This is a genomic window from Falsihalocynthiibacter sp. CO-5D18 (assembly GCF_041205445.1).
In the GTDB taxonomy this organism is placed as follows: domain Bacteria; phylum Pseudomonadota; class Alphaproteobacteria; order Rhodobacterales; family Rhodobacteraceae; genus Falsihalocynthiibacter; species Falsihalocynthiibacter arcticus.
Genome location: NZ_JBGFCF010000021.1, coordinates 1 through 48567 on the forward strand (window position 1 = coordinate 1; position 48567 = coordinate 48567).

General features: G+C 50.8%; 34 protein-coding genes and 5 pseudogenes. 25 read left to right on the plus strand and 14 right to left on the minus strand.

Annotated elements, in window-relative coordinates; translation table 11 throughout:
• Positions 1 to 447 precede the first annotated feature (447 nt).
• The 7 genes from AB9F27_RS19940 to AB9F27_RS19970 all read right to left on the minus strand — a co-directional run bounded on the left by AB9F27_RS19940 (position 448) and on the right by AB9F27_RS19970 (position 8969).
• The gene (locus tag AB9F27_RS19940) at positions 448 to 1878 is read right to left on the minus strand and encodes an NAD-dependent succinate-semialdehyde dehydrogenase (RefSeq protein ID WP_369758038.1); all 1431 of its coding nucleotides are present in this window, start codon (positions 1876 to 1878) and stop codon (positions 448 to 450) included.
• Positions 1879 to 1894: 16 nt separating this feature from the next.
• Entirely contained in the window at positions 1895 to 2920 is a 1026-nt protein-coding gene (locus AB9F27_RS19945) for a biotin/lipoyl-containing protein (RefSeq protein ID WP_335584649.1), read from the minus strand.
• A complete protein-coding gene (locus tag AB9F27_RS19950) occupies positions 2910 to 3905 on the minus strand; it encodes an alpha-ketoacid dehydrogenase subunit beta (RefSeq protein WP_335584650.1) in 996 nt (331 codons plus the stop codon). The genes AB9F27_RS19945 and AB9F27_RS19950 overlap by 11 nt, the downstream gene beginning before the upstream one ends.
• Positions 3906 to 3914: 9 nt before the next feature.
• Positions 3915 to 4898, minus strand: a complete 984-nt coding sequence (locus tag AB9F27_RS19955) for a thiamine pyrophosphate-dependent dehydrogenase E1 component subunit alpha (protein ID WP_335584651.1) — start codon at positions 4896 to 4898, stop codon at positions 3915 to 3917.
• Between the two features lie 65 nt (positions 4899 to 4963).
• Positions 4964 to 6274, minus strand: a complete 1311-nt coding sequence (locus tag AB9F27_RS19960; RefSeq protein WP_335584652.1) for a Xaa-Pro peptidase family protein — start codon at positions 6272 to 6274, stop codon at positions 4964 to 4966.
• A gap of 76 nt (positions 6275 to 6350) precedes the next feature.
• A complete protein-coding gene (locus AB9F27_RS19965) occupies positions 6351 to 7160 on the minus strand; it encodes an SDR family oxidoreductase (protein WP_335584653.1) in 810 nt (269 codons plus the stop codon).
• Between the two features lie 15 nt (positions 7161 to 7175).
• Positions 7176 to 8969 (minus strand): extracellular solute-binding protein, encoded by a 1794-nt coding sequence (locus AB9F27_RS19970; protein WP_335584654.1) that lies wholly within the window; start codon positions 8967 to 8969, stop codon positions 7176 to 7178.
• Positions 8970 to 9198: 229 nt separating this feature from the next.
• Here AB9F27_RS19970 and AB9F27_RS19975 point away from each other — a divergent pair, with 229 nt between their 5' ends.
• The 8 genes and pseudogenes from AB9F27_RS19975 to AB9F27_RS20010 all read left to right on the plus strand — a co-directional run.
• On the plus strand, positions 9199 to 10149 hold the full coding sequence (locus AB9F27_RS19975) for a sugar ABC transporter substrate-binding protein (protein WP_335584655.1): 951 nt from the start codon (positions 9199 to 9201) through the stop codon (positions 10147 to 10149).
• A 79-nt stretch (positions 10150 to 10228) separates the two neighbouring features.
• Positions 10229 to 11026: an SDR family oxidoreductase gene (locus tag AB9F27_RS19980; RefSeq protein WP_335584656.1), complete on the plus strand. Its 798-nt coding sequence runs from the start codon at positions 10229 to 10231 to the stop codon at positions 11024 to 11026.
• A gap of 22 nt (positions 11027 to 11048) precedes the next feature.
• Positions 11049 to 12023 (plus strand): ABC transporter permease, encoded by a 975-nt coding sequence (locus tag AB9F27_RS19985; RefSeq protein WP_335584657.1) that lies wholly within the window; start codon positions 11049 to 11051, stop codon positions 12021 to 12023.
• Positions 12024 to 12033: 10 nt separating this feature from the next.
• Positions 12034 to 13035: an ABC transporter permease gene (locus tag AB9F27_RS19990; protein WP_335584658.1), complete on the plus strand. Its 1002-nt coding sequence runs from the start codon at positions 12034 to 12036 to the stop codon at positions 13033 to 13035.
• Positions 13032 to 14543 carry a sugar ABC transporter ATP-binding protein gene (locus AB9F27_RS19995; protein ID WP_335584659.1) on the plus strand — a complete coding sequence of 504 codons (1512 nt, stop codon included), beginning with the start codon at positions 13032 to 13034 and terminating at the stop codon, positions 14541 to 14543. Before AB9F27_RS19990 ends, AB9F27_RS19995 begins: the two co-directional genes overlap by 4 nt.
• Positions 14543 to 14734 carry an NAD(P)-binding domain-containing protein gene (locus AB9F27_RS20000; RefSeq protein ID WP_335584736.1) on the plus strand — a complete coding sequence of 64 codons (192 nt, stop codon included), beginning with the start codon at positions 14543 to 14545 and terminating at the stop codon, positions 14732 to 14734. The genes AB9F27_RS19995 and AB9F27_RS20000 overlap by 1 nt, the downstream gene beginning before the upstream one ends.
• 281 nt (positions 14735 to 15015) lie before the next feature.
• Positions 15016 to 15171: a hypothetical protein gene (locus AB9F27_RS20005; protein ID WP_335584660.1), complete on the plus strand. Its 156-nt coding sequence runs from the start codon at positions 15016 to 15018 to the stop codon at positions 15169 to 15171.
• 772 nt (positions 15172 to 15943) lie between these two features.
• A pseudogene (locus AB9F27_RS20010) lies at positions 15944 to 16553 on the plus strand (DDE-type integrase/transposase/recombinase); the annotation flags it as partial.
• A gap of 108 nt (positions 16554 to 16661) precedes the next feature.
• Here the strand turns inward: AB9F27_RS20010 and AB9F27_RS20015 are convergent.
• Together AB9F27_RS20015 and AB9F27_RS20020 are read right to left on the minus strand one after the other, a co-directional pair.
• Positions 16662 to 16880 (minus strand): hypothetical protein, encoded by a 219-nt coding sequence (locus tag AB9F27_RS20015; RefSeq protein WP_335584738.1) that lies wholly within the window; start codon positions 16878 to 16880, stop codon positions 16662 to 16664.
• A 355-nt stretch (positions 16881 to 17235) separates the two neighbouring features.
• Complete coding sequence (locus AB9F27_RS20020; protein WP_335584661.1) at positions 17236 to 18975, minus strand: arylsulfatase; 1740 nt, start codon at positions 18973 to 18975, stop codon at positions 17236 to 17238.
• Positions 18976 to 19131: 156 nt separating this feature from the next.
• Here AB9F27_RS20020 and AB9F27_RS20025 point away from each other — a divergent pair, with 156 nt between their 5' ends.
• The 6 genes from AB9F27_RS20025 to AB9F27_RS20050 all read left to right on the plus strand — a co-directional run bounded on the left by AB9F27_RS20025 (position 19132) and on the right by AB9F27_RS20050 (position 23206).
• Positions 19132 to 20040 (plus strand): LysR family transcriptional regulator, encoded by a 909-nt coding sequence (locus tag AB9F27_RS20025; protein WP_335584662.1) that lies wholly within the window; start codon positions 19132 to 19134, stop codon positions 20038 to 20040.
• A gap of 399 nt (positions 20041 to 20439) precedes the next feature.
• On the plus strand, positions 20440 to 20790 hold the full coding sequence (locus AB9F27_RS20030) for a hypothetical protein (protein ID WP_369758039.1): 351 nt from the start codon (positions 20440 to 20442) through the stop codon (positions 20788 to 20790).
• Positions 20791 to 20798: 8 nt separating this feature from the next.
• Positions 20799 to 21335, plus strand: a complete 537-nt coding sequence (locus AB9F27_RS20035; RefSeq protein WP_369758040.1) for a hypothetical protein — start codon at positions 20799 to 20801, stop codon at positions 21333 to 21335.
• A complete protein-coding gene (locus AB9F27_RS20040) occupies positions 21332 to 21562 on the plus strand; it encodes a hypothetical protein (RefSeq protein WP_369758041.1) in 231 nt (76 codons plus the stop codon). The genes AB9F27_RS20035 and AB9F27_RS20040 overlap by 4 nt, the downstream gene beginning before the upstream one ends.
• A gap of 674 nt (positions 21563 to 22236) precedes the next feature.
• Positions 22237 to 22683: a hypothetical protein gene (locus tag AB9F27_RS20045; protein ID WP_369758042.1), complete on the plus strand. Its 447-nt coding sequence runs from the start codon at positions 22237 to 22239 to the stop codon at positions 22681 to 22683.
• Positions 22684 to 23059: 376 nt separating this feature from the next.
• Positions 23060 to 23206: a hypothetical protein gene (locus tag AB9F27_RS20050; RefSeq protein ID WP_369758043.1), complete on the plus strand. Its 147-nt coding sequence runs from the start codon at positions 23060 to 23062 to the stop codon at positions 23204 to 23206.
• A gap of 519 nt (positions 23207 to 23725) precedes the next feature.
• On the opposite strand, the gene AB9F27_RS20055 is transcribed toward AB9F27_RS20050, so the two are convergent.
• From AB9F27_RS20055 to AB9F27_RS20065, 3 genes are all read right to left on the minus strand, one after another.
• Positions 23726 to 24757 (minus strand): IS110 family transposase, encoded by a 1032-nt coding sequence (locus AB9F27_RS20055; RefSeq protein WP_369758044.1) that lies wholly within the window; start codon positions 24755 to 24757, stop codon positions 23726 to 23728.
• 140 nt (positions 24758 to 24897) lie between these two features.
• Positions 24898 to 26403, minus strand: coding sequence for a DNA phosphorothioation-associated putative methyltransferase (locus AB9F27_RS20060; RefSeq protein WP_369758046.1), 1506 nt, complete (start codon positions 26401 to 26403; stop codon positions 24898 to 24900).
• A gap of 709 nt (positions 26404 to 27112) precedes the next feature.
• The gene (locus tag AB9F27_RS20065) at positions 27113 to 28255 is read right to left on the minus strand and encodes a cysteine desulfurase family protein (protein WP_369758047.1); all 1143 of its coding nucleotides are present in this window, start codon (positions 28253 to 28255) and stop codon (positions 27113 to 27115) included.
• Positions 28256 to 28384: 129 nt separating this feature from the next.
• On the opposite strand from AB9F27_RS20065, the gene AB9F27_RS20070 reads away from it, so the two are divergent.
• From AB9F27_RS20070 to AB9F27_RS20115, 10 genes and pseudogenes are all read left to right on the plus strand, one after another.
• On the plus strand, positions 28385 to 29326 hold the full coding sequence (locus AB9F27_RS20070) for a DUF4007 family protein (protein WP_369758048.1): 942 nt from the start codon (positions 28385 to 28387) through the stop codon (positions 29324 to 29326).
• Entirely contained in the window at positions 29316 to 32666 is a 3351-nt protein-coding gene (locus AB9F27_RS20075) for a hypothetical protein (protein ID WP_369758049.1), read from the plus strand. The genes AB9F27_RS20070 and AB9F27_RS20075 overlap by 11 nt, the downstream gene beginning before the upstream one ends.
• Positions 32659 to 33498, plus strand: coding sequence for a phosphoadenosine phosphosulfate reductase family protein (locus tag AB9F27_RS20080; protein WP_369758050.1), 840 nt, complete (start codon positions 32659 to 32661; stop codon positions 33496 to 33498). The genes AB9F27_RS20075 and AB9F27_RS20080 overlap by 8 nt, the downstream gene beginning before the upstream one ends.
• 324 nt (positions 33499 to 33822) lie before the next feature.
• Complete coding sequence (locus AB9F27_RS20085) at positions 33823 to 35475, plus strand: hypothetical protein (protein WP_369758051.1); 1653 nt, start codon at positions 33823 to 33825, stop codon at positions 35473 to 35475.
• The gene (locus tag AB9F27_RS20090; RefSeq protein WP_369758052.1) at positions 35472 to 37073 is read left to right on the plus strand and encodes a hypothetical protein; all 1602 of its coding nucleotides are present in this window, start codon (positions 35472 to 35474) and stop codon (positions 37071 to 37073) included. The genes AB9F27_RS20085 and AB9F27_RS20090 overlap by 4 nt, the downstream gene beginning before the upstream one ends.
• A 20-nt stretch (positions 37074 to 37093) precedes the next feature.
• Entirely contained in the window at positions 37094 to 42499 is a 5406-nt protein-coding gene (locus tag AB9F27_RS20095) for an FtsK/SpoIIIE domain-containing protein (RefSeq protein ID WP_369758053.1), read from the plus strand.
• A gap of 169 nt (positions 42500 to 42668) precedes the next feature.
• Positions 42669 to 42860, plus strand: a pseudogene (locus AB9F27_RS20100) (IS3 family transposase); the annotation flags it as partial.
• A 93-nt stretch (positions 42861 to 42953) separates the two neighbouring features.
• Positions 42954 to 45302, plus strand: coding sequence for an ATP-binding protein (locus AB9F27_RS20105; RefSeq protein WP_369758054.1), 2349 nt, complete (start codon positions 42954 to 42956; stop codon positions 45300 to 45302).
• A complete protein-coding gene (locus tag AB9F27_RS20110) occupies positions 45302 to 47197 on the plus strand; it encodes a hypothetical protein (RefSeq protein WP_369758055.1) in 1896 nt (631 codons plus the stop codon). Before AB9F27_RS20105 ends, AB9F27_RS20110 begins: the two co-directional genes overlap by 1 nt.
• Before the next feature lie 233 nt (positions 47198 to 47430).
• Positions 47431 to 47714, plus strand: a pseudogene (locus tag AB9F27_RS20115) (transposase); the annotation flags it as partial.
• Positions 47715 to 47731: 17 nt separating this feature from the next.
• Here the strand turns inward: AB9F27_RS20115 and AB9F27_RS20120 are convergent.
• Positions 47732 to 48106, minus strand: a pseudogene (locus AB9F27_RS20120) (transposase); the annotation flags it as partial.
• Between AB9F27_RS20120 and AB9F27_RS20125 the strand changes: the two are divergent.
• A pseudogene (locus tag AB9F27_RS20125) lies at positions 48105 to 48272 on the plus strand (transposase domain-containing protein); the annotation flags it as partial. The pseudogenes AB9F27_RS20120 and AB9F27_RS20125 sit on opposite strands and share 2 nt — an antisense overlap.
• Before the next feature lie 12 nt (positions 48273 to 48284).
• Here the strand turns inward: AB9F27_RS20125 and AB9F27_RS22245 are convergent.
• Positions 48285 to 48567, minus strand: a 283-nt coding sequence (locus tag AB9F27_RS22245; RefSeq protein ID WP_407067050.1) for a hypothetical protein, incomplete at its 5' end; no start/stop codon positions are given.

A 48567-nucleotide genomic window follows, 5' to 3' on the forward strand; every position in this document is an offset into this window, starting at 1 on the left:
CGTTGTCTGGCAGGCGATGCTGGCATCGCTGAGAGGAAAGGCCAGCGGTCACATGCACCGCGTCAACAGGCCGGACACATGACCGCAACCTGCAACGATCAAAATCAGCTCAAATAAATCCCTGCAAAACAGGGGCCGTCAACACATGACACCACCAATATAACTAAGACAAAACAATCTGGTAGTGAGCGTGCATTGGAACGCTTTATGCAAACGATTGAAAAAGAGCAAAAGAAGGCTGCGGAGACGTAAAGCAGGCCAATCTATGGTCACTTTGTTTAAACGTGTTCTCTAAACGGACACCTATTAGTTCTGACTGAAAGAGGACGCTTTTGGTGGCTAGGATGCGGCGGTAACCGTCCCAAATACATCTACTTACCAAATGCCGCGATCTAGAGCTAATTGCGGCGTCGTCGGACGACAATTTCATCCGACACACTGCTCCCCCTACCAGCTGGCCGAAATATATTGTGTTTCCATAAATTCAAGCATGCCTTCATGGCCCCCTTCGCGTCCTAAGCCTGACTGTTTGACTCCCCCAAAGGGCGCTGCGGGATCGGAGACCAAACCACGGTTTAAACCAACCATACCGTATTCCAGACGCTCACAGACCTGCAGAGCACGCTTCATATTTTCGGAAAAGACGTAAGCCACGAGGCCATATTCCGTGTCGTTGGCGCGTCGGATTACGTCTTCTTGGTCGGTGAAGGTTTGCAGGGCGGCAACGGGGCCGAAAATCTCGTCGTGCACGCAATCAGAGGTCTCTGCGACGTTGGACAAAACGGTTGGCGGGTAAAAGAAACCCTTGCCACTTGGCGCGGTGCCGCCCAGTTCAATTTTGGCCCCCTTGGCAACGGCATCTGCAACAAATGCGGCAACCTTATCGCGCGTATCGGCATTCACCAGTGGCCCAACGTCCACGCTTGGGTCGGTCCCGTCGCCCATCGTTAAGGCCGCCATTGCTGCGGTGAATTTCGTGGTAAAGGCTTCGGCCACATCGGCATGCACATAGAGGCGGTTGGCGGCGGTGCAGGCCTCGCCCAAATTGCGCATTTTTGCCAACATTGCCCCCTCGACGGCGACGTCAAGATCGGCGTCTTCAAAGACGATCAGCGGTGCGTTGCCCCCCAGTTCCATTGCTGGCTTCAACACTTGGTCGGCTGCGGAATGGAGCAGCTTCCGACCCACGCCCGTCGAGCCGGTAAAGCTGACAACTCGTACGCGAGGGTCATGCAGCATGTGATCCACCAATGCGCCGGATTTGCGCGAAGGGAGGACATTGACCAAGCCTTTGGGCACGCCAGCTTCCTCCAAAAGCGGCATCAGCGCCAGCATGGTCAGCGGCGTTTCGGAGGCTGGTTTAATGATCACGGCACAGCCTGCAGCCAAAGCGGGAGCGATCTTGCGGGTGCCCATTGCGGCGGGGTAATTCCACGGGGTGACAAGCACCGCGATGCCCGCAGGTTTGTGGTGCACGATGATCCGCGCGCCAGAGGCTGGGGCATGCGTTATCATCCCGTCGGCACGCACGGCTTCCTCGGAGAACCAGCGGAAAAACTCGGCGGCATAGGTTGCCTCGCCCATCGCATCGGCGCGAGCTTTACCGTTTTCCAACGTAATCAGGTGGGCGAATTCGGGTAAACGGGCCGTCATCAGATCCCATGCTTTGCGCAAGATTTCGGAGCGGTGGCGTGGGGTTTGGGCCGCCCAAAGCGCCATCGCGGCCTCGGCGGCATCAAGGGCGGCATCGGCGTCGGCGATTTCCGCAGAGGCCACAGAAGCAAGCACCTCTTCGGTTGCGGGGTTCATCACGTCAAAACGGGTGCCGGATGCACCAGTACGCCATTGGCCGTCAATGTAGAGGTCAGTATGTTTCATTAGGGACTCCAGAATATCAAAGTAAGTGGCGCAAAGGGTCGGTCAGGCGATCAGCGAATTCAGAAATAAGCTGGATGGCCTGCGCGTCGGAGAGCTGATAGGGCGTGAAATCAAGGCAGATCAGATAGGTATCTCCCTCGGTGGCGATGCTGAGGGAAGGCGCGCCCCAACCCGCGAGGCGCAGACTGGAAATCGGGCTGGCGCTTAAATCCCGCAGGATCAAATTGGCGGCAGCATCAGGATCACTCTCGGACAAAAATGACAAACGCGCCCGATCGGGGTTTGTCAGGCAACGCCCTTCTGCTTGGAGGTCCAATAGCGAAATGACCAGTTCATCATCGCCCGCTTGAAGTGCCGTTCGCAGCGCGGCGGCGGCAAAGGCGGCCCAGATGGCTGATGGCGCGAGCGTAACATTGCCCTCGGCCAGCATCCATTGGAGAAAGTCCTGCGTGCCTTTAGTGGCGACCCGCGCGGTGATTTGATTTGGCATCGCCGCGGCTTGCTGTGCTGTGGGCGCGCGGGTTACGGGTAAACTGCGCAGAGTTTCCAGATCCGCTGCGTGATAGGGTTGCGGGTGTCCAAGAGCGACCAAGCGCTCCAGATCCAAGCCTTGTTCCTTGGCCAAACGGCGGGCTTTAGGCGAGGCAAAAATCTTCGCGTCCGTACCATTTATTGGCAGGGGGGCAGGCGCAGGAGGGGGCGCTGTTTTAGCAAGTGAAGGCGCCGTCGGTTGCGATTCTACGGGCCCGGTAGTCTGCGGTATGGCGGGTGATGCAACGGGCAGCACATCGGATGTTGCGTCTGCGCTGTCTGAAATCAATGCGATGACCTGTCCGACGGGCACGTCGTCGCCCTCCGCGGCACTGACGGAGCCTAAATAGCCATCCGCGAGCGCTTCGACATCCATCACCGCTTTGTCGGTCTCGACCTCCATCAACACGTCGCCGATCTTGACGGAATCGCCCGCTTGCTTCTGCCAGCGTACGATTTTACCTGTTTCCTGCGCCATCCCTAGGGCGGGCATGATGACCTCATGCGCCATGGAACATCTCCCCACGCATGAGTTTTCGGGCGGTTTCGGCAACCGTTTCGGCGGTTGGAACGGTGATGTCTTCCAAGGCTGGCGAAAACGGCACAGGCACATCCATCGCCCCCATGCGGATCACCGGACCGTCTAGATGATAGAAGGCTTTTTCCATGATCCGCGATGCGATCTCTCCCGTGATGCCATAGTTTTGGTGTCCTTCGTCGATCACAATGGCGCGGCTGGTTTTGCGCACGGATTTTAGAATGGTGTCTTCATCGAGGGGGACAATCGTGCGCGGGTCAATGACTTCGGCACTGATCCCTTCAGCGGCCAAAATCTCGGCGGCGGCTTCGGCAATCTGGACCATCGATGAGGTGCCAATCAGCGTGATATCCGTGCCTTCACGTTTGATGTTAGCAACACCGAAAGGGATCAGATATTCTTTCTCGGGGACGGGGGCCTTGTCGTTATACATCAGCTTGTCTTCGAAGATGACGACAGGATTGTTGTCCCGAATGGCCGTTTTCATCAAACCCTTTGCCTCATAGGCGGACGAAGGCATCGCAACTTTGAGGCCCGGTATATGGGCGACGAGGGCATGGAGCGACTGGCTGTGTTGGGCTGCCGAGCGGCGTGTGGCCCCGAGATTTGTCCGCAAAACAAGCGGCGCACTCAAATTGCCCCCAGACATATAATGCGTCTTGGCCGCCTGATTGCACAACTGGTCCATGACCAGAAACAGGAAATCGCCAAACATCAGATCGACGATAGGACGACTGCCCGTCATGGCGGCGCCAACGGCGATGCCCATGAAACCGGGTTCCGCGATTGGCGTGTCGATGATCCGCTCGGGACCAAACTCCTCAACCAAACCCGACAGGACTTTGAACGGGGTTCCGGCCTCGGCCACATCTTCGCCCAGCAGGAAAACGGTATCGTCGCGCCGCATTTCTTCGGCGATGGCCTCGTTTACGGCCTTGGAAAGTGTAATTTCGCGCATGGTTTTTCCTTAGGCGTTGGCGGCGAAGACGTGCATGTCGACTTCAGCCTCGTCAGGGTATTTGGCGGAAAGGGCGTATTCCACGGCGGCTTGGGCATCGGTTTTTACGTCGGCCTTGATGGCTTCCAATTCCGCCTCCGTTGTGATGCCCTCAGCGGTGAGCCATTTTCCAAAATTGATGATGGGGTCGCGTTCCGTTTTCCAATGGGCTTCTTCTTCCTTGGAGCGGTAATAGGTGCGGTTAATGTCGCCGACATGGTGGCCGTGGTATCGGTAGGTTTCCAACTCAATAAAGAACGGCCCTTCGCCCTTGCGACAGCGCGCCACCAGCTTTTGCGCCAAATCATTGACGGCCAAAACGTCCTGACCATCGACTTTGAACGCTTCAATACCAAAGGCTTCTGCGCGGGCAGTGATCGATCCGGCCATTGTTTCTTCAACTCTGGTATATTCGCCGTAAAGGTTGTTTTCGCAGGCATAAATCACCGGCAAGTTCCAAAGCGCGGCCATGTTCATGACCTCATACATCAAGCCCTGTGCGGTGGCGCCATCGCCAAAGAAACAGACCGTTACATCCTCTGTTCCCAGACGTTTGGCGCTGAGAGCGGACCCTGTGGCAATGCCCATGGAACCGCCAACAATGGCATTTGCGCCCAAGTTTCCGTTGGACTGATCCGCGATATGCATCGAGCCACCTTTGCCCCTGCAGTAGCCCTCTTCTTTGCCCAAAAGCTCGCAAAACATCCGTTTTAAGTCGGCGCCTTTGGCGACGCAATGGCCGTGGCCGCGATGGGTCGAGGTGATTTTATCCGTTTTGGTCAAAGCTTCGCAGATGCCAACGGCAACGGCCTCTTGACCGGAATACATATGGGTCAGACCGGGCATTTTGGCGCTGAGATACAGCTGGTTTGCGTTGTCCTCAAACGCGCGAATGCGCGCCATTTGGGTGTACATGCGCAGATAGTCTTCGGTGTTTGTTTTCGCGGTACTCATGTCTGGCCTTTCGCTAAAAAGTCCCCGCCCGAGCAAGAAGGCGCAAGCGGGGACGTTCAGGGAGGTTAGTATCGGTTGGCGATCGGGAGGTTTTGCGCGGGGAAGAGCGAAATCACCTTACAACCCGTGTCTGTCACCACGACTTCTTCCTCGATCCGTGCCGCAGAATACCCGTCGGTTGCGGGGCAATAGGTTTCCAACGCAAAGACCATGCCCGTTTGGATTTCCATTGGGTTATCCAAGGATACGGCGCGGCTGATGATAGGGCGTTCGTGCAGCGCGAGGCCGAGACCGTGGCCAAACTGAAGGCCAAACGCGGACAACTCGTCTGGGAAGCCAAATTCTTCGGCTTTGGGCCAGAGTTTGGCGACCTCGTCGGTGGTCACACCGGGTTTGATCGCTTCTATTGAGGCGTCAATCCACTCGCGGGCTTTGACATAGGCGTCGTCCTGACTTGGGGTCGAGAATCCGACGTTGAAAGTGCGGTAATAACACGTTCTATAGCCTTGATAAGATTGTAAAATATCAAAGAACGCTTGATCTCCGGGGCGGATAAGCCGGTCGGTGAAATTGTGCGGATGTGGGTTACAGCGCTCGCCGGAAATCGCGTTGATCGCCTCAACATCGTCCGAGCCCATCTCGTAGAGCATTTTGTTGGACATCGCGACGATATCGTTTTCGCGTACACCGGGTTTTAGCTCCTCATAGATCATATGGTAAACGCCATCGACCATGGCGGCGGCTTGGTTCAGCAGTTGGATCTCATCAATATTCTTGATTTCACGCGCGCTGAGCATCACTTGCTGGCCGTCAACAACGTTCAAACCTGCCTCTTGCAGCGCAAAAAACATGGCGGTTTCCGCATAGTCGACGCCCACAGGCATTCCGGCCATGCCAGCCTTTTTGATCAGGCCCGCGATCTCTTCGGCATAGCGTTTCATAAGTCCGAAGGAAGGCGGAATGGTGCCGCGCATGCCGACAACACCCGCAAGCATCCGCTCTGGATCAAGCCAATCGCAATAGTCGCGGTGGTGGACCGCGGCGGATCCAAAATCCCAAACATAGGGTTCTTCGTCGCCCGCCAACAAACAGAAACGACACATTTTATCGCGTTCCCATTCGCCGATTTTGGTGCCGGACACATAGCGAATATTGTTGGTGTCAAACATCAGCATCGAGCCAAGGTCGGACTTTTTCAACGCGTCCTTGGCACGGGAAAGACGGTAGCGGCGCAAGCGGTCGTGATTGACGCGGTTCTCGAAATCGACGGACATATGGCCCGATGACGGGATGTGCTTGTCCCAGCGCCAGTTAGGGTCGATATCGCCCGGTTGCAGGATGCGCGGGTTGAGGGCGGATATATTTGGTTGAGCCATGATAGCCTCCTTGGCACGCCAATGGGCGCGCTAAAAAATTGAATGTTGTATCGTGGGTGGGCTTAGCGCCCGAAGGTTACTGGATGCACCAGCCGCCATCGATGTGGATCATTTGACCCGTCATGTAGTCGCTGTCGTCGCTGACAAGGAAAGAAGCCGTGCCAACAATATCTTTGGGGTAGGACACCCGTTTGATCACCAATTCGTTCTCGGCGATGTCTTCATAGGCCTGTCCGGCGCGCTCCTTAAAGCCAATCTCGACCAAATCTTTGTCGAGCTGTTCCCAAAGCGGGGTCACCACGACACCAGGGGCGTAGCCGTTGACGGTAATATTGTGCTCGCCCAAGGAAACCGCGCCACAATGGGTTAGAGCAAGGCAGCCGTATTTTGAGGTGCAATAGACCGTCACATCGACCAAAGGTTTGCGTGATGCAATTGAGCCAACGTTGATCAACTTATAGGGATGATCAGCCATCGGACCTTGTTCGATCATTTGGCGGGCGGTTTCCTGCATACCAAGCCACATTGCCTTAGTGTTTACATTCATGATCGTGTCCCAGTTTTCCTCATCAATATCCATGAAGAAACGGGGTTTGTTGAGGCCGGCATTGAAAACGCCAACATTGATGGAGCCAAAAGCGGCGACCGTGGCCGCAACCGCCGAAGCGTTGTCTTCGCGTATTGTCACATCCATTCGGACCGCGATTGCTTTGCCGTTGCCTTGGGCGTTGATACCGTCCGCGACCTTTTGCGCTTCGTCCAGATCCAGATCACCGACGCAAATGTTTGCCCCCTGAGCCGCAAAGTTTTCGGCATTTGCTGCCCCCATGCCACGGGCGGCACCGGTGATGAGAATATTCTTACCTGATAGGCGTTTAGGGTCCATGGTGTCCTCGCTATGTTATTGTCTTAGGGCGATTTCTGCCCTCGATTGAGAGTTTTTCAGGGCGTCGCGCGGGCTAATAATTCCGCGCAACATGTCGTGCATTTCCTCGCCGCAAATGCGTGTGATTTCAGCAATTTGCGGAATCGGAGGGCGGGGCCAAAATTGCAACTCATCGCGCCAAGACATTGCATCCACAGCTTCGAAAATACTGGAGAGGCGGCGGACTTCGGGATCAGCGCCCACGGAATACCGTGGGGCGGTGCGGCTGCCATTTTGGACATAGAGTTTTTGTGCCGCAGGAGACGTGAAGGCGATCAGCGCTTCGGCGGCTGGGCCGCGTCGTTCTTCGGCGATATTGGACGGAATGCCCAAGACATAGCCGCCCACAGGGGCAACGGGATGCCCCGACGGTCCCGCAGGGTGCGGTAGATATCCGGTCTCGCCAAAGGCAGGAGACGAGGGGTCGGACTCAAAATATGGCGCGAGCAACGTATAGCCATAGGCCATCGCAATTTTGCCGGCCGCATAGGGGCGCATCCGCTCATACCAAGACATGGAGAGGATGTCGGGGGGCGAAAAATCGAGCAGGTTTTTGAGGTATTCGGCCGCTTGCAACCCAAGCGGTGTGTCAATCGTTGGCTCCAAATCGGTCCTATTTGCAACGTCCGCGCTGTAGCCCCCCGCGATCGGATGAAGGTTCAAGATCGGTTGGCCGAAGTCGGCGCAGGCCATCATGAATTGGTGCCCAAGCGCGGTGCCGCGCGCGGCATTCCACGCAATGCCATATCGTCCCCGAGATGGGTTATGGAGGGTGCGGGCAGCGTTTAACACTTGATCGGTCGTTGAAGGCGGTTCAAGTCCCGCTTGGGCGAACCAGTCTTTGCGGTAAAACAACAACTCAGGCGTTGTTTGGCTGGGAACGCCAAAGGGGCGGCCGCCCCAATGTGCCCCTTGCCAACCTGCAGTGTGAAAATCACTCGGATCAAGGCGCTCGACATCCAGTAGATTGTCGAGGGGGAGCAGAACGCCCTTGTCCGCAAACTCACCGATCCATGGCAAATCAACTGCGATAATATCGTAGCGGCTTACCTTGCGGTCAAAATTGCGCAGGGTTTCTTCGTGTAAGCGGTCGATGGAAAAGGCGCGCTGGTTGATCTTGGCACCGATCATTTGTTCAAATTGACGCTTGAGATTATCCATCACCATGAAGGTTGGATCGCCATGCACCAAAATACGAAGACCACCCGCAAGGGCGAGCGGTTCGGGCAAGACTTGCGGGGCCGGAATGGTCTTGCCATCCATATAGGAGCCGCCAAAATAATAGTGCTTCTCGGCGGCTTCTTTGTCGCTGGTGCCAAGGCTTTGTGCGGCCAACCGCAGAACACGCCCCGTCAGTTGATCCCATTTGGACATGAGGTCGACGCTCGGGTGTAGCGAGAATGTTTTGCCAGTTTTTGTACGGGGGCGCTGTTCAATAAGGCCTGAGGTTAGCATCTCGTCGAGCTTGCGTCGGCCCGTCGCATATGGGGTGCCGGAGGCCGCGACAAGCGCCGAGGCGGTTATTGCCTTGCCTTCAACGTGGTTGCGGATCAGTGTGAGCGCCATATTCAAATACGGATTGGGAGCCGTGATTTCCAACGCGGTATCAACTTCGCTTGTGAATGCCTCAAGAAATCCAATGACACGCAACACTTCTACGCCACCCTTGGTGGGAGCCGCCCCAGAGGGGACCCCCGGGGTGTTCAGATTGTCTTTAAGGATGTCTTGCATTTTCAAAGGAGCCAGTCCGTCTTTGCGAGAAGTGTTCATTTAATACCTATGGGGAATGCCCCACCTCCGTAGAATGTTCAGAATGAGTGTCTGGGAAGTATGGGGAAAATATCCATTCTGGATACTAAAATATTCAAAATGGATATATTTGAAGGCAGGTGCGCTCTGCATTTCGCGAAGATTGACGAACGAGGTTGCTTTAAGGATTCGTTCCTAGTCCGGGAGGGGCTGCAACCTGAGGGAAAATGGATAAATGGGAGGAACCTAAATGAACACGTCATTAAAATCACTGATTGTGGGGACAACGGCAATCGCAGGATTAGTTATTGCTGGTGCCGCAGCTGCCGACACATATAAAATCGGAATTACGCAAAATAACGTTGGTGTCGATAGCTATCAAACGACCTATGAAAAGGCCTTTATCGCAGCGGCCGAAGCGAATGCAGATGTAGAGGCAGTGGTTTTGGATGCTGGCGGTGACGTTGCGCGCCAAATTGCTCAAATGCAGGATCTCATTCAACAGGAAGTTGATGCGATCATCATTTGGCCAACGAATGGCGAAGCGGTTATCCCCGCCGTGCGCGAAGCGTTCAAAGCAGGCATTCCGGTTATTGTCACCAACTCGAATATCGCCGAAGCGGGGCACGAGTTTGTTAAATCCTTCTCGGGGCCGGACAACATCACACAAGGATCTCGGTCTGCGGAATTGATGTGTGAAGCGTTGGGTGGCAAAGGCCGCGTCCTGCAAATTTCGGGCCAACCTGGCTACACAACGGCGATCGAGCGCGCCAAAGGGTTCGAAGATCGCCTTCCCGAAGTGTGCCCAGACGTTGAGTTGGTCGAAACGCAACCTGGTGACTGGAACCGTGAGAAATCGCAAACGGTCATGGAAGCATTCCTCGTAAAATATGATGACATTGACGGTGTTTACGCTGGAGATGACAACATGGGTGTTGGCGCGATGAACGCTGCCGTTGCGGCGGGTCGCGTTGGCGAAATCGCTTTCGTCGGTGCCACAAACTTTGCCGTTGGCTATGAAGCGATGGCGCGCGGCGAATATTATGGCTCGATCTACCAGTCTCCGGTCGATGACGCCGAAGCCGCGCTCAAGACCGCCTTGGATGTTCTGAATGGCAAAGAAGTTCCGTTTTTGAACTACTTCGATACGCCCAAGATCACCAAAGCGAATATGGATGAGTTCACGAAGCCTGTCTTCTAGGAACGCTCCCGAGGGCGGATGGATTATACACGATCCATCCGCCCTTTTTCTAAATATTTTGAAACACTGAGGGGGTGCCATGGGACGAGTCACTGGGCGATCTTGTATCGTCACGGGAGCGGCGCAGGGAATTGGGCGCGCCATTGGTGAGGCATTGTTGGACGAGGGCGCGGACGTTTGTTTCGCGGACATCAATGGCGATAAGGTTGCGAAGGTCGCGTCAGAGAACGAGACGCGCGCCAAGAAACATGGCGGGAAGGTTTTGTCCTGTATGGTCGATGTCACCCAGCGTGAACAGGTCGTCGCGATGATTTCCCAGACCGTGGATGCCTTTGGTAAGTTGGACGTTAAATTCAACAATGCTGGTGTTAACAAACCGATGAATTTCTTGGATGTTACGGAACAAAACTGGAAGTTCATAATGGACATCAATGCGCTTGGTGTAATGATCGGGATGCAGGAAGCCGCCAAGCAAATGATTGCGCAAGGAACCCGTGGGAAAATCATTAACACCGCGTCAATTGCGAGCCGACAGGGGTTTGATAACGTGGCCCCATATTGTGCCTCAAAATTCGCCGTCGTCGCCCTAACGCAAGCGGGCGCGCGTGATTTTGCGAAGCATGATATTACTGTCACAGGCTTTGCGCCGGGCGTAGTCGCCACAGAGATGTGGGAAGATGTGGACCGAAGCCTGATGGAAATGGGCGCCTCAAGCCGACCAGGCGAAGCGATGGAAGAATTCGCGACGGGAATTTTAAAAGGACGCGTGGCGCAACCTGCTGATATTACGGGTACAACAACGTTTCTGGCTTCGAGTGATAGCGACTATATGACCGGACAGATCGTGATGATCGACGGGGGAATGACGCTGGTCTGAAGGACCGCGTGGGGAGGACATAATGGCAGATGATAAAATGAAGGCTATTGGCAATGTTTTGGCGCGCCAAGGGATTTTGATCGCTTTTGCGATATTCATGGTTGGATTTGCTTTGGCGAATGATCGGTTTCTTGGCCTAGATAATATTCTGGGCGTTGTGCGCTCGTCGGCCATTCTTGGGGTAATGGCGCTTGGTGTCACGTTCGTGGTTATTAGCGGCAATCTTGATCTCTCTGTTGGCTCGATGATGTCCTTTTCAACCATCGTCGTTCTCGATCTTCATGACAAAATCGGTCCAGAACTTGCCATTCCTGTTATGTTCGCGATGACAATGGCCTTGGGGGCTTTGGTTGGATTTCTTGTTGGGTATTTAAAACTGAATTCGCTGATTGTGACGCTAGGCATGTTGTCGGCTATCCACGGCTTGACGCTCACGTATTCCGGCGGGAAAAACATGGATATCGCCGACAAACAAGGCACATGGTTCGGGTTCTTCGGGCGAGAAGAAGTTTTGGGCGTGCCTGTCCCCGTTCTTATTTTCGGGCTGTTGGCCGTAGTTCTGAGCTTGTTGTTGGCCAAGACGCCGTTTGGGCGAAAAACTTATGCGGTGGGGGGCAATGGGATTGCGGCAACGTTTTCTGGTGTGCCGCGCGCTCGGGTGATCTTTATGTGTTACCTGATTTCGTCCTTCTGTGTCGCCACGGCAGGTTTGCTTCAGGCCAGCCGGTCGTTGGGCAGCCAAAACACCGTGGGGCAGGGGCTGGAACTCGACGTTCTTGCTGCTGTTATCCTTGGGGGCGCGTCGTTGATGGGCGGCTCTGGCACGGTGTTCAAAACGGTCATTGGTGTTTTAATCCTTGGTTTTATCCAGAACGGCCTACTGCTGGTTGGATTGCAATTCTACGTTCAATACGTCGTCACTTGGGCCATCATTATTCTGGCTGTGTGGCTGGATATCGCGGCAAAACGTGGCCGCCTTTTGTCACCAATTGCTTGAGGGAACGGACATGAAAAATTCAAAAAAACTAACGTTTCTGAAGGACAACGCGATCTGGGCCTTCATCGTTTTAGAGCTGATCTTTTTCTCGGTCGCAGGGGAGTACCTATCTCTTTCTGACAAGGCGTTTATGGACGGCGAAAATATGTTGCTGTTGTTTAAACAATCTGCCCCCATTGGCATTATCGCGCTTGGAATGACGATTGTGATGATCAACGGCAATATCGACCTCTCGGTCGGTGCGACCTATGCGCTTTGCGCGGTTGTTATGCTCGATAGTATGACTTGGCCAATCTTCGCGAGTCTTGGGGATTGGGTCATACCTATTTCGATTTTCCTGTCTTTGATCACTGGAATGGTTTTAGGCCTGATAAACGGAATGATCGTGTGGAAAACGGGTGTGGATGCCTTTATTGTCACCCTTGGATCGATGCTCGGCTTTCGCGGCTTGGTCTTTATGTATAACGGCGAAAATCCGACCTCCAATTTGAACTGGACGCTGGTGGATTTTGCTGAATCCGACGTTTTCGGGATCGAGACACCGACAATCATTTTTGTTGCTGCGACCGTTATTATCTGGCTGATCATGACGCGCACAATTCATGGGCGCAACGCCTATGCGGTTGGGGACAACCGGAGTGCTGCGGTCAATGCGGGGATCAAAGTCGGACCGCATATGGTGTGGAACTTTGTGTTAATCGGCTTTCTCGCGGCCCTCAGTGCCGTGGTTTTTTATGCCGCCAGCGGTTCGGTGAATCCCAATGATGGCACCCTTTACGAGCTTTGGGTCATTACAGCGGTTGTTCTTGGGGGCACCAAATTGACGGGAGGGAGCGGGTCGATCATCTCCACTTTTGGGGGGGTGATTGCGATCCAATTACTGCGCAAAGGCCTTGGTCACATAGGGGCGGATACGGCGATGGTCAACCTTGTGATCGGTTTGATTTTGATCGCTGTCCTGCTTTTTGACCAGCAATTGAACCGCAAGGGCAAAGAGGAGTTGAAAGCATGACTGACCAAATCCCAGCACTGCGGTTGGAAAATATCGTAAAAACCTTCCCAGGGGTGCGCGCCCTTGATGGCGTTTCGTTTCAGGTTATGCGCGGAGAAGTGCATGCACTTCTCGGGGAAAACGGCGCTGGCAAGTCCACGTTGATGAAGGTCCTTGGCGGTATCCACCAACCCGACGAGGGGCGTATTTTCATTGAAGAAGTGTCCGCCATCATGGCCTCGCCCTTAGATGCGAAATCCAAGGGGGTTGTGTTCATCCACCAAGAGTTGAGCCTCGCTGATGAGTTGAGCGTTGCTGAAAACATCTACTTGGGAGAGCTGCCGAGAAAAAGTTTCGGACGCGTAGATTTTGAAAAACTCCATGCGGATTCTGGTGCGATTTTGGAGCGCCTGAAGTGTGGGTTCACACCGCAAACCATCGTCGGTGATCTTTCGATCGCCAACAAGCAAATGGTCGAAATCGCCCGCGCCCTCACGGTGGACGCCAAGGCGGTGATCTTTGATGAACCCACCGCATCCTTGACTGACGCGGAAAAAGTTGTGCTGTTCGACATCATTAATGATTTGCGCAGCCAAGGGGTGGGCATCGTTTATATCTCCCACCGCATGGACGAGATTTTCACAATTTCCGACAAGGTCAGTGTGTTACGCGACGGAGAATATCGCGGGTCGCTTATCACTGCGGACACCAATGAAGACGAGGTGACGCAGTTGATGATCGGGCGCAGCCTCGATCTTACGGCGGCGATCGAGCACGCCCCCCTTGGGAAGGTTGCGCTTGAAGTGCGAGATCTTTCCTGTGGTGCGCTGTTCCATGGCGTAAATTTCAAGGTACACGCAGGCGAAGTCGTCGGGTTTTATGGCCTCGTAGGCGCAGGGCGGACCGAAATTGCCGAGACCTTATTCGGGCTTCGTAGTTCTTCAGCAGGGAAAATTCTGTTGGACGGGCAAGAGGTTAACATTAGCTCTCCCATTGATGCGATCCGGTATGGAATTTCACTGGTGCCCGAGGACCGCAAAGAGCAAGGGTTGGTGTTGGGCATGAACTGTCGCGATAACATGACGTTGCCGCAGGTCGGCGATCTTACGGCGGGGCCCTTCGTTTCTGACGGCGCTGAAATTGCGATCTTTGATCTGTATCGCGACAAACTGGCGATAAAAACACCGAGTTGGCGACAACAAGTAGGCAATTTGTCGGGTGGCAATCAACAAAAAATTGTCATCGGCAAGTGGCTTTCTATGGCGCCTCGGGTGCTCATTGTGGACGAGCCAACGCGCGGCATTGATGTGGGGTCCAAGTCGGAAATCCACAATTTGATCCGTGATTTGGCAAAACAAGGGTACGCAGTCATCGTGATTAGCTCGGAAATGCCTGAAGTGTTGCGCGTCTCGGATCGGGTCATTGCGATGTTCCACGGCGAAATCATTCGCGAGTTTAGTTCCGAAGAAGTGAACGAGGATAATCTGGTTCAGGCGATTTCTGGAATCAAGTCAGACAAAGTCGCCTGATACGGGTCGGATTTGTCGGACTGGGTCGTCTGGGGTGCCATATGGCCAGAAATTTGGCGGTGGCAGGGCATCAGATTCTCCTTTGGAACCGTTCACCCGAGAAGGCGGAAAGGCTCGCACAGGCAATCGGATACAAGGTCGCCTCAACCCCCCAACGTTGGCAGGTTGTTCGGGTGTGTTTCGGATTATGAGCGCGCAGCATCAACTGCGGCTCTTGTTAGAAAATAATCGTTTATCTAACGAGGGGACTCGGAATGGGAACGGCTTACACCCATTTAAGTATCACAGAGCGGCGCAGAATTCCTTCTCATTGCTTGCATAGCAAACAACTGCAAGGCCGTGGAATGCTGGAAGCACGCTAGGGTTCCTGTTGATGTGATGGCTCATAGGCCCCCTTCGGCCACTGGGGGCAAATTTAAAACTGTTATAGCCAACGCTTGGGCAAACTAACGTAATCTCGCTGGTTGAACGTGTGAGCCGGATTACTCTCATTCTGATAATCCCAAGCAAGCGCGCCAAACCAGTCATGGGCGAAATTATGAAGGCGATCAAAGATCGGCCCTATGTCGCCTGCAAATCGATTACTTTTGATCGCGGTACGGAGATTGTTAGCTGGCCACATCTTTAAGCTTAGATCGCGACACAGACTTGGTTCTATGACCCTTCTTCACCGTGGCAAAAAGGCACGGTCGAAAACACCAATCGAAAGGCTAGACGCTGGCTGCCGCGCAATTGCCTCGGCTGGAAGACGCCCGCCGAAGCCTTCCGCAAACAGATAATGGAGAAAATGCGAACACGCCCCTACCCTGAGCCTAACAAGAGAGGCGGTTCAGGTATCGCTCACCCTTTACGGTTTCTGTTTTTCTTGGGCCAATGACGAAGGCCTGTGAAAATTGTTAGGTATTCGGAATTGGTGAAACGGTCTCTGCCCTCGCTTTTTTGCCCTTATTCAAAAGTGTTGACCGTAACGCTTTTACGATTCACCCGTGAAGTTCCGCCTCGTCCAAAACTCGATTTAAAGCTGAGTTGTGATTGTTTAATCCGCTTGGTGAAAAGGCGACATGTTCATTGTTGTTGGTGTGCCACGTATCAGAAGCAGTAAGGTCTGCTAAGTCAATTTTGGCAATATCCCCGTTGCCAAAGTAAGGGGTTAGCCACCGATTGAGAGCGGCTATGTAGTCATTGTGACCTGAGCCCCTAAAGCTCCTCCCGTTTTGTGAAGAGTCCGCCCAACAAAAGGACGGACAAATGAAGGTACGATTTGCGGGCAAACAGATCATAGCGATGATTTAGGAACAGGAAGCTGAAGAAACCACCCGCGGAACAAATGTTGGAATGTGACTTTGTCCGCCATTGGTCTGAGGACAATGGTCGTGCGCCATGTTGCGGGACATCAATTCAAAAAAGTGGTGACGCCCGTGGCAAAGCGGAATGCTGTGGCCGACTTGAGCGAGACGCACAGGGTGAGCCAGCGACGGGCGTGCGATGTTTTACAGGTTGATCGGTCGTCGATGCGGTATTTGTCGCGTCGCGGCGATGATGCTGATCTGCGCAATGCAATCAAGCGCGTTTCCCGAGAACGCCGCAGGTTTGGGTATCCATTGCCCGGTAGTCGCTGCTTGCAGCGATGAGAGGGGGCGTATCCAAGTGATGGTTGCGCGTGAGGGCTTCGAGGTAAACCACAAGAAGCTGAGGTGTGAGAAGCTTTAGATGCGCCACAGAGGCGGTAGAAAACGTGCGTTGAGCACGCGAAAGCCGATGGTGTTACCATGTGGCCCCAACCGGCGGTGGTCACTGGATTTTGTGTCTGACGCGCGAACCGACGGCCGGCGTTTCCGCATTCTTGCGGTTGTAGATGACTACAGTCCAGAGAACTTGGTCCTGATAGCGGATACATCACTGTCAGGACAGCGCGTTGCCAGAGAACTAGATAGGGTGATTGCTGAACGTGGTATTCCGAAGCCGATGGTCTCAGACAACGGAACCGAGTTTCCCAGTTTGGCAAACCTGACCCCGATGGAATTATTGCAGAGAAAGACGATGGACAGGATGGCCGCGTCAGGTCAAAGATTTAACGCCAAGGACGCCGCGCAAGCTGGAGGGAACTTGGGGCGCAGGTCAATTGTAAGGTATTTTCCCGCCACTTTGGTTTAGGACGTTATTCATTCGCTTTATTACGAAGTCAGCAACGGGTTTGAATTTGCGGGTTTGCGCTGGGAGCTGGTTTTCGATGCGAGCATGGGTTTCGTAATTCAGCTTGATCGCAAACTCTTTCGCGTCTTCGAAATCGTCAGTCTTGGTCCATTTAGTCACGCGTTTGCCGTTATCTAGAGTCATTCGCGCATGTCAGTATGAGCTGATATTGAAGTATGTGGATTTAACAGAAAGAACTGTTCACGGGCTCAGTACAGAACGAAATGTACAGCATCTAAGGCTATTTTCTATTCCATAGCAAAAGGTTGTGGTTTTTGGGAGGCGAGTAGGAGAAACGAACTCCTGTACACGGATATTAAATCCGCGCTTATCTTTGATTTTATTGATATATTGTAAAATTTCGGCGGTTTGATGTCAGTTGAAACAATGGTTTAGCGGAAGTTTTTAAACTGCTTTTGAGAGTGGCAAGACAACTGGATTTTTCCAACGATCGTGGTCTGTGTGCCGCCCCATTTCGGGGCGACACACATTCGCCATTTTAGTGCGACGTTCCACGCTTGGCGTTGATCACCGTCTGTTCGAGTGGGTTATACCCCTCTGGAACAGGAACAAGATTTACGCGCTCGGAATATTCTGCGTAGAAAGTTTTCATTTCCTCCACGAGGTCCGGCATTTCACCAGCAAGATCGTGCAGCTCCGACGGATCTGTCTCAATGTCATACAGTTCCCAATCCCCTGAACCTTTGGGCTCGAGGTTTTGCATCAGTTTATAGCTGCCTTGAAACACGGCACTTGATCCCGCAAGTTCATAACCAACAGGATTGTCATCGCCACGAACGGATTCAACCTCACTTCTCAGGACAGGCAACATGCTTATACCGTCGGGCACATTGATTTCACGGCCGTCGTAAACTGGACCAGGCATGTCAACACCAGCTATTTCAAGCAATGTTGGCATAATATCTCGCACGTAGGAAAAGCTGTTGATCCGGCTGCCAGCGTCAACAACACCGGGGAAACGCACAATCAACGGCACGCGCAACCCGCCTTCAGTTGAGAAAGTTTTGAAATAACTACCCGGCACAGCAGAAGCCGCAGCCCAACCTGGGCCGTAATCGGCGTAGACGCCTTTTTGTCCCATGCTTGAGTAATCGCCGTTGAAATCTTCCATATAAACCTTGTCGTAGTTGGCTTTATACCACTCGCGATAGGCATCAGTTAGCGGAAGCTGGTTGGGATCGGGACCGTTATCGGACATGAAGACAACGATCGTGTTATCGGCAATGCCCCGTTCTTCGAGATGAGCAAGCAGCTTGGCGATATTGACATCCATATTGTCGAGCATACCAGCATAAGTTTGCATCTGCCGCGCACGAAAGGATTGTTCTTCGTCAGAAAGTGCTTCCCAGTCGGGCATCTGCCAAGGCTCATAGGAGGTCTTGAGCATCTCAAGATCCAGTTCGACATCAGCCGAGATCAAGCCCAGTTCTTTTTGTTTTGCGAGACGCGAAGCACGCAGTGCTTCGAAACCTTCGTCATAAACGCCATCATATTTGTCGATGAAATTTTTCGGCGCTTGATGTGGATAATGCATGGCCTGATACCCGATCCAAGCAAGGAACGGTTTATCATCATCAAGGTTGCTGTCGATATATTCAATCAATCGATCCGTATAGAAATTCGATGAAAAGTAGTCCTCTTTGGGGAGGCTCGCCAGTTCACCGTCCTCAAAATAGTGCACGCGGTCATAGAAAGGCGCATAGGGCTGTTCGACCCAATTGTCGGCGCCGCTTTCGGCAAGCATAAATGATTTCTCGAAGCCGCGGTCATGGGGAATTGAACCCGGCTTGCTGCCAAGGTGCCATTTGCCCGTCATGTAAGTATGATAGCCAGCGTCCTTCAAGAGACGCGGCATCGTAACGACTGTGTCGTTCAAATGGCCCTCATAGCCTGGCTTTCCAAACTGATTGTCAGCTTGAATTTCCGCCATATTCCCAAGCCCCGCGAGGTGGTTGTCAACGCCGCTAATGAGCATTGTGCGGGTGGGTGAACAGGATGCGCCAACGTGGAAATTGGTGAACAACATGCCATCGGCGGCAAGTTGGTCAATGGCAGGAGTCTCCACTTCGCTGCCAAAGGCCCCGACATCGGAAAAACCCGTATCATCAGCGATAATAATGAGGATATTGGGTCGCGCGTTCTCGGCGTGGGCGCTGGCTCCTATAATAGAAAGCGCAAATGCGCTTAATGTCGATTGAAGTATTCTTTGTTGAATCATCAGAAAGTCCTTGATTTATTGAATTTTTTCGGGGGACTGTGTGCTAAAATCTGTGCCAAAGGTTTTGCACGTTTTATTCTTTCAAGCGATGGACTTTGTCGTTAAATTCAAAATTTGGTAGCTACATTTCAATTTCTGAAACGTACAGGAGCCCCCGTGATCGACACCAAATGCATTGGAGCAGTGCAAGCACTCGCCCGTTACGAAAGTTTTAAGGAAGCGGCGCAAGTGATCGGGACATCGCCTGCAAGTTTTTCGCGCTACATTACCCAAGCAGAAGAATACGCAGGGAATTCGTTGTTCGAGCGCCGCAGGAATGGTGCACAATTAACGCCCGCGGGGCAGCAATTCCTGACTCTCCTTAATGATTTGGATGAGGCGAGCGGTATTTTCGAACACCGCGTTGAGCACTTAAGGTCCACGGGGGCGCCGACGCTTAATATTGGGTGCGGTCCGCTAACCACACGCACTTTAATTACTCCTCTGATTGAGAAACTCATTCTGGAGATGCCCGAATTGCGCGTGCGTGTCATGGTAAGCGCAGGTAAGGAGCCGCTCGATGCTCTACGGCGTGGGACGCTTGATGTTGCGATCTGTGATCTGACCCACACGCCTGATCTGAGTGATCTCGACATTCAAGTCATAGCGAAAAAGGCCGTTTCATTTTGGGCGCGCCCGCAACATCCAATACATTCGGTCGCGCCGGTCAGCTTGGCAGAGGTTTTCCGCCATCCCTTCATTTCGGCCAAAATCCACAAGCATTGGAAGGCCGCGATCGCCGGAATCCTTGGCGGAGATCGCGCGGCTTGGCAGGCGGTGGAGCAAATCCCTAAAATCGAATGTGACGATTACGGACTTCTGGTCGATTTGGCCTGCAAGAGTGATCTGATCTGTGGAGGAATGGGCGATGCAGTTGAGCAACATGCGGCGCTTGGTCTGTTGAAGGAAATCCAGACCACTCAAGGACTTACTTGGAACATCTGTGCCGCACGACGGAAAAAAGTCACTTTTCCCGCGCTGGACGCCCTCTGGGAGGAACTAATTCGGCTATTTGCAATAGAATAATGGGTCCCAGCACTTTGTGTGGAAAAACCCCTTAACTGTACGCCATGCACTACCTGTAAACTCAGAGATCGGATGCAGCGGACTTGTAAGAAGCGGCCAAATTATTGAAATTAAGGCCATATATTGGAGAAAATTGCTATACCCGTCGCTTCTCTTTGCGGAGCGAATGAAATCCAGTATATCACAAGCTGTTAAAAAGAATGGTGAAAATGGAGGCGAGTAGGAGAATCGAACTCCTGTACACGGATTTGCAATCCTCCCGGAGCCTCTGAAAATAAACACAAATTTTGTAAACACCCCCCTCTAGAGGGGGGCCAGAAATCAATAGGTTATGAGCCAACTGTAAACCAAAAAAAACGCTCAACACTCTCCAATTTAATGAAGCCAGGGCACAAGCGCATGTCCCGGATGTTGGGCTATTGCCTGACACTCGGCACGAGAGATGGCTGGGCGGACTTTAGCTATATCGCTGCTGTGCGCCTTTCCGAAATAGAGCGTGCAATGCTCGCCATTGCGGCTCTCAACTCTCTTGAAACTGTTGATGCGATAACGACCGCTGCAGCAGCAATAGGTTCGGTTGGTGGACCACTTCCCGCATTCCTCGGAGGTATGTCCGATGCTCGGTTTTGGGCTTCAATAGGCACTCGTTCCGAACTGAATGCCTACGCTCTCGCCGCCTACGAGGCCATGAACACAAAAGATCAGGCAGCATTTTTTCAACATATTAATGAAGAGGATATTTCAGCATGAAGATGCTTATGTATAGAACTGCGATCGGCACAGGTTTACCATACAATCTCGACAGTCTGAAATCACACATCCGAGTGAACGAAACCTCGGATGATGTTGCTATCAGGTACATTGGTGAGACGGCAGCGGCAGAGATCGAGCAGTTTGCCCAAATAGCACTGCTGACCCAAACTATAAGAGTGACGATCTTTGATCCCTGCAGCGAGAGTGGCTTGACGCTACCCATCGGTCCGGTGGGCAAAGGTGCTACAGCTACAATAATAATTGATGGCGAGGTTTTTACAGCCTTTGAGTTGGTAGGCGGCCATCGTCCCTACATCCGATGGCACACAGCATATCATGATCTAAACCCAAGCAGGATCACCGTAGAATATCAGGCTGGGTTCGGAGTAACACCGGACGACATCCCCCCAGACCTCGCACATGCCCTCATGGATCAAGCTGCGCTGCATTACGACGGAAGACCCCCATTGGATGCCAAGTCGCTCACAGCCTCGCCTCATGTGGCGCGTGTGCCGGCGCGCAGCCGGGGGCGGCAGCTATGACTGACCGCGAGTTAGATGAAATCCTAACAACACGCTGGCCGGCCGTTATGCGCCGCGTAATAGGCGACGACTCGGATGACTGGATGCAAGGCTTTGTCAAATCAATCGCACGACACAGTAAGCGGCCGTCTTGGCGTCCATCGGCAAAACAGGCGCAGCTTATGCAGCGTTTGGTTGCTGATCTAAGCGCGCCCCCAGAGCCAGCTATGGAGCTGGTCGAACGGTAAGAAGAAGAATAAAAGGGCCCGCGCTGAAACGCAGGCCTCGGCGGATGTGGTGCGTTCACGGGTTATCGATGCGCATCCGCTTAAAGCGCAACAAATGGTAACGGGCCAGGCGCAATCCGACAAGGCTATCAGTCATGTTGGCGCGGTGAAAATCCGCAAAGGGCAGCTATTCCGCGTCACGCGGTCTCTCCACGCCCTAAGGCCCCACTGCCACCCTCTAGGCGGTGAACATGGGAGAGCGGACTGTGCCGAGGGAAGGGCAGGTCTGACCTAAGCGGCGGCCCGGCTCCGATGAGCAGGCAAGATCGTAGCGGTCAGGTAGCGGGATGCGGGTTTTTAACCTCGCTACAGTAACCCGCTTTCTGACCGTCACAACAACCCTCACCAATAAGCAGGTAAAAAAAAGAACAACGATAGAGCGTAGAGAATACGCAAGAGGACAAGCAGATGACCAAGACGGCGATGAGTACAGACACACAATGGCGACAGAAGGATGGATCTAAACTGATCACTGCACCCGAGCCAGTGCCTTCGCGGTCCATCAGTTTGGAAGCGACCTCTTTGAGAATGGTCCCAATGCCGCAACTTTCGTTGATATACGGGACCGCGCTTATGAGTTGTCAATTCTCGCGCACGATTCAGCTTCGACCGAAACGACTCCGGCTGAAAGAGCTATGCGTTTCATACATAGCCTAAAAATTCCAGAGGGTCCAAACGCGGGAAAACCTGTTACACTTGCACCGTTCCAGCGCCAATTCATTGAAGGCGCGATGACCGACACAACCGCCAACGCCATTCTTAGCTTCGAGCGCGGCAATGGGACATCCGCCATCACTGCGGGCCTCGCACTCGGTGGTCAAATTGGTGTCTGGGTTCGCCAGCCTCGCCGTGAGATTATTGCAGCGGCGCTGACACGTGATCAGGGACGCACCATCTGGAACTTTGTGGCCAGCTTTGTTGGGGCCATCCCTTTGGAGATCCAGCGGCACCTCATTTTCCGCTGGGCCCGAAGACTCGAGATCGAGTATGGCGGCGACGGCGGAGGACACGTCCTGCGTGTTATCGCAGCTGACGAAAAATCCGCCATAGGTGGTGCGCCGACGATGGCGATCGCTCGATGAGCGTGGCCACTGTGCGATTGGATGAATGGCTGAGCTGCGAAGCCACCAACTTACCACCTCGAGAAGGTGGTGTTGTGATCGGGATTGCGGCCCCAGTCGTTCACAACATCAATGCGAGTCACTTGGGGCGGACCTGTCACAATGTCGGGGAGCACCTACGCAAACACTCACACCACGCCTAAAAAGGGGGGGGGCAAAAGTCAGAAAGGTGCAGCGCGCCACACCTGTTATGCCCTAAGTGAGAGATTTTTTTCCCATGGATCCTGAAAATTCCGCCCGCGCCAAAGACTTTGATCCTTTTGGCAATACTGGCGCGCCTTTGCGCGACTGACGCGGTCGGCGGATTTCTAATAAAATTAAGTAAAATCAATATATTGTGGAGATTCGTGCCGCTGCGGCTTGGGGCCAAGATATGATCGCCGAGGCGCTCGGCTGTGATCCCAAGACGTTACGCAAGAATTTTTCCCGTGTGATGGCCGGCGGCACTTTGATGATCGAGGGGCTTTGCCTCGAGAGCTGTTGAGCAAAGCCCGCTCAGGCTATGTACCTTCGGTGCTCGAGCGGCAATATCGCGCATGTAGCCAACATCCGCGTCGTCACCGAGGACGATATCATTTTGGGGTTATTTGACCATTGAACTATCAATTCCAGCCTTTAGCCCGGCTGGTTTAAACAAGTGGCTTTCGGAGCTATGACTGAATCTGGTGTTTGGGCGGTTTGAAGGTTGGCTGCGTATCTGGTTGATTTGTTGTCGTGAGACAGCAGCCCAACCAAAGGAGATACACCGGACGTGTGTGGACGCCCCGGGTAATGCAAGCATTTTCTTTGGATGAGGTTTTGGCAATGTGGCCAAGTTCTGACGTGTGTCCGACCTCTGATTGCGGCACTTCACACGCCGCGGGCCTGTATGGAGATGCGAGGATCAGGTCCAAATCGCTTACGCGCGCTTGTTGCGCATCGTCCGGGTAGTGGTTTTCCTGATCCAGTCTCATTGACCTGTTGCCCTTACTTATCCATCGACCTGCTCACATAGCCCATCGGGTCAGGCTTGAGCCGTATCCCGATGAGAATTATATGTACCGCCATGGGCCATCAGGGCCCAAATGATCCTTCCCATTCGATTTGCAAGCGCAACTGCAATCAACATTTTCGGCTTCCGATCCATCATGCGCGCCAACCATGATCCCTCCTGGGCACCTTTGCGTGCCGCCCATCGGACAATGGCCATCGCACCGGTGATCAATAATCGTCGTAAATCGCGTTGGCCCATTTTCGATGTTCGTCCCATTCTCTCCTTGCCTCCCGATGAGTGCTGTCTTGGTGTTAGCCCCATCCAGGCTGAAAAATCCCGCCCTCGCTTAAATGTTGCCGGATCGGGTGCGAATGCCAGAAGAGCTGCTGCCGTAATTGGCCCGACACCTGGAACGGTCATCAGCCTCATTGCCAACTCTTCTTTGCGGGATGCGGCGAGAATCTCCTTCTCAAGGGCTTCAATTCGTGACTGTAAAATTGATATCTGATCCAAAATCAGCTCGGCATGTAAAATGACTGTTGTTGGAAGCTCGTTTGTCTCATCACCCAATGCTGCCTTGAGACGCTTCAGATGTACAACCCCCTGCGGTGCGACGACGCCATGCTCAGCCAAATGACCTCGGAGTGCATTAATCAGTTGTGTTCTTTGCCTCACAAAAAGATCACGGGTTTTAAAAGCCATCCCGGCCGCTTGCTGATCGGCAGACTTGACCGCGACAAATCGCATAGCCGGTCGCGACGCAGCCTCGGCAATAGCCTCTGCATCCGCAGCATCGCTCTTTTGGCGTTTCACAAAAGGCTTCACATAAATCGGCGGAATGAGCTTAACCTCATGGCCAAGCTTTGCGATCTGACGGCCCCAATGGTGCGCACTGGCACAGGCCTCCAGCGCCACAACACAGGGTTTGATCGCAGACATCAGCTTCAACAGTTGGCCGCGCGAAACTTTTTTGGAGAAAAGTCGCCGACCAATCTCATCCGATGCATGAAACTGAAATACGTTCTTGGCCAAATCTATGCCAACGATGTTACACTCTTCCATGAAAGCCTCCCTTTAATGTGGTCACAACACCACTTTGGCACATCCGTGCCGTAAAAGGGGCGTCCACTCCATCGCTTACGCTCGTTCCTCACCGCGTCTAACTTGAAAGTTTTTTCGATCTAACTAGGTGTAGTTGTTATTTAAGGAGATTGAAATATTGGGACACGGATACCCGAGCCTAGCAGTGCGGCAGAAAAGCTTCGAAAGTCGGGGCCTTCACCCCAGAAATCGAGTTCAGCTAGCGCCTCTATTTCTTTGTCGAAAGTATTTTGAAGATCGAAATGCGGATGGTCATTCACTAGATACCGGGACCTGAAGTAAAGTAACCGCACTTTTCCATCTTCGGTATGATCGATTAGATCAACGTCAAATGATTGGAATGAAACCTTCACTCTCTTTACGACACGGGGCAGGGCGGAAGTATCGAAGTCCGGAATGTAGAGCGCTGAAAACTTCTTGCTGGAAAAGTGAATCCGCATAAGCGTCGCATCACTGAGATCACCAGCTAGTCTTTGGCCAATGGCTACGTAACCTTGAAGTCTTGCTGACAAGAGAGGCAAGTTATTCACATGAAACTGAAACTTGCCTTCCTTAACGCAGCCGGCGCCTGCCGCTTCAGCTGAATGTGCATCTTCTATAAGTTTGTCGGTGTCACCAATCGAATAAAGAAAAGCTTGTCCGTCCGAAATCGCGCGTTGATGTGAACCCATGAAGACCCGAACATCACGCTGGAGCTCAGCTGGCAATTCACGGTAAGTTTTTTGACCGCTGAATGCGTTGAGCGCGAAGAAGAGTGTAAGGCTTTCTATCTTTCGCAACGCCGTTTCATGTAGTTCGGGCCCCTCAATTTCTTTAAAAGCGAGGTTTGAGAGATAGGGGAGTGCGTGCAAGGATCTGGAGATTTTCTTACGAAGTTTATCGGGCAACTCAACTTCATCAGGATGCCTGCCAAGCTCACGAATAAGTCTTTCAAGCTCATTGATGATGTTTTGGTTTGCCTTTGAAATATCTTTGGATCGTTTGGGCCCCTTAAATGTGTTCGGTTTTCGCGGTGATGACACAGGTTGGCGGAGTCCGCTCTGCCTTCGAAACAGGTAACGTTGCTCAGCGACTTCATCGCGGAAGACGAAGAAAACACCAGGGCCTGCTGCAACTGGTTGGACTTCAAGGGTGTTAGCAATAAAGTCGCAAATTTCTCCTTGGGAGTAGTACTTTTGAAACGTGTTTCGCGAAGTAAGAAAGCCATCTTTGTAAGGTCGAGAATTGCTCAAATCCCCCTTGCCGATGAGCATCACGGACACGGAAAGACATTGCCGGGCATAACCAAACGCTAGACGCAATGCCTCCATGCGCTCATCACGATCCTCAATGACATTGAGCACAAACCCGAGATTTACGACATCACAAACCTCAAGGTATTGTGTGTTTGGTGAAAAATGCGGATCCCAGCCTCTTGCATCGATTTGGACTTTCTTCAACGCCTCAACATCGTCTCCTCGACCACAGCCATAGTCTAGAACTGAACTGTCTTTTGAAATTACAGCACCCGACTGCAACAAAAATATTGGCGCAGAGACCGAGGACCTCGGAATTGCTGTCTTGTGCCGCTCCACCTCAGCTGTGGCTCTAATGTTTGGCACAGGCACCGATCCTCTTGCGGAACTTCAAATTGCGACCTGCTTTTCCTAGCATATATGAGATCTCATGGGCAAATTGGTCGTCCCTCAGCATCTAGCCCACCTTGCGCAAGAGCGTACGTCCACTGCCTTTTCCGCCCCATTTTATGCATTTCTCTGAAGAGGTTGAGTTCTTCGAGATACCGTGTGGTTGCCGCGAAATGTGCACGTCGTGGATCATCGAGACGCAGAAGGAGCTCCTTACGGTGTAGGATTGGCGGGTTTTTTTGGCTATACTCGCGAAGTCCAGCATTGCCGGTGATCAAGTCCACAGAACAACTCGACAGAAGTGCTGGGAAAGCTGATAATTCGAAGTCCTCATAGTCCAAAAAAGAAACCCGCTGCCGGTTGCGTTGATCAACCTTTAGGACCGACCATTTGAAGGATTGGGGAAGATGGAGCCTCGCCTGCTCTACGGTCTTGGCATCTTCGTCAGGTAGGGTACACGCTGCACTTCGATGTAGGTAGAGGTAGCCACCAACGCTTTTGCCTGCAGACACCTTTTTATGAATTTCAGAACTCACCATAGCGCACTAAATAGTCCTTATCTGCTATATCTTTAGGATGATCGTGCTGTTCGTGAAGTAAGGCCAGAGAATAGTAGAGTGCACAAGCCTTATGCTTGTTAATCTAATATGGCGTGCCAGCGAGTGTGCGCTTGCAAAGCTTATGAATTATCTCAGAGCAAAGCGAGAAGGGCATCAGTCGCGCGTTGCATATCTTCTGACGTGTTCGTGTGCCCAAAACTGAACCGAATTGATGATTGCGCCTCATTGTTAGTTAACCCGATAGCTTGAAGTACATAACTTGGATCAGTCACCCCTGATGAACAGGCTGAGCCAGTTGATGCAGAAACCATCGGCTGCAGGCGCTGAAGTATGTTGCCGGCATCGTATCCATCAAATCTCAGATTAGCATTTCCAGGGTGTCGCAAATCCAGATCTTCGCCATTCAAAAAGATGTGCGGACTTGCTGATAGGAGTCCATTCACAAAACGGTCCCGCAAAAGCGATATGCGTTCACGTGAAGCCGCCCCACCATCAGACGCTGCAAACTCAGCAGCGGAACCCAGGCCCACGCAAAGTGGGAGTGCCAACGTGCCGGAGCGTAGCCCAGCCTCTTGCCCCCCTCCGTGGAAGAGCGGTTCGAGATCATTTCGCAGCTCTCGGCTAAGGTACAGCGCGCCAATACCCATAGGTCCGCCAAATTTGTGTCCTGATAGGCTGACCGCATCGGCCAAATCGGCGTAGCTTGAAAGATCAACCGCACTCGGGGCTTGCGCAAAATCAGAGTGAAAAATGGCACCTACCTCATGGCAAAGATTTGCAATTTTTTCAATGCTTTGGACCGTCCCAATTTCACTATTCACCAATGCTACAGAAACTAACAAGACATCTTCTGTCAACATTTCGTGAAGGATTTCTAGGTCGATATAGCCTTTCCTGTCGACCGGGATTTCAAGTAGTGAATATCCGTGCGTCCTTGCAATATAAGCAGCACTTTCCAAGACGGACTTATGCTCTGTCGCTGAAACGAGGATATTATTGCGCCGACGCTTCTTGTCGTCGGCGATGATGAACCCCTTGATAGCGAGGTTGTTCGCTTCTGTTGCCCCTGATGTGAAGATTACCTCATCGGGATCGGCTCCAACCAAGTTCGCGACCTGTGATCTCGCAGCTTCCACAGCTTTATTTGCAGACCATCCTATTGAGTGCTCAGACGAATGAGGATTCCCATGAAGTTCGGTCCAAAACGGCCGCATTGCATCCCGAACGATCGGTAGGATCGGTGTGCTTGCTTGGTGATCAAGGTATATTGTCAATGGGTCACATTTCTACAAAGAGAGGTCTTCAAATTAGACCGAGCTTGAACCTGGGGTCAAGGACCAGTCCGTCGTTGACCATCGGTCCCGAAGGCCATAACAAAGAGGTAACAAAGAGGCAGTTGGTCGATGAAGCAAAAAACAACATTCGCCGGAGACTATAAGCCACAGTTTTCTGGCCATGAGACTTTTCCATTGCGCTATGGATGGCTAGAAAAAGCTTTCGAGGCAGTTGATGTAAGCGGTTTAAATAATAAGAAAATCTTCTCTGAAGAGAATTCTATTGCCCATTTTGGTGTTGGCAAGAATATGGTGGCAGCCATCCGTTTTTGGGCACAGGTTGCTGGCGTGATCGCGACCGAAGGCAAGGATCTTCAGACCACAAAATTTGGACAGGAATTACTGCGTTCTGATGGCCTCGACCCATATCTCGAAAGCCCAGCCTCTCTTTGGCGAATCCATTGGGAGATTGCGTCTAACCCCAAGCACACCGCAACCTATTGGCTTTTTAATGTTTTTAACGATCCTAGCTTTGACCGAGAGCTTATCTTGCAACGACTGAACGAATTTATTGATCATCAGGGATGGAAGCGGCCAACGGAAAAAACGCTTACTAACGATTTAAATGTATTGATCGCAAACTATGTACCAAGCGTTCAGAAGCGTGGCCCAAGCGAGGAAGCGCTCAACTCACCTCTGATTGAACTCGGCTTGATCCGGCGGCGGTCAAACGGAAAATACGGCCTGAATTGGGGGCGAAAACCGAGCCTGTCCAATGGTGTCTTCCTCTATGCTGTCTGCGACTTTTGGCAGCGCACGTCTTCAGCGAACACTCTTAACGTGCAGTCATTGTTACTTGAGGAAGGGTCGCCAGGCAGAGTTTTCTTACTCGAGGAGTGGGAGCTTGTTGATAGGTTGGCTTCGGTTTTTGATATGACCAATGGTATTATTTCCTGGTCAGAGACGGCTGGCTTGAAGCAACTGATAAGATCTACAGCCTTTCCAGCAGCCTTTCTGGAAGGCCTATGGAGTTCCGATTTCCACAAATTGGGGGGCTCACATGCCGCTTAAAGACACAGTATCGGTCAATGGGCGGTTCCTTCGATCTGTTCGCATTGATCAGGACAACCGCAGCGAGGCTTTGGACGGGTTTATTTTCTCCTCGTCTGTTCGTGAAATTCTGTCTAATTTTTCACATCAACAGTTTGAAACCGGGCAGGGTGCTTTTACGTGGACAGGTCCGTATGGAAGCGGGAAATCCAGTCTTGCGTTAGCTCTTGCGGCTTTACTCAGCGACGGAGAGCAAGAACGTAAAGCCGCTGCGGAAAAGACCGATCCAGAGTTCGCTAAAAAGCTTTGGGGTTTATTGCCTCCGAAGAGGGATGGATGGAAATGTATTTCTGTTGTCGGACGCAATATGGAGCCGTTTCAGCTGATCGGTGATAGCATCAAGGACGCGAAGCTCGCGGCGCGTCAGAGAAAGCTAGACACCCCTGAAAAAGTTATAAGTCATCTGCAAGATTTGGCGTCAGAAGACAAAACGCATTCTGGTGGAGTTATCCTATTTTTGGATGAGATGGGTAAGCTGCTCGAACATGCGGCAACTTCAACTGGCGATGCATACTTCTTCCAGTTACTTGGTGAAGCCGCTTCAAGGAGCGACGGCCGTTTGATTGTTATAGGAATTCTCCATCAGTCCTTTCAAGAGTATGCGAGCCGATTGGCGCGTGACATCAAGGATGAATGGGGGAAAATCCAGGGCCGCTATGTCGACGTCCCGGTGAATGTTTCAGGGGACGAGCAAATTGAGCTTGTCAGCAGTGCAATTGTGTCAAAGCGCCGGCCACAAAGTGCGCACTTGAATGCTGACGCTGCAGTCGAACTCTTAAAGAACGTTCGTCCTGGAAAGTCCAAGACGGTCAAGGAGTCGTTAGAGAGAGCATGGCCTTTAAACCCAATGGTAACGTTGCTTTTAGGACCCACCTCAAAGCGTAGCTATGGGCAAAACCAAAGAAGCATCTTTAGTTTTTTGGGATCCTCCGAAATTTTCGGTTTTCAGTATTACTTGGAGAGAGCAGTTACTGAAAATCCGCAAGAGTATAGTTTGGCCGACTTTTGGGACTACTTGGAGTTCAACCTCCAAGCCTCGATCGCAGTGTCCTTGGATAGCCACCACTTCGCAAACGCCAGGGATGCAATCTCACGCTGGGAAGTGGTGGGTAGTGGAGATCTTGGGGCTCATCTCCTCAAATCGATAGCACTCTTGGAGTTGACCCAAAAGCAAACGAGCGTCGGAGCTACGCTTGAGGCCCTGTCTCTAGCCGTGAACAAGCCAAGGGAGTACGTGGAGAGAGCGCTTATCGAGCTTGGAGAAGCTTCAATTATCGTTTTCAGGAAGTTTAGAGGAACTTACTCCCTGTTTGAAGGAAGTGATTTTGATATCGAGCAGGCTTTAGATGAGGCTCTCAGAGAAACATCAGAAGTCGACGTCAGTTCAATTTCAGAGGCGTTGTCTGCACCGAATATCGTTGCGAAACGCCACTACCGAAAGACTGGGGCGCTTCGGTGGTGCGAATTAAAAGTTATGCCTGAGAGTCAGGTGAAAGGCTACGTTCAGAATTTCATCCCAACGAACGGATGTTTCGGAGCTTTCATAATCTCTTTGCACGACACAATGTCCGTCAACCCTTTCGCCCTCAGCGACTTCAAGGACAGCGGCGATTTCGCGATTGCAAGATATGAAAAGTCAAAAAATCTCATTGCGCTTGCACGCGAGCATTCTGCGCTGAAAGGTATGTTGGCCAAAAACCCTGAGATTCAACGAGACAAAATTGCTAGAAGAGAGGTCAATGATCGCATTGAGGCGATCGGCAGTCGGATTGAACATGAGATTTGGCAGCTTATCACCACGGCTAAGTGGCAGATTGGAAGCGAAGGCACCACTCAACAAGATTGGAAGAGCCTATCCATTTTGGCTTCGACAATGGCCGACGATCGATTCTCTAAATCACCGAGACTACAAAACGAGCTTTTGAACCGAACAAAGCCGTCTGCATCGGCAAACTCAGCGCTCAAGCTTTTGCTGCACGCTGCAGTTCTTAAAGAAGGGAAAGAAGGTCTTGGATTTGAAAAATTTCCGGCGGAAAAAGCACTCTTCGTTTCGTTGGTTGAAGCTAATGGAATGTATTCTAAAGTTGCGGGTGAATGGAAATTCGTTTCACCATCCGGCGATGACGTGGCTAGTCTTCTGCCTATTTGGAAAGCCACAACAGCCTTCTTGAAAAAGAATGGAAACCGGAATGTTCAGTTGACCGACGTTTACGAACTTTGGCAAGAACCACCATTTGGATTAAAGAGGGGGCTGATGCCGTTTTTGGCTGTGTTGTTCATGCTCGCAGAGCGAAGAAACCTGTCGCACTATCGTGAAGGAATATTCTTGTCTAACATTTCGGATGTTGATGTGGATTATGTGTTGAAAGCACCTCAATTGATCCAACTTCGTTGGATTGAAATGAATAAAACAACAAAGAGGCTCCTTTCTGATTTGGCAAATGCCGTGGGCGAAATTGTTGATAAGCCGGTGGCCACTCTCAGCCCGCTAGAGGTGGGTAGAGCTCTCATTTCAGCATATGAGACATCGGCTCCATGGGTTCAAAAAACAGCGCGTCTACCAGAACATGCCAAGAGAGTTCGGGCTCTTTTTAAGCGCTCCAACGATCCGCAGAAGTTTACCTTCGATGATATACCTGCACTCTATGGCAAGGATATTGATATCCTAACCGACGAAGGAATATCTGAAATAGCTCAAAATATCAAAGAAGGCTTGGTGGAAATTCGCGCAGCTTATCCTGCAATGCTTTCAAGAATGCGAGAGCAGGTTCTTAACGAGCTTCAGGTATATGGGCGCACATCGAAGGCCTATGAGGAACTAAACGAAAGAGCGAAAAATATTCAGGGTATTGCGGGTGAGTTGAGATTACAAACTTTCATCAATCAGCTCACGACTTTTGGAGATGATATTCATTCTATGGAAGCTCTTGCGGGGCTAGGAATCAATAAACCAGCAAAGGCTTGGATCGACAGCGATATTGACCGTGCGATGATACAACTGACCCTTTTTGCGCAACAGTTCAATCAACATGAGACTGTAGCGCGCGTAGCAGGGAGGAAAGACAAACGCTCAGCAATGGCAATGATTGTTAGTATCAGGGGTAGGCCGACGCCGCTAATTGAGGAATTTGACCTTCTAGATTCCGACGCCGAGAAAGTAGCTGAACTCTGCAGAAAAATTGAGCAAGTATTCAATAATTCTAGCGAGAAAACACCGAGAAACGTCGTGCTTGCCGCACTAGCTAGAGTTGGGGCGTCAAGAATTCAACAATCAAGGAGAGGTGAGGAAGCAGATGGTTGACAATATCAAACACGTTTTGGGGTTGTCGGGGGGCAAAGATAGCTCCGCGCTAGCCATCTACATGAGCCAAATTTACCCGGAGTTAGACGTTGAATATTTCTTTACCGATACTGGTGAAGAGCTAGATGAGGTCTACGAATACCTAGCAATGTTGGAAGGGTTTCTCGGGAAAAAGATCCGATATTTGGACCCAGGAAGAGATTTTAAGTTCTACCTAGCTCAGTACAACCAATTTCTTCCGTCTGCTCAAACACGCTGGTGTACGAAGGATTTGAAGATCAAACCCTTTGAGAAATGGGTGAAAAATGAATTTACTGACAAAGGGTACGTTGTTCACAGCTATGTAGCGATTAGAGCGGATGAGGACTTTCGGCAGGGGCTGAATTCTAAGAACAGCGGCTTGATTACTAAGCTGCCATTTAAAGACGATGGAATCGATAAGACTGCGGTACTTGAAATTCTTGAGAATTCTGGATTGGGGCTTCCGACATATTACGACTGGAGGTCACGTAGTGGCTGTACGTTTTGCTTTTTCCAACAGAAAATAGAGTGGGTTGGCCTCAAAGAGCGACACCCTGAAGCTTTTGAAAGAGCTAAGGAGATGGAAAAAAACTCAATGGACCATGGGTCTCCATTTTCTTGGAGCGAGGGTGAGACACTACTAGAGCTGGAAAAACCGGAACGTATTTTAAAGATCAAGGCTGATCATGAACGCCGCGTGGAACGGGTGAAATCCAAACGAAAAATAGACCCGCTAAGACCTGACAGTGGTGCAGTGGATCTTGATGACATCTACGGGCAACAGAAGGTTTGTTTGGCTTGCCACAAATAAACTATTACAAAACCCAATAATATTTAGGACATTATTGGGTTTTGACGCTCGTTAAGTATTTTATTACTAATAATAATCTGCTCAAATTGAGCGACCTGAACTATACTACTAGGCGAGCTAGAAAGCGGCTTTGCCATTTTTAATAAATTGATCATGCGAGCATACTTGATGAAAAACCCTCTAATCGAATTTCTGTCCGCTTACGGCCCAGTTGCGAACGGACAAAACATGTATGATGAATTTGTCTTGAAGGCCGCAAAAGAGGCAGGCGTTGAGCCTCTTGCGATTGAAGAACATCGGTCGCAAGAAATCGCTGACATACTGATGTCCGACGCCCCCCGTACAGTAATCCTTACTGGAACAGCTGGAGATGGAAAAACTTACACTGCTCGAAGGGTTCTTGATTTGGTGAGTGGTGGAACAGCCGCTTGGGCCAACGCGGAGAGCGAACTCTCGGTCATCAGCCCTAAGAATGGGCATTCGATTACCTTCATTAAGGATCTCAGTGAGATCCGAGCGACGGACAAGAAAAAGCTAGTTCCCAGAATTGTGGAATCTCTTTTTAGCACTCAGAAAAGCCATGAGGTTTTTGTTCTTTGCGTCAATGATGGGCATCTCCTCAAAACTTGGCGCGAGAACGCAGCTGATGACCCTAGAGCGGATACATCGATTGAAGCAATACAAGGGATGTTGCGCGATGACCTGTCTGAAATCCCAGACTTGAAGATGAACCTCTTTAACATGTCACGTACATCTCACGCCGCGACGCTAGATCGGATAATCGATGCTATCACTCAACACCCAGCTTGGGGTCAATGTGCAGGATGTCCAGCACTTGGAGCAGATCAGCCATGCCCCATCCGTGTTAATCGCGACATTCTGGCGCTGGACAAGGTTGAATCGGTCAGGGCCCGCCTGCGCTCATTAATCAAGATTGCTGCAGCCGATGACGCGCACCTTTCTATCCGGCAAATTATGATTTTAGTTGTAAACGCGCTCCTTGGAGATCGAAAGTCCAGTACTCCGCCTCTTCTTGATTGTTCCCGCGCGATTTTAAGGGCTGGAAACAATCAATATGCCGAGACTAATCCATATTCCAATCTCTTTGGGGAAAATCATCCGCCCAAACGGCGTCACAATGTACCAGCCTTCCAGACATTGGCGCGCTTCTCTATCGGTGGGGAAACTAACAACTACTTCGATGATGCCCTAATTCAGCCAGACGCGGATCATCCGATGCCGCAACAAGACAGATATGGTGCTGCCATCTTTGAAAGTATCAGTGCTGCATATTGTGAAGATCCGTCCAACGGTATCGCGGCACTCAGACCGGCCATTCGCGACCAGCGGCGAAGGCTCTTTTTTATGATGACGGATGAGCCTCTTGGAGATTCTCGTCAAGCTAGCCCTTGGCTCTTGACCGCTTACCATTGGGGCGGACTCTACATCAATCTTCTACTTTCCTCGGACGCTCGGGATGAGGCGCAACTCAAAGCCGCAAAGCGGGAAATAGTGAAGGGAATGAACCGTGCGCTTACAGGTGCGCTCACCGAGACCCATGACGCCCTCTGGCTTAGTCAACCAAGTGGCGTCTACCTCGGCAGCGAAAAACCACTTCTTGCGTTTGATCCGATACGTTGGCGCGGCTCACTCTACTGGCTTGTCCTACAGGACCCGCAAAACCCGGGGCGGCCACTCCGTTTAGAAATCCACACACGCGACCAAGATGGGCCGCTGAGTTACCTTGATCTCACTCCTACACTGTTTGAATACCTCGTGCGGGTTGCACACGGTGCATTGCCTACAAGCTTCACAAATCAGTGCTATCAAGATTTGCGCAATTTTCAAATCCGATCGGTCGGTGCCATCACTCAAGCGGAAAAAGAGGCTGACGCTTCAATTATTCTGAAAGCGGTGGATGCTTCTAGTGAGCATTTGTCCGCAACGCCAATTGATCTCTTGGAGGAAATGCTATGAACGCAATTACCCCCTATCCCTATGATGCATCTGCTCGCTCAGGTGAAAAACCGGATATGTGGGTCCAAGAAGAAATTTTTGGGCATCGATTTATCGAGGAGCAGAAGCCCTATATGCTTGTGCTTGAAGTATTATCGGTATGTGGGTCGGTTTTACGGCATGATGAGGAGCTATTATTTGCTCATGGTTTTGTTGACGAGACACAGAGTGAAACAGTAGTCACCTCTATCGCGAAACGTGGGCCGTTGCGCTATCTGCTTTTTGAAGACACTGCTCTCGAACAGCTGAAGATCCAAGAAAGTCTGACGGATGACGAAAAGCTAGAGAACCTGGTTTTGGAGCTTAACAAAGGCTATCGAGCGCGAACCAAGCGTGACAATGCCTTTAATTATCTAGGGCAAAGATTTCGCGGCCGCTTTAACGGACTCGTGCAGGCCGTTGAAATTATTAGAAGTATGGAAATTGACATTATATCTTCGAGGCGTTGGACATCCCGTTTCTTGGCCCCTCGTGGACAGTCGGCGCTTTTTTCCGATATTGGCTTAAGCTTGTCAGCGGATCGTCGGTTCTTCGGCCGGGGAGGGGAGGTGATGTATTTAATGCTCAGCCGGTCCAAGAATGCAATTGAGGCGGCTAAGCTGATAAAAGAGCAATTTTTTTCCAACACTGATCCGATTGGCCAGCTTTTGTTAGAACTCGATTCCGGAGTTCAGGAGCTAACAGCCGATGCGCCTTTAGGCTACTTGCCCTTAGTTTATCACGAGGCATACGATCGGCTTGCCAATGATTGGATTGCTATACTGGGATTACCAACGCTCCCACCAGCACAAAAGTTTGAGCCACTATTTCGGCTGTCAGCGTTTAATCTGGTGCGTTATTTTATGGAGCGAGCGGCGGAAGTTAGTGAGCTTCGAGACGGGAATGGGCAACCTGTTGTCGAGCCCATTATCCTCGACGTATCGGGCGGGAGCTTAAGCGATCTACGTCAACGCTCTATCGGCCAATTGCGCCGCATTCGTGAAACCATAGATGAAGCAGTCGAAGACTACATCAAGAGCAAGCTTTCGAAAGAACCCAAGTGGAAGCGTGCTATCGCTCATGAAGACCCGGGAATTAGGTTTAATCTTGCGGTGGAAGCTATTGAACAGACATTCAAAACCAAAACGCTTTCTAAGGAGAAATTAAGCCGACGATCCCCTGAAGCGTGCCTTTCGTTCTTTGTAAAGAAGGCCACTTCACGCTCAAGAAATAACATTTCAACGTTGATAGAGCCTCTTGGTAAGAATTCGGGGTTCATCACAGCCCGCCAGGGGGCCGGTACGTGGTTTGATGCATCAGACGAGTTTTTAGAGGCTTTAGTCGTCGGTAACACGGGGTCTGAAGCTGTAACAATTGATGCCTTCCTTGCCGGTCTCTACACCAAGTATCGCATAGTCATTGGTCCTAACGAAGCATCTCAGGCCTTTGTAAAAAGGGCCTTTGACCCGTCTTCATTCGAAGAGAATATGAGAATTTTAGAACGACGTCTGATTGGCTTGGGCTATGTCAGGCGTTTGTCCGACGATTGTGCCTTTGTGTCCAATCCTTACGCGTCGTGAATAAAGAAAAGAGTGTGGATTTGACCAGTTTAACAAAAAATATTGAAGATTTGAGAGCAGATCTTGTTGGTCGAGTGGTTTGGGGGCTCATTCGTGCTGAAGCTCCTAATGTTGGGCGGTCAATTTTTTTATTGACCGGTCTCGACGCTAGGCACTTGGCGGGGATATCGCGAGAATGTTCGGATTTTCCGGGTCAATCATTAAAGCTCGCAATCAGCCCTCACATATCTAACGAGCTCCTGTCAATATTACCAAGCAACCATCTTTCTGATGATCCGCCGGTTCTGTTCCGTAACTCAGACGCGGCCGACATCGTTGTTCTTGCGGTTCCAGATTCTGAACGGGATGCCGTCGGTTCCAGTCTGGGCGATGTCAGCAGGATTGACCGCGTAAGGTTACAGTCAGAGACAGACCATTGGCTCGAAGAAATTAAAGGGGGGATCTCTGGTGAGCAGCTTCCACCAGGCAAAATTGAATGGCTCAAAGCCATGATTAGAGGCTTGGACATTTCAGGGGTCACCAAGGAACTCGATCAGTTTGCGGAGTTCATTCAAAAATTCATTGATCTTCCCGATGGGTGGCTCTTTACGGAGCGCTTGCGGCAGCTTGGGCCCGTTCTTAATTTGCCTCGTGGAACTTTTGACTCGATACCGTCAGAAGCTAGCGGGAAATTTGTTACACCAGAAGATTTTCGCCGAATGTTTCGTGATGCTGATGCCAGGTATTCTGGGATACCCTTCCTGAGAACCTCAGATGATAAACGTTTTGATGGTGAGCAGATCGCCGCGCGCATTGAGGAGTTCCGCAAAAACTACAATCAAGGTCAGGCAAAACCAGACGACCCGAAACCTGCTATCCTTGATTTGGTAGAGGAATTGGTTCAGACCCAAAGTCGACTCCGGCGCGGCGATTGGCTTACGTGTCAGTCTAAACTCTGCGAACAGTTGGATTGGAGTAAACACGGAGAAAAACTCTTCGATGTTAAGACGCAAAAGAAAACTAGAAACTTACCAGAGAAAACTCGTGAACATTTCGAACGTGAGTTTCCAGAGAACGTACCCATTGTTAATGGTTTTCTGACTGACTTTGCTGATCAGCAAAAAACCCAAAGCGACGACGAAAAAGAGGCCTTTTTCGAAAAGTACGAAAGCGAGATCCGGTCAGACAAGCGGCTTTATGAAGAGTGGCGGCGTCACCTCTTCGCATCAACGGTAAAAGATGAACCAGATTTGCTTTCGGCTATCCTGGAAGGAGCCAAAACTGTTCTCGTCAAGAACATGGACTCTGTTCAACAGATCGATAACGCTCTTAGATTCTATGTGACTGTAAAAGGTTGCGAGAAAGCATCTACCTGGGAAAGCTTAGATAAAAGAACTTTTTCACTTTTTCGCCATGAGGCGCAGCTGCTTTCAGGGGCGCTCTCTGGTCAGGTGGATTTTAACTTCGGAAAGTGGCTCGATCCACAATCTATTGCAGCGGCCGAAGCTCAATCACGTAAGGAAGCCCGCGTCGTTGAACTTGAAATGGGCATCATCGAAGTCGGTTCTTCAGAAGGGTCGGCGTTCCAAAAAGTACGCATTTTTTGGCGACCTTCGGATAGTGGAAAAGACAGTATCGCCCTTGCTTGGCCGGAGGACATCGAAGCTCTAGTCCATGGAGCAATCAATGGAAAAATCTGCCTTTCGAAGGAGTTTTTGACTCCAAAGGGAACAAATGCGTCTCGCCACCTTCCAATTTCCTTAAAAGAAACAGGCTCTTTTTCTGACGTCTGCGGTGGCGAGGATGGCAGAACGGCGGACCCAGCTAATACCTCTTCGGATGAAGATATTTTCAAGAAGATGTTTGATCAGCTTGAAGATTTTACGGATCGAAACGTTATTACACAAACCTCGAAAGATGAGCTTGTTGAAATTCTCCATCGCTTTCGTGATGCTTTTTCTGCAGCTATTGCGGCAATACACTCTAGGCCTGAAACCGCTTATCAAGAAGATTTAATTAGCGAACAGGCAAGTTTGTTTGGCGAACTTTGTTCCAAAGCTAGAACCCTCTTGACCGACGCTACTGATACACGAGTTACTCTCCTACGAGAGATTTGTGAGTTTGGTATTGTAGTCTCCGAGACATCCCAGAATGTGGCTATTATCCCAGCATGGCACCCCTTGAGGCTTCTTGAGCGGATGACCAAAGCGAAAGAGGTCTCAACATTCATTGAAACGTTTTGCGCCGACCGGCGGGTTACTGTTGACGGTTTGGAGCGCGCTTGTCGGAAATACACAGAAATGCTTGCTGCGTGGTGTTTCCCAGAGATCGTATCGGTCAACTTCAAAATCCATGCTGCAGTAGAACATACTGGTGGATACAGCCTTACCGTGCCCGTCGACGCAAAAGCGGGCAGCCTTGAAGCTCTCGAATCTAGTTCACGGTTAGCAAGCCAGCACTTCATGCGCGTAGCGGATGAATATCTTTCCCTTAATCCTCACGAAGAAGACAATTTCTCCACCGCAATTTACAATTCAGAAACAGTAGGGCTTCCTTCCCAAATTGCGGAAAGCTTAGAACGAAAAATGGCGGGAAGAGAAAACCTTCGATGCAGTCTTCTCATTACTCACGACAAACCAGCTAAAATGCGCGAGGCTTATGCGCAACAGACAGCACTCCTTCAAGGCAAGAACCTTGGTAGCGCGGCGGCTGGTTTTTTGTCTCGGCTTCGCGTTGGAGTTCGAAGGGGAACTTCCTCAGCAAGGACAAATAGGCGTCCTGACATCGATATTGCTTATCTACACGAGGCTTTCTTTCGGCATTCCGAAGTGGCTTGGGACTTCGTTCAAGGTGGATCAGATGATCTTCCAAGCTCAATCGATCTCTCAAATAATCTTCTACCACGCCGCAAAGGTGGTGAAGAAGCGGGAAAAGCAGGTGCTGGTGTTGTTCAGCTTGCTCTGTCCCCGATGAAACTCCCTCGATCAATAGCTCAATTTGTAGATCTATGTTTTGCCGCTAATAGGGACGTCCGGGCTATGAAAACGGGCCATCGCGCGATCCCTATGCGGGGAATCTCTTGGGATAGTGATGCGGTTAAGTCTGCGATTAAGAACGCGCATGATCTCGCAGAATGGGTAGTAAGCTTCGATCACCTTTCGAGCAGAGACATGCTGGCGGGCAATGACATCAAGATTATCAGAGATATCCTGGTGCCCGGTACAGAAGCGAGGCTTATCGTTAGTTCTCGCGAGCCCAATCGTAATCTTTTACGGCATATTACAGATGACTTCGAGAGGATGAATGTTCTTACCTTAAGCTCTGACGCGAAGCGGATGGCAAACCGCGCCGTCTCAACTGTTGTTCAGGTGGCAGGTCAAAAGATTATGGGTGCAGCCCGCTCTGAAACGACAGCCCGCGAAATTATTGGGCTTGCGGCGGCCACAGGCGTTATTCGCGCTCTGCAAGAGAAACACAAAACGCCATCAGTTTGGTTTTCCCTTGATGACAACAAGGCTACTTTTGGTCTACGCGAAAAAATTGCTGATACTTTGTCTGTTTCGGTGCGAAAGGATATAGAAGGAACCTTCATAGTCGATCTTACGGTCGTTGAAGCAAAATGCGTTGCTAAGGGCTCCGAAGCACCTGAAGCCAAGTCTTCTAGACAGCAAACGCTCTCTACGATGCGGGTCCTGCGGGATAACTTTGTTGATCAAGAGGATCCTATCGCCAAACGTGCCTGGGGCGCAGATTTTCTTTCACTTCTCGCTCTTCGCCCTGAATTTTCAAGACTTCTAAGCTCTCGAGAGGATCTTTCTTCTTTCCAAGACTCGTTGGTGGCCGGCCATGTTGATTTCACTGTTCAAGGTAGATCGGTTATTGTGCTCCATGACGACCAAACTGCAGATCAAGCCATATCTGGGACCGTTGCATCCGAAGACAATATGCTTGTGCAGCATCGGCTTGGACAAAGGGCTTTGGGGGCCATAATGATGTATTTGGAAGATACATCAGTCATTGATGCTCTCGACATTCAAGACCCAATAGACGTTGCGGCGCACCACAAGTTAGCCACGCCGAGCATAGTGGATAACGAGCCTCCTATAACCTCAATCAGAGGGCAGTCAGCGACAATAGAACTAGGCAAGCAGGTCTTAGGCACTGATGATAAGGCACCTGATACTGTCGAAGTTATTGAAGATCCGCATGTTGCTGCAGAAACGTACACTTCGAATTCCACCATCTCCGAAGTTCTTTGGCAGGCCCTATCAAAAATTGCTGAGGAAGCTGGATCTAGTGCTTCGAGCGCAAGCGACATTGAGATGGTCGAAAAAAACGCTCAAAAATTGCAAGCCGCCCTATTAGGCTATGGCATGCAAGCTGAGTTTGCAGAAGAGCCCTTCACGTCTACACCAAACGGCATAATCGTCCGATTTAAAGGGCACGACACCCTTACTGTAAAGAAAGTAAGCGCCCGCAGGGATGAGTTGAAAAGCACCCACGCCCTCGATGTTATCTCTGCAAATAGCGGTCTCGGTGAAGTGAGCTTTTATATTGCGCGCTTCGACCGTCAAACGGTCAACCTCGCAGACGTTTGGTTGCAAACCGCTTGGCCCGATGCATCAACTGAGCAATTGACCAGCTTTCTTATTGGCACGCGAGAAGACACAGGTGCGCCGCTCTGGCTCAATCTAACTGATGAGTTTGGGGGAAACACTCAGCATGGTCCGCATACGTTGATTGCAGGCGAGACGGGAAGCGGAAAAGGAGTACTAATCCAGAACCTTCTGCTTCAACTCGTTGCTTTCAACAGCCCAAAGAACCTGAAACTCTATGTTATTGACCCGAAGTTCGGTGCAGATTTCTTCTGGATTTCAGAGGCACCTCATCTGGTTGGAGGTATCGCATCTAGTCAAGAGGAATCAGAGAGGGTCCTTGGATCGCTCGTTGATGAAATGGAACGCCGTTATGCGCTTATTTCTGCCGCCAGGACACCAAACATCGCTGAATACAACCGAAAGGTATCTGCCCAAGAGAGATTACCGCGCATTGTTATCTTCCACGATGAAATGGCGGATTGGATGGCCGATTCTGATGATTATCGGAAGATGATCCAAGACAAAATGACTCGGATAGCATCGAAAGCTCGAGCATGTGGTATGAACGTCTTTCTGATCACCCAACGTGCATCTCAAGACGCGATCCCCGTAGGGATCCGCGATAACTTGAACAACCGGCTCTGTTTAAAAGTAGCTTCAAAGGCAGGCTCCGAACTTGCTCTTAAATTGCCGGGTGGAGAACTCCTTTTAGGGCGTGGTCAACTTGCAGCAAATCTGAGTGGCGATCGTCCTAGTGGCGGTGACTACTTCACGGCGCAGGTCCCATTCGCAAGCACCCAACAGCTCGAATTATTAGGCCGAGCTGCCATCTCTGCATGGCAAACCTAAAACCGCACGCTTTCCAAAAGTAAATAGGAACCAAACTGAAGCTGTCGTATTTTGTGAGGGAGTCTTGAAGGCCAATATGAGCAGACGTGAAAACTGCCATGACTGTGAGTATGATTTCGCGACTTGATGGCCTGACCCACGTTACCATTGATCACGTGTGATTGTGTTGAGCTTCTTCCAACTGTTGAAGCGTGAGCGGATCAGGCGATGTACTCATCTGACACGCGACGCGGCAAGGCAGGACGTGTTTGACTACATCGAGATGTTCTACAACCCAAACCGCAAGCACATCAACAACGGTATGTTGTCGCCAGTAGACTATGCAGTTAAACAAAAGAAAGTGAACAAGGCAGGTGTCTAGGAAATTAGGGGCAGCTCAAGTTAACGAAGTATTTGGATTGAGCGAGGCAAACTCTTGCTTAACTGGCCATAAATAGACGACGAGGGATGTTGAATGTTTCATGTTTCAGCGAGAACGGTGCTTGAACTCGGCTCTGAGCTTATCAGCTCTGATATCATTGCTTTTTTTGAATTAGTTAAGAATGGTTTTGATGCAAAGTCGAAGACAGGCGTAGGTATCCAATTCGATATCGTATTAGGTTTACGAAACCTTAAGACGCTTCAACATGACATTCATAAGAAAGCAGCCCCCCTTCCTGTTCTTAAGGCCAGATGTATCAAGGCCCTCTACGTCGAAGCTGCCGGGTTATACGCCGACGCTGAAAGTGAGATTGCGACTTGCGAAAACGAAGATGATTTGTTTGTAGCACTTGATGAAATTGCCAGCTGGAACAAGATTGTCGTCAGAGATACAGGCAATGGCATGTCTTTGAAGGATCTGGAGCGAAAATTTCTTGTCATAGGTACACCGTCGCGAAAAAGGGAAGTAACCCGCTCGATTGACGCTAAAGAGAAAAAGGCTCCTTTTTTGGGCGAAAAAGGGCTTGGCAGGCTTTCGGCTATGAGGCTGGGCGGGACGTTGGATGTTCGAACTGCGCGAGAAAAAGACACCCAATTCAATCGCTTGAAGATCGACTGGACAGATTTTGAAGACGCCGAGAAGATGATTGAAGAAATTGAAGTCAAGACTTGGTCAGAGGGGGAAAAACCAGAAAGCCACAGCTCTGGAACAGAGCTTTCTATCGGAATGTTAGAATCGGACTGGACTTTTGACCGTCTTGTAAAATTGGCTAAGGAAGAGTTTGCTTTATTAACTGATCCGCTTGCCGATATGAAAAAGCGGCCGCGGATCAAGTTGGTATGGAACGATAAGAGGATTCCTATTCCATCACTGGAGAAGAAACTCTTAGACGTGGCCCATGCGAGTGTCTGGGGGGAATATACTGTTGAAGGTGATAAGCCGCGTCTTAAGCTTACTTTTAAGATTAGAGATCTTGGATTTGAGCATCCGGTAGTGGATGAAGTTCTCAATTTCGGAGAAGTAGACATCTACAGTCTTGTACTGGGCCAGAAAGAAGCGATACCTCCTGAAGCTTTGATTACACTTGGTAGTTTTAAGTTTCAGGCACATTGGTTCAACCGACAGCGTCTCAAAGCAAGTGGCGGTATGGACCGAGATCTCATCCGAAAGCTTCAACGAGAGTGGGTAGGCATTCGGATGTACCGAGATAGTTTCCGGGTCTACCCGTATGGCGAAGAGCGAGATGACTGGTTGAGCTTAGATCGCGATGCCTTGGCTTCAAAAGGGTACTTATTAAATAAACTCCAGCTGGTTGGACAAATTGACATTGGACGGAATGAAAACCCCGAACTCATTGATCAAACGAACCGTGAGGGTTTGAGAGAGACGCCTGAGCAGCAAGTACTCTTGAACCTCGTTAAAGAGTCAGTGCAACAGCAGATGCGTTTGTCGATGAAGAGAGTCGAAAGTCAGTATAAGGAAAAACGGGTTAAACCGGTGAAAGCTAAGACGGAAATTGCTCGCCTGGAAACACGTGCAAAGACGGCTATCAAGAGCCTTCGCTCAACCACAACTAATCAAGAGAGCGAAGTCATCAATGAATTACAGCAAACGTTGCTCGAACTAACGGAGCTTGCAAGAATTCTGAGGGAAAGGAATGCTGAAGTAGAAGACGATGCCAAGTTAATGCAGGATATGGCTGGGATCGGGCTACTTGTTGAAATGGTTGCACATGAATTAGCGCGGACCTCTGAGCATGCGCTTGCGAAGATTGGCGAGCTTCGTAAATCATCACCACAAGGGACTATGGGAACGCAGCTCGCAGGACTTGAAGCATCCATGAAAAGTATCAAGGCTCGCTTGAAGGTGCTAGACCCATTGACCGCATCGGGTCGACAGGCACCAGAAAAATTCTCAGTTACTGATCTCTTGACAGAAACACTGAACGGGCATTCTGCACAATTCAAGAGACACGATATTGCCCTCAAGTATCGGCCTCCCAAACAGCCATCTAGCCTGAAGACGGTGAAAGGCTACTTCGTTCAGGTTGTTGAAAACCTCATCGCTAATTCGGTGTACTGGTTAAAACTTGAGAAGCAGAAATCGCCACTCTTTGAGCCCAAAATTTCGGTTGAGTTTTTAACAAGTCCAATGCGTATTGTTGTCAGCGACAATGGCCCCGGGGTTGATCCTGGGCATAAAGATCACATTTTCGAAATGTATTTTTCATTAAAGGAAAGCCAAAAACGCAGAGGTTTGGGTCTCTTTATTTCGCGATCAAATGCTAAATCGGCTGGGGGGTCGCTTATGCTTGACAGTGAGATTAAAAACAGCTCAGGCAGACTAAATACCTTTGTTTATTGCATATCGGAAAATTCATAATGAGTACGAAAGACCTCCTGAAAACCAACAAAATTGAAACTGTTGCTCTTGTTGACGATGGGCTGGATGCGACACCTTTTTTATCCGATCTTGGGGGTGTCCGCGAACAGTGGGCATTGTTTTGGGACGACCTGAGCGAGGCGGATGTAACGCTTCTTAATGAGATTTTTCCAGATTTCAGTTCTCAGGACGCGGAAGCCCTGATTGATGACCTAGGATTTGTCACAGCAGTTTTTACTTCGCGCGATCGATTTGAAGCCACGGCGCTAGCCGACATATTTGTAGATTTTTTGGCCAAACAAGCGGAAGTCGAAAGGTTCATCGGAGAAGCAGAGAAGTTGTTGAGCGAATGGGGACTGAAAGTTATACGTTCCGGCCGGGATTTTGTCGATGCGGCGGTATCTGCGGATCTGCTGATAGTGGACCTGTTTTTGGGATCAGAGCAAGGAGCTCAAGACAAGAAGCGCTCCATGGACGGAATTCAAGCCATTCTAGCTAAGAGGATGGATAATCCACCGCCTGTAATTTTGACATCGGCCCATACGGGTCTGAGCAGTCTTCGCCATGATTTTCGTGATGAAACCGGTCTTTTGGCCTCCGGCTTTCGAACCTTGAGCAAAGAAGAGGTTCATGTTGCTGGCCATTTGGAGGAGCTTATCTACGAACTTGTTTCACATCGTAAAAACTCATTGAAACTTGGCGCTTTTCTCTCCTCTTGGGAGATTGGAATGCCGCAGGCGCTGAAACGCGCAACAACAGAAATGCGCAAACTTGACCTCGAGGACATTGCACATCTGCAAAAATTGATGCTGACTGATGAGGGGGGCGCCGTGGGAAGCTATCTAGTTGATGTCATGGATCATATTTTGCTTCACGAGTTGGAGGCTGAGGGCGTGGTCATCGACGCGGCTAAAGAGCTCAACAATATGACGTCTTTTGAGTTTCCGCCGAATGTAATAGTTGGGAGCAAAGACACATTGTCCGTTGTAAGAAAGACGTTGTACGTGAACGAAAAACGCCGTGAGCTAGATAGCGGTGATGGCTTTCCGGTTACGTTTGGCGATGTTCTTGCAACAAATGCGTCAATCCCCGATCGTGTCGGCACAATTTTTGAAGGCGAGGAGGAACGGGTCTATGTCGTACTGACTCCAATTTGTGATCTCGTGCGAGAAAACCCGAAGGCAAAACGTGCGCTATTGCTGTCGGGGACATGCGAGGAGCTAAAAGCAAGAGCCTACAAAGGCCAAAATGCCAAGGCGTTGCATACCCCTGTTTTGGAGCTATCGGGTCAACGTCGAGTCATTGTAAACTGGGATTTGAAGCACATTGAGACGGTAAGCTTAAGCGCCTTGGTAACGATGTTTGGCGAGTCGGGGGGCGCTTACGTGGCTTGTCGGATGCGCGAACACTCAGCGACTGCTTTACAACAAGCCCTTGTGAGTGACTTAGGCCGGGTTGGCGAAATGCGGGTCATGCCATCTATGTTCCCAGTTGAGTGTAAGATCTACTACACTGATACGGGTAAGGAGCTTAAACCATTGAACATGACCCTATCTGGTGTTTGCGTCATTGGTCCGGATTCGTCTGTTTTGGCTTTTGACGCAGGCCAGCGACGCGAATTTCAATCTCATGTCGCCCAAGCAGCAGCTGATGTTTTCCCCAATAGCGCCGCGAAACTCGCATCTACTTTGACTGCTGAAGCCCTCAATCAACTTTTCACAAGAGGGTTCGTTTATAAAATGGCTAAAAATCCTCTTCCTTGCGAAATTGATGTTGAAGGAAAGAAGGTTCAAATTGGTAAAGTAATTCTTAACCAAGATGCGATGATTGTTTTCAAAGAGCCAGGGCCTCGTCAAGGCGAAGGGCTTATTTTTGAACTGACAGAGGACGTTTAGCTGGGTCGGGGTCTGCTTCAGTGAGTAGAGGTGGTCCTGCTTTTTCGACCAGTTCGCAGCCAGTTTAAGGTGGATCAGGATTTCATTTAGGCTGCCGATCTCATTGGTTCTGTTTTTCTGTCATAGGCTTCATCTGGGGTCAAGATTCCGTGTGTGGAATGTGGGCGTTCTGGACCTGTCACGGTTTGATGCCGCTCCTTTGATAGCATTTACTGCAACAAAGGAGACTGAGCATGGGACTGAAACGAACAGACGAATTTAGGGAAGATGCGGTGCGGATCGCACTGACCAGTGGGCTTACCCGAAAGCAAGTGGCTGATGATCTTGGTGTCGGTATGTCGACGCGGAACAAATGGATCACAGCGTACCGAGACACGGATGTGGTGTCGAAGGAGGATTTGGGACTGGCTCAGGAGAATGACCGGCTTCGACGTGAGAACCGTATTCTCAAGGAGGAAAGGGACATCCTAAAAAAGGCCACGGTGTTCTTCGCGAGCCAAAAGCCGTGAGGTGTAAGCGCTGCTTTAGTCCCACCTATGCGGCGTGGTTCCATGGCAGCAGCTGATTGATGTGCTTTTGTTTGTGTCCGTTGACGATGGCTGTGAGGACGCCGGTCAGGTAGCTGTGCGGTTCGATCTTGTTCAGTTTGCAGGTCTCGATCAGCGACGCGAGCATGGCCCAGTTTTGTGCGCCAGCGTCGTGGCCCGCGAAGAGTGCGTTTTTACGTTGCAGCGCGATGGGCCGGATCGTGCGTTCCACGGCATTACTGTCCATTTCGATGCGGCCGTCGGTCAGGAACAAGATCAGGCCATCCCAGTATTTGGCTATGTATTTGAGGGCTGCGCCCGTTGGGGATTTAGCAGAGACTTGTGTTCTTGCGTGATCCAGCCAGATTTTGAAGGTCGCTATTGGCACGTGTAAATTGAACGGTGTCGAACCCTATGCCTATCTGGTCGATCTGTTCCGGAAACTCGCCAACGGCCATCTCGACAAGGATATTGATGCGCTGATGCCGTGGGCCTACGCGCAGGCGCAAAACGGCATCACAATGAGCACGTCCGGGACTCCCCTGTGAGCACTTAAACGTTCAAATCCGCCAGAAATTGACCGCACCACCGACCGCAAGGCGAAAATCAATGGGGCGTGGCCGTCGCTTACCTTCAAAACCATCAAAGCTGAACTGATCTGGCGCGACACTTGGGAAACCCGCAGGCAGGCTGAGATGGCGATTTTTGAATACATCATTGGGTTGGTAATCCCCCCTAAAATTAGTGGTGTTCAAAAGTAGAATTTTCTCGGCAAGATATCTGAGGAGATTTTTGATGAAGATGACGAGATATAGTGAACCCCAAATTCTTGCGATCCTACGC

Bases quoted from the DNA above. Each gene is read 5' to 3' on its own strand.
- AB9F27_RS19940 (WP_369758038.1), bottom strand. From the start codon at position 1,878: ATGAAACATACTGACCTCTACATTGACGGCCAATGGCGTACTGGTGCA.
- AB9F27_RS19945 (WP_335584649.1), bottom strand. From the start codon at position 2,920: ATGGCGCATGAGGTCATCATGCCCGCCCTAGGGATGGCGCAGGAAACA.
- AB9F27_RS19950 (WP_335584650.1), bottom strand. From the start codon at position 3,905: ATGCGCGAAATTACACTTTCCAAGGCCGTAAACGAGGCCATCGCCGAA.
- AB9F27_RS19955 (WP_335584651.1), bottom strand. From the start codon at position 4,898: ATGAGTACCGCGAAAACAAACACCGAAGACTATCTGCGCATGTACACC.
- AB9F27_RS19960 (WP_335584652.1), bottom strand. From the start codon at position 6,274: ATGGCTCAACCAAATATATCCGCCCTCAACCCGCGCATCCTGCAACCG.
- AB9F27_RS19965 (WP_335584653.1), bottom strand. From the start codon at position 7,160: ATGGACCCTAAACGCCTATCAGGTAAGAATATTCTCATCACCGGTGCC.
- AB9F27_RS19970 (WP_335584654.1), bottom strand. From the start codon at position 8,969: ATGAACACTTCTCGCAAAGACGGACTGGCTCCTTTGAAAATGCAAGAC.
- AB9F27_RS19975 (WP_335584655.1), top strand. From the start codon at position 9,199: ATGAACACGTCATTAAAATCACTGATTGTGGGGACAACGGCAATCGCA.
- AB9F27_RS19980 (WP_335584656.1), top strand. From the start codon at position 10,229: ATGGGACGAGTCACTGGGCGATCTTGTATCGTCACGGGAGCGGCGCAG.
- AB9F27_RS19985 (WP_335584657.1), top strand. From the start codon at position 11,049: ATGGCAGATGATAAAATGAAGGCTATTGGCAATGTTTTGGCGCGCCAA.
- AB9F27_RS19990 (WP_335584658.1), top strand. From the start codon at position 12,034: ATGAAAAATTCAAAAAAACTAACGTTTCTGAAGGACAACGCGATCTGG.
- AB9F27_RS19995 (WP_335584659.1), top strand. From the start codon at position 13,032: ATGACTGACCAAATCCCAGCACTGCGGTTGGAAAATATCGTAAAAACC.
- AB9F27_RS20015 (WP_335584738.1), bottom strand. From the start codon at position 16,880: ATGACTCTAGATAACGGCAAACGCGTGACTAAATGGACCAAGACTGAC.
- AB9F27_RS20020 (WP_335584661.1), bottom strand. From the start codon at position 18,975: ATGATTCAACAAAGAATACTTCAATCGACATTAAGCGCATTTGCGCTT.
- AB9F27_RS20030 (WP_369758039.1), top strand. From the start codon at position 20,440: ATGTCCCGGATGTTGGGCTATTGCCTGACACTCGGCACGAGAGATGGC.
- AB9F27_RS20035 (WP_369758040.1), top strand. From the start codon at position 20,799: ATGTATAGAACTGCGATCGGCACAGGTTTACCATACAATCTCGACAGT.
- AB9F27_RS20040 (WP_369758041.1), top strand. From the start codon at position 21,332: ATGACTGACCGCGAGTTAGATGAAATCCTAACAACACGCTGGCCGGCC.
- AB9F27_RS20045 (WP_369758042.1), top strand. From the start codon at position 22,237: ATGCGTTTCATACATAGCCTAAAAATTCCAGAGGGTCCAAACGCGGGA.
- AB9F27_RS20055 (WP_369758044.1), bottom strand. From the start codon at position 24,757: ATGGAAGAGTGTAACATCGTTGGCATAGATTTGGCCAAGAACGTATTT.
- AB9F27_RS20070 (WP_369758048.1), top strand. From the start codon at position 28,385: ATGAAGCAAAAAACAACATTCGCCGGAGACTATAAGCCACAGTTTTCT.
- AB9F27_RS20075 (WP_369758049.1), top strand. From the start codon at position 29,316: ATGCCGCTTAAAGACACAGTATCGGTCAATGGGCGGTTCCTTCGATCT.
- AB9F27_RS20080 (WP_369758050.1), top strand. From the start codon at position 32,659: ATGGTTGACAATATCAAACACGTTTTGGGGTTGTCGGGGGGCAAAGAT.
- AB9F27_RS20085 (WP_369758051.1), top strand. From the start codon at position 33,823: ATGTCCGACGCCCCCCGTACAGTAATCCTTACTGGAACAGCTGGAGAT.
- AB9F27_RS20090 (WP_369758052.1), top strand. From the start codon at position 35,472: ATGAACGCAATTACCCCCTATCCCTATGATGCATCTGCTCGCTCAGGT.
- AB9F27_RS20105 (WP_369758054.1), top strand. From the start codon at position 42,954: ATGTTTCATGTTTCAGCGAGAACGGTGCTTGAACTCGGCTCTGAGCTT.
- AB9F27_RS20110 (WP_369758055.1), top strand. From the start codon at position 45,302: ATGAGTACGAAAGACCTCCTGAAAACCAACAAAATTGAAACTGTTGCT.